54 protein-coding genes and 1 tRNA gene (2 of these 55 cut by a window edge) are annotated in these 57671 nt (G+C 55.1%); 11 read left to right on the top strand and 44 right to left on the bottom strand.

Annotation, left to right across the window (positions count from 1 at the left end; translation table 11 throughout):
- The 8 genes from hisA to hisS all read right to left on the bottom strand — a co-directional run.
- Nucleotides 1–432, bottom strand: partial view of a 1-(5-phosphoribosyl)-5-[(5-phosphoribosylamino)methylideneamino]imidazole-4-carboxamide isomerase gene (hisA, locus tag ACVOLZ_RS05640; protein WP_481515391.1) — the 5' portion only. Its footprint begins 303 nt before the window's first position; 432 of the gene's 735 nt are visible here — the first part of the coding sequence; the start codon lies at nucleotides 430–432; its stop codon lies off the left edge, out of view.
- Nucleotides 429–1028, bottom strand: coding sequence for an imidazole glycerol phosphate synthase subunit HisH (gene hisH, locus ACVOLZ_RS05635; protein ID WP_481515390.1), 600 nt, complete (start codon nucleotides 1026–1028; stop codon nucleotides 429–431). Before hisH ends, hisA begins: the two co-directional genes overlap by 4 nt.
- Nucleotides 1025–2098, bottom strand: coding sequence for a bifunctional histidinol-phosphatase/imidazoleglycerol-phosphate dehydratase HisB (gene hisB, locus ACVOLZ_RS05630; protein ID WP_481515389.1), 1074 nt, complete (start codon nucleotides 2096–2098; stop codon nucleotides 1025–1027). The genes hisH and hisB overlap by 4 nt, the downstream gene beginning before the upstream one ends.
- Nucleotides 2095–3174, bottom strand: coding sequence for a histidinol-phosphate transaminase (gene hisC / locus ACVOLZ_RS05625; RefSeq protein WP_481515388.1), 1080 nt, complete (start codon nucleotides 3172–3174; stop codon nucleotides 2095–2097). Before hisC ends, hisB begins: the two co-directional genes overlap by 4 nt.
- The gene (hisD, locus tag ACVOLZ_RS05620) at nucleotides 3171–4466 is read right to left on the bottom strand and encodes a histidinol dehydrogenase (RefSeq protein ID WP_481515387.1); all 1296 of its coding nucleotides are present in this window, start codon (nucleotides 4464–4466) and stop codon (nucleotides 3171–3173) included. The genes hisC and hisD overlap by 4 nt, the downstream gene beginning before the upstream one ends.
- Entirely contained in the window at nucleotides 4463–5374 is a 912-nt protein-coding gene (gene hisG / locus ACVOLZ_RS05615) for an ATP phosphoribosyltransferase (RefSeq protein ID WP_481515386.1), read from the bottom strand. Before hisG ends, hisD begins: the two co-directional genes overlap by 4 nt.
- A gap of 9 nt (nucleotides 5375–5383) precedes the next feature.
- Complete coding sequence (locus ACVOLZ_RS05610; protein WP_481515385.1) at nucleotides 5384–5710, bottom strand: YerC/YecD family TrpR-related protein; 327 nt, start codon at nucleotides 5708–5710, stop codon at nucleotides 5384–5386.
- A 505-nt stretch (nucleotides 5711–6215) separates the two neighbouring features.
- A complete protein-coding gene (gene hisS, locus ACVOLZ_RS05605) occupies nucleotides 6216–7625 on the bottom strand; it encodes a histidine--tRNA ligase (protein ID WP_481515384.1) in 1410 nt (469 codons plus the stop codon).
- Nucleotides 7626–7734: 109 nt separating this feature from the next.
- On the opposite strand from hisS, the gene ACVOLZ_RS05600 reads away from it, so the two are divergent.
- Nucleotides 7735–8493: a Crp/Fnr family transcriptional regulator gene (locus ACVOLZ_RS05600; protein ID WP_481515383.1), complete on the top strand. Its 759-nt coding sequence runs from the start codon at nucleotides 7735–7737 to the stop codon at nucleotides 8491–8493.
- Nucleotides 8494–8575: 82 nt separating this feature from the next.
- Here the strand turns inward: ACVOLZ_RS05600 and thrC are convergent, their stop codons facing one another.
- The 7 genes from thrC to ACVOLZ_RS05565 all read right to left on the bottom strand — a co-directional run bounded on the left by thrC (nucleotide 8576) and on the right by ACVOLZ_RS05565 (nucleotide 15970).
- Nucleotides 8576–9871 (bottom strand): threonine synthase, encoded by a 1296-nt coding sequence (thrC, locus tag ACVOLZ_RS05595; RefSeq protein ID WP_481515382.1) that lies wholly within the window; start codon nucleotides 9869–9871, stop codon nucleotides 8576–8578.
- Between the two features lie 103 nt (nucleotides 9872–9974).
- A complete protein-coding gene (locus ACVOLZ_RS05590) occupies nucleotides 9975–10919 on the bottom strand; it encodes a homoserine kinase (RefSeq protein ID WP_481515381.1) in 945 nt (314 codons plus the stop codon).
- On the bottom strand, nucleotides 10916–13420 hold the full coding sequence (gene thrA / locus ACVOLZ_RS05585) for a bifunctional aspartate kinase/homoserine dehydrogenase I (RefSeq protein WP_481515380.1): 2505 nt from the start codon (nucleotides 13418–13420) through the stop codon (nucleotides 10916–10918). Before thrA ends, ACVOLZ_RS05590 begins: the two co-directional genes overlap by 4 nt.
- Before the next feature lie 89 nt (nucleotides 13421–13509).
- Complete coding sequence (locus ACVOLZ_RS05580) at nucleotides 13510–13650, bottom strand: hypothetical protein (protein ID WP_481515379.1); 141 nt, start codon at nucleotides 13648–13650, stop codon at nucleotides 13510–13512.
- Between the two features lie 262 nt (nucleotides 13651–13912).
- Complete coding sequence (locus tag ACVOLZ_RS05575; RefSeq protein WP_481515378.1) at nucleotides 13913–14857, bottom strand: DMT family transporter; 945 nt, start codon at nucleotides 14855–14857, stop codon at nucleotides 13913–13915.
- An 87-nt stretch (nucleotides 14858–14944) separates the two neighbouring features.
- Nucleotides 14945–15691: an AraC family transcriptional regulator gene (locus ACVOLZ_RS05570; RefSeq protein WP_481515377.1), complete on the bottom strand. Its 747-nt coding sequence runs from the start codon at nucleotides 15689–15691 to the stop codon at nucleotides 14945–14947.
- 202 nt (nucleotides 15692–15893) lie between these two features.
- Nucleotides 15894–15970 (bottom strand) — tRNA-Arg (locus ACVOLZ_RS05565).
- 26 nt (nucleotides 15971–15996) lie between these two features.
- On the opposite strand from ACVOLZ_RS05565, the gene ACVOLZ_RS05560 reads away from it, so the two are divergent.
- The 5 genes from ACVOLZ_RS05560 to ACVOLZ_RS05540 all read left to right on the top strand — a co-directional run bounded on the left by ACVOLZ_RS05560 (nucleotide 15997) and on the right by ACVOLZ_RS05540 (nucleotide 20705).
- Nucleotides 15997–17421: a tyrosine-type recombinase/integrase gene (locus ACVOLZ_RS05560; RefSeq protein ID WP_481515376.1), complete on the top strand. Its 1425-nt coding sequence runs from the start codon at nucleotides 15997–15999 to the stop codon at nucleotides 17419–17421.
- A 155-nt stretch (nucleotides 17422–17576) separates the two neighbouring features.
- Nucleotides 17577–17828, top strand: a complete 252-nt coding sequence (locus ACVOLZ_RS05555; protein WP_481515375.1) for a type II secretion system protein — start codon at nucleotides 17577–17579, stop codon at nucleotides 17826–17828.
- 271 nt (nucleotides 17829–18099) lie between these two features.
- Entirely contained in the window at nucleotides 18100–19602 is a 1503-nt protein-coding gene (locus ACVOLZ_RS05550; protein WP_481515374.1) for a YadA-like family protein, read from the top strand.
- A gap of 27 nt (nucleotides 19603–19629) precedes the next feature.
- Entirely contained in the window at nucleotides 19630–20289 is a 660-nt protein-coding gene (locus ACVOLZ_RS05545) for a hypothetical protein (RefSeq protein WP_481515373.1), read from the top strand.
- A complete protein-coding gene (locus ACVOLZ_RS05540; RefSeq protein ID WP_152154029.1) occupies nucleotides 20286–20705 on the top strand; it encodes a GIY-YIG nuclease family protein in 420 nt (139 codons plus the stop codon). The genes ACVOLZ_RS05545 and ACVOLZ_RS05540 overlap by 4 nt, the downstream gene beginning before the upstream one ends.
- Before the next feature lie 44 nt (nucleotides 20706–20749).
- On the opposite strand, the gene mobF is transcribed toward ACVOLZ_RS05540, so the two are convergent.
- The 12 genes from mobF to ACVOLZ_RS05480 all read right to left on the bottom strand — a co-directional run bounded on the left by mobF (nucleotide 20750) and on the right by ACVOLZ_RS05480 (nucleotide 35977).
- Nucleotides 20750–23551: a MobF family relaxase gene (gene mobF, locus ACVOLZ_RS05535; protein ID WP_481515372.1), complete on the bottom strand. Its 2802-nt coding sequence runs from the start codon at nucleotides 23549–23551 to the stop codon at nucleotides 20750–20752.
- Nucleotides 23551–25494 (bottom strand): ankyrin repeat domain-containing protein, encoded by a 1944-nt coding sequence (locus ACVOLZ_RS05530; protein ID WP_481515371.1) that lies wholly within the window; start codon nucleotides 25492–25494, stop codon nucleotides 23551–23553. Before ACVOLZ_RS05530 ends, mobF begins: the two co-directional genes overlap by 1 nt.
- A gap of 53 nt (nucleotides 25495–25547) precedes the next feature.
- Complete coding sequence (locus tag ACVOLZ_RS05525; RefSeq protein ID WP_481515370.1) at nucleotides 25548–27029, bottom strand: type IV secretion system DNA-binding domain-containing protein; 1482 nt, start codon at nucleotides 27027–27029, stop codon at nucleotides 25548–25550.
- Nucleotides 27030–27162: 133 nt separating this feature from the next.
- Nucleotides 27163–28026 carry a M15 family metallopeptidase gene (locus ACVOLZ_RS05520; protein ID WP_481515369.1) on the bottom strand — a complete coding sequence of 288 codons (864 nt, stop codon included), beginning with the start codon at nucleotides 28024–28026 and terminating at the stop codon, nucleotides 27163–27165.
- Between the two features lie 95 nt (nucleotides 28027–28121).
- Complete coding sequence (locus ACVOLZ_RS05515; protein ID WP_481515368.1) at nucleotides 28122–28940, bottom strand: hypothetical protein; 819 nt, start codon at nucleotides 28938–28940, stop codon at nucleotides 28122–28124.
- Between the two features lie 19 nt (nucleotides 28941–28959).
- Nucleotides 28960–31935 carry a type IV secretory system conjugative DNA transfer family protein gene (locus tag ACVOLZ_RS05510; RefSeq protein WP_481515367.1) on the bottom strand — a complete coding sequence of 992 codons (2976 nt, stop codon included), beginning with the start codon at nucleotides 31933–31935 and terminating at the stop codon, nucleotides 28960–28962.
- A complete protein-coding gene (locus tag ACVOLZ_RS05505) occupies nucleotides 31932–32579 on the bottom strand; it encodes a hypothetical protein (protein ID WP_481515366.1) in 648 nt (215 codons plus the stop codon). Before ACVOLZ_RS05505 ends, ACVOLZ_RS05510 begins: the two co-directional genes overlap by 4 nt.
- Before the next feature lie 55 nt (nucleotides 32580–32634).
- Nucleotides 32635–33717, bottom strand: coding sequence for a hypothetical protein (locus ACVOLZ_RS05500; protein WP_481515365.1), 1083 nt, complete (start codon nucleotides 33715–33717; stop codon nucleotides 32635–32637).
- 44 nt (nucleotides 33718–33761) lie between these two features.
- Complete coding sequence (locus ACVOLZ_RS05495) at nucleotides 33762–34400, bottom strand: hypothetical protein (RefSeq protein ID WP_481515364.1); 639 nt, start codon at nucleotides 34398–34400, stop codon at nucleotides 33762–33764.
- A 22-nt stretch (nucleotides 34401–34422) separates the two neighbouring features.
- Nucleotides 34423–34857: a hypothetical protein gene (locus ACVOLZ_RS05490; RefSeq protein ID WP_481515363.1), complete on the bottom strand. Its 435-nt coding sequence runs from the start codon at nucleotides 34855–34857 to the stop codon at nucleotides 34423–34425.
- A gap of 716 nt (nucleotides 34858–35573) precedes the next feature.
- Nucleotides 35574–35750, bottom strand: a complete 177-nt coding sequence (locus ACVOLZ_RS05485; protein ID WP_481515362.1) for a hypothetical protein — start codon at nucleotides 35748–35750, stop codon at nucleotides 35574–35576.
- 44 nt (nucleotides 35751–35794) lie between these two features.
- Complete coding sequence (locus ACVOLZ_RS05480; RefSeq protein WP_481515361.1) at nucleotides 35795–35977, bottom strand: hypothetical protein; 183 nt, start codon at nucleotides 35975–35977, stop codon at nucleotides 35795–35797.
- A gap of 547 nt (nucleotides 35978–36524) precedes the next feature.
- Between ACVOLZ_RS05480 and ACVOLZ_RS05475 the strand changes: the two genes are divergently transcribed.
- Nucleotides 36525–37583 carry an HNH endonuclease gene (locus tag ACVOLZ_RS05475; protein WP_481515360.1) on the top strand — a complete coding sequence of 353 codons (1059 nt, stop codon included), beginning with the start codon at nucleotides 36525–36527 and terminating at the stop codon, nucleotides 37581–37583.
- Between the two features lie 13 nt (nucleotides 37584–37596).
- On the opposite strand, the gene ACVOLZ_RS05470 is transcribed toward ACVOLZ_RS05475, so the two are convergent.
- The 7 genes from ACVOLZ_RS05470 to ACVOLZ_RS05440 form a co-directional block, all read right to left on the bottom strand.
- Complete coding sequence (locus ACVOLZ_RS05470; RefSeq protein ID WP_481515359.1) at nucleotides 37597–37767, bottom strand: hypothetical protein; 171 nt, start codon at nucleotides 37765–37767, stop codon at nucleotides 37597–37599.
- A complete protein-coding gene (locus ACVOLZ_RS05465; protein ID WP_481515358.1) occupies nucleotides 37757–38239 on the bottom strand; it encodes a hypothetical protein in 483 nt (160 codons plus the stop codon). Before ACVOLZ_RS05465 ends, ACVOLZ_RS05470 begins: the two co-directional genes overlap by 11 nt.
- A gap of 333 nt (nucleotides 38240–38572) precedes the next feature.
- A complete protein-coding gene (locus ACVOLZ_RS05460; protein ID WP_481515357.1) occupies nucleotides 38573–39094 on the bottom strand; it encodes an ankyrin repeat domain-containing protein in 522 nt (173 codons plus the stop codon).
- A gap of 55 nt (nucleotides 39095–39149) precedes the next feature.
- The gene (locus ACVOLZ_RS05455) at nucleotides 39150–39881 is read right to left on the bottom strand and encodes a DUF4942 domain-containing protein (RefSeq protein ID WP_481515356.1); all 732 of its coding nucleotides are present in this window, start codon (nucleotides 39879–39881) and stop codon (nucleotides 39150–39152) included.
- Between the two features lie 111 nt (nucleotides 39882–39992).
- On the bottom strand, nucleotides 39993–41156 hold the full coding sequence (locus ACVOLZ_RS05450; protein ID WP_481515355.1) for an ankyrin repeat domain-containing protein: 1164 nt from the start codon (nucleotides 41154–41156) through the stop codon (nucleotides 39993–39995).
- A 247-nt stretch (nucleotides 41157–41403) separates the two neighbouring features.
- The gene (locus ACVOLZ_RS05445; RefSeq protein WP_481515354.1) at nucleotides 41404–41739 is read right to left on the bottom strand and encodes a hypothetical protein; all 336 of its coding nucleotides are present in this window, start codon (nucleotides 41737–41739) and stop codon (nucleotides 41404–41406) included.
- 483 nt (nucleotides 41740–42222) lie between these two features.
- Nucleotides 42223–45027 carry a class I SAM-dependent DNA methyltransferase gene (locus ACVOLZ_RS05440; protein ID WP_481515353.1) on the bottom strand — a complete coding sequence of 935 codons (2805 nt, stop codon included), beginning with the start codon at nucleotides 45025–45027 and terminating at the stop codon, nucleotides 42223–42225.
- A gap of 374 nt (nucleotides 45028–45401) precedes the next feature.
- Between ACVOLZ_RS05440 and ACVOLZ_RS05435 the strand changes: the two genes are divergently transcribed.
- Nucleotides 45402–45788 carry an OB-fold protein gene (locus ACVOLZ_RS05435; RefSeq protein WP_481515352.1) on the top strand — a complete coding sequence of 129 codons (387 nt, stop codon included), beginning with the start codon at nucleotides 45402–45404 and terminating at the stop codon, nucleotides 45786–45788.
- Between the two features lie 155 nt (nucleotides 45789–45943).
- Nucleotides 45944–46252: a hypothetical protein gene (locus ACVOLZ_RS05430; RefSeq protein WP_481515351.1), complete on the top strand. Its 309-nt coding sequence runs from the start codon at nucleotides 45944–45946 to the stop codon at nucleotides 46250–46252.
- A 62-nt stretch (nucleotides 46253–46314) separates the two neighbouring features.
- Here the strand turns inward: ACVOLZ_RS05430 and ACVOLZ_RS05425 are convergent, their stop codons facing one another.
- From ACVOLZ_RS05425 to ACVOLZ_RS05405, 5 genes are all read right to left on the bottom strand, one after another.
- A complete protein-coding gene (locus ACVOLZ_RS05425; RefSeq protein ID WP_481515350.1) occupies nucleotides 46315–46821 on the bottom strand; it encodes a hypothetical protein in 507 nt (168 codons plus the stop codon).
- A 50-nt stretch (nucleotides 46822–46871) separates the two neighbouring features.
- Nucleotides 46872–47957, bottom strand: a complete 1086-nt coding sequence (locus ACVOLZ_RS05420; RefSeq protein WP_481515349.1) for a COG3904 family protein — start codon at nucleotides 47955–47957, stop codon at nucleotides 46872–46874.
- Nucleotides 47958–47979: 22 nt separating this feature from the next.
- Nucleotides 47980–49203, bottom strand: a complete 1224-nt coding sequence (locus ACVOLZ_RS05415; protein WP_481515348.1) for a Y-family DNA polymerase — start codon at nucleotides 49201–49203, stop codon at nucleotides 47980–47982.
- A gap of 16 nt (nucleotides 49204–49219) precedes the next feature.
- Nucleotides 49220–50779, bottom strand: a complete 1560-nt coding sequence (locus tag ACVOLZ_RS05410) for an LA2681 family HEPN domain-containing protein (RefSeq protein WP_481515347.1) — start codon at nucleotides 50777–50779, stop codon at nucleotides 49220–49222.
- A gap of 82 nt (nucleotides 50780–50861) precedes the next feature.
- Complete coding sequence (locus ACVOLZ_RS05405; RefSeq protein ID WP_481515346.1) at nucleotides 50862–51233, bottom strand: LexA family protein; 372 nt, start codon at nucleotides 51231–51233, stop codon at nucleotides 50862–50864.
- A gap of 256 nt (nucleotides 51234–51489) precedes the next feature.
- Here ACVOLZ_RS05405 and ACVOLZ_RS05400 point away from each other — a divergent pair, with 256 nt between their 5' ends.
- Both ACVOLZ_RS05400 and ACVOLZ_RS05395 read left to right on the top strand, forming a co-directional pair.
- Nucleotides 51490–52779 (top strand): hypothetical protein, encoded by a 1290-nt coding sequence (locus tag ACVOLZ_RS05400; protein ID WP_481515345.1) that lies wholly within the window; start codon nucleotides 51490–51492, stop codon nucleotides 52777–52779.
- A 183-nt stretch (nucleotides 52780–52962) separates the two neighbouring features.
- The gene (locus ACVOLZ_RS05395; RefSeq protein ID WP_481515344.1) at nucleotides 52963–53601 is read left to right on the top strand and encodes a hypothetical protein; all 639 of its coding nucleotides are present in this window, start codon (nucleotides 52963–52965) and stop codon (nucleotides 53599–53601) included.
- Between the two features lie 142 nt (nucleotides 53602–53743).
- On the opposite strand, the gene ACVOLZ_RS05390 is transcribed toward ACVOLZ_RS05395, so the two are convergent.
- The 5 genes from ACVOLZ_RS05390 to ACVOLZ_RS05370 form a co-directional block, all read right to left on the bottom strand.
- Nucleotides 53744–54550 (bottom strand): hypothetical protein, encoded by an 807-nt coding sequence (locus ACVOLZ_RS05390; protein ID WP_481515343.1) that lies wholly within the window; start codon nucleotides 54548–54550, stop codon nucleotides 53744–53746.
- 40 nt (nucleotides 54551–54590) lie between these two features.
- Entirely contained in the window at nucleotides 54591–54797 is a 207-nt protein-coding gene (locus ACVOLZ_RS05385; protein WP_481515342.1) for a hypothetical protein, read from the bottom strand.
- Nucleotides 54798–54843: 46 nt separating this feature from the next.
- Nucleotides 54844–55356: a hypothetical protein gene (locus ACVOLZ_RS05380; RefSeq protein WP_481515341.1), complete on the bottom strand. Its 513-nt coding sequence runs from the start codon at nucleotides 55354–55356 to the stop codon at nucleotides 54844–54846.
- 361 nt (nucleotides 55357–55717) lie between these two features.
- Nucleotides 55718–56500, bottom strand: coding sequence for a hypothetical protein (locus ACVOLZ_RS05375; RefSeq protein WP_481515340.1), 783 nt, complete (start codon nucleotides 56498–56500; stop codon nucleotides 55718–55720).
- Between the two features lie 107 nt (nucleotides 56501–56607).
- On the bottom strand, nucleotides 56608–57671 hold the 3' portion of the coding sequence (locus tag ACVOLZ_RS05370; RefSeq protein ID WP_481515339.1) for a hypothetical protein. Its footprint extends 292 nt past the window's final position; only the last 1064 of its 1356 coding nucleotides appear in the window; its start codon lies beyond the right edge, outside the window; it ends in the stop codon at nucleotides 56608–56610.

Below are 57671 nucleotides of genomic sequence, written 5' to 3'. Positions count from 1 at the left end.
CGGCAACCGCCACACCCCGTCTTCGCCCTGACGGGTGTCCAGTGCGATGGTCAGCTGCTCGGCACCGAACTCAGCCAGCCAGGCCAGTACCTGTTCGGGCTGGCGCACTGCCAGTGAACCGATCACCACGCGACTGGCGCCGGCATCAAGAATGCGCGCCACATCATCACGGCCGCGCACGCCGCCGCCGGTCTGCACTTTCAGCTTGGTGGTTGCAGCGATCTGCTGCAGCAAAGGCGCCAAGGTGTAGCCGCCGGCCTTGGCGGCATCAAGATCGACCAGGTGCATCCAAGTCGCACCGGTCGTAGCGAATGCCTGCGCACGCGGCAAGGCGTCTTCGCCGTACGTGGTCTGCTTGGCGTAATCGCCCTGCAGCAGACGTACGACGCGGCCGTCACGGATATCCAGTGCGGGGTAAACAGTGAAGCTCATGCGGCAATCTCAAGAAAGTTCTGCAGGATGCGAGCGCCAGGTCCGGCGGAACGCTCAGGATGGAACTGCGCGCCGCAAAGGCGTTCGCGCTGTACCACTGCGGTAAACAGGCCGCCGTGATGACAGGCAGCGACCGTATCCGAGGTAACCGGCGCGGCGTAGCTGTGCACGAAGTAAGCGCTGGAGCCGACCGGAACACCATCCAGCAAGGGCGATTCGCGCAAAGCCAGCAACTTGTTCCAACCCATATGCGGCACGCGCACACCAACGCCCGGATGCAGCCGACGGACGATGCCCGGCAGCAGGCCGAGGCACTCCACATCCCCCTCTTCCGAACGTTCAAACAGCAGCTGCATGCCAAGACAGATACCCATCAGCGGCACCTGCAGCTCGCGCAGAGGCTGCACCAGCCCCTGCGCGTGCAAGCGCCGCATGCCTTCGGCCGCCGCACCCACGCCAGGCAGGATTACCCGCTCAAGGCCGGCGAGATCCGTTGGCTCGCGCACCATCTGCACCTCAACCTGCAGCCGCTCCAGTGCATAGCGCACCGAGCCCAGGTTGGCGCCGCCGGCATCAACCAGACCGACCTTGCTCACAGAGCCCCCTTGGTCGACGGCAACTCGGTGCCTTCCTTGCGAATGGCCTGGCGCAAGGCGCGGGCCAAGGCCTTGAAGCAGGCCTCGACCTTGTGATGATCGTTCTCACCTTCAACCTTGAGGTTCAGGTTCAAACCGCTGGCATCGCACAGCGAGCGGAAGAAATGCGGCACCAGCTCAGTCGGCATGTCGCCAACGCGCTCGCGCTTGAAATCACCATCGAATACGAAATACGGACGACCGCTGAAATCCAACGCGGCGCTGGCCAGAGTCTCGTCCATCGGCAAGGTGAAGCCATAGCGACCGATACCGCGCTTGTCACCCAATGCTTCACGCAAGGCCTGGCCCAGTGCGAGACCGGTGTCTTCGATCGTGTGGTGTTCGTCGATATGCAGGTCGCCCCTGGCTTCCACTTCCAGCGCAAAACCACCGTGGCGGCCGATCTGATCCAGCATGTGGTCAAAGAATGGCAGACCGGTATTGATCTTCGAGCTGGCGACCTTGTCCAGGTCCACGAACACGCGGATCTGGGTTTCCTTGGTATCACGCTGCACGGTTGCACGGCGCGGTGCGTCGGCCAGCTCATGGGCAATCGCATCCCAATCCCATTCACCGCCAAACTGCTCGGTGCGCAGTTGGAAGCCACGGATCTTCATGTTGTCGGCAAACTCGATGTCGGTCGGGCGGTCACCGACCATGCCCGAGCGCGCCCAGTCGATGCTGCGATCCTGCAGATACGAGACCATCATGCCGATACCCGGCTTGCGGTTTGGGCTGTTGTCCTGCGGCCAGCTGGGGTCGACCAGCACATCACGGAATGTGATGCCCTGGCTGGCGAAGATCTGCAGCATCAAGTCATTCGGGCCGTCGAAACTGGCCTGCGGATAACTTTCGGTTCCGAGGCCGTCCTGGTTGGAGACGATTACGAACTGGTAGCCGGCATCACGCAGCTTCAGCATCGCCGGGATCACGTTCTTGACGAAGCGGATCTTCTCGTAGGCGTCGATCTGGAAGTCGGCCGGCTCCTCGATCAAGGTGCCATCGCGATCGACAAACAGAATGGGGGTCATGCGGTGAGCTCCAGCGTGGCAAGTGCGTCGAGGACGCGGTCGTTCTGTTCGGGCGTACCCAAGGTGATACGCAGCGCGTCCTGCAGCTGCGGTGCAGCGCGTTGATCACGCACTACCACACCAGCATTCAGCAAGCCTTGAAATGCCGCCTCGGCATCGTTGAAGCGCACCAGCAGGAAGTTTGCATCCGAGCCGTAAACATGGCGTACACAAGCTTGCAGCGCCAAAGCGATACGCAACCGGCCGCGCTCGCTGCGCACAGTGGCGATGCGGGCGCTGGTCTGCGTCAGGGCCGCATCGTCGAGGCCGGAAAGCGCCAAGGCAGAGCACGGTGTGGGAATCGGATACGGGGCCTGGCAACGCCGCAGTACGGCGATCAGTGCTGCATCGGCAATGACACTGCCAATACGGGCCGCGGCCAAGGCGTGCGCCTTGGACAAGGTACGCAGCACCGCGATGTTGTCGAAGCGATCCATCAAGGTGGTGGCGGATGGCTCATCGGCAAATTCGCCATAGGCCTCGTCAACCACCACCAGCGCTTGGCCACGCAGCGCTTCGGCCACGGCCTGCACCTGCTGCAGCGGAATGCTAAGCCCACCAGGATTTGACGGCGAGCACAGGAACACCAGCTTGGCATTGCATTGCATTGCAGTGGCAATGATGGCGTCGATATCAGGCACCAGCCCTGCCTCGGTATCCAGCAGCGGCACTTCCAGTGCGGGTGCATTCTGCAGCCGCGCACTGACTGCATACATGCCGAACACCGGCGGCGTGTACAGCACCGCATCGCGGCCGGGAACGCACAGAGCGCGCACCAGCAGATCGATGGCTTCATCGCTACCGCGGCCGATCAACAACTGCTCGGGTTGGCAACCGTACAAACCTGCCAGACGCTCGCGCAGGAGCTGCGGCTGCGGATCGGGGTAACGACGGCAACTGGCATCCGCGTCGCCGGGGTTTGCCCATGCCGACTCATTGGCATTGAGCCAGATTTCACCCTGCAGCTTGGCGCTGCGCGCGGAGGAATAACCACCGAAGTCGCGCAGGTCCTCTCGAACCAGATTGAGCACGCTCACGGTGCAACTCCCAGCCGCAGTGCTACCGCGTTGGCGTGTGCACCCAGGCCTTCAGCACGGGCCAAGGTCAACGCGCATGAACCAATACCGGCAATGCCTTCGCGGCTGGCAGCCTGCACGCTGATCTGATTCTGGTAACTGGCCACGCTGACGCCACTATAGGCGCGCGCGGCACCGGCGGTGGGCAACACGTGATTGGTGCCCGAGCAGTAGTCACCCAGCGCTTCGGGCGTGTAATCGCCAAGGAACACCGAGCCGGCAGCCTCCACCTTGCCCAGCCAATGACGCGGCTCGCGCAAGGCAAGAATCAGGTGCTCTGGGGCGTAGCGATTGGAGATCTCAAATGCCTGCGTGATCGATTCCACTTTGATCAGCAACGATGCACCCAGCGCCTGACGGGCAATCGCCTCGCGGCTTAGCTGTACAAGTTGTGCTTCCACCTGGTCCTGCACGGCGGCAATCATCGCCGCGTCATCGCTGAGCAACAGCACCTGCGAATCCGGACCGTGTTCGGCCTGAGACAGCAGATCAGCAGCGACAAATGCAGGATTGGCACCTGCATCGGCGATCACCAACACTTCCGAAGGACCGGCCGGCATGTCAATGGCGGCGGCACCGGCTTGGGCGACCTGCTGCTTGGCCTCGGTAACGAAGCTGTTGCCGGGGCCGAACAGTTTGTCGCAAGACGGCACCGACTCGGTGCCATAGGCCATGGCAGCAATAGCCTGCGCACCGCCAATCTTGAACACGCGGTGCACGCCGGTCAGGCGCGCGGCCACCAGCACCGCAGGATCGGCCGTGCCGTCCTTGCGCGGCGGCGTGCACAGCACCACTTCGCGGCAGCCTGCCAGCTTGGCCGGCACGCCCAGCATCAAAGCGGTGGACGGCAACGGCGCGCTGCCGGCGGGTACGTACAGGCCAACGCGGGAGATCGGACGGATTACCTTTTCGCAGACCACGCCGGGCGCGGTTTCCACACTGTAGGGCCGTGCCATACCGGCGCGGTGAAAGGTATCGATGCGCTCTGCAGCCTGTTGCATGGCGATCCGCAGCTCGGCGGATACCGCCATTTCGGCGGCCGCGAACTCGGCTTCGCTGACTTCGAAGCGCTCCGGCGCGATGCCGTCGAAGCGCTCGGTGATTTCACGCAGCGCCGCGTCGCCACGGCTGCGCACCTGTTCGATCAAGCCGGCGACCGACTCACGGGTCTGCATGGCTACGGCTTGCACTGGACGGGTCAGAGCGCGCGCCTGTGCTTCGGCGTCGAGCGCATTCCAATCGAGGATGTTCATACCAGCGACTTCTCCACTGCCAACACCATCAAGCCTTGCGCGCCAGCGCGCTCCAGCTCTTCCAGCCGCTGCCAGCTCAAAGCGCCACTGCACATGGTCTGCAGCCGTACCGCGTCGCCCTGTCCTGGCAGGCGTAGCAGCGGCTCGGCATCAGGCAACAGGCGAGCCAGTTCTGCAACACGATCCTCGGCGGCCGAGAACATCAGCAGCTTCTGGTCCTGCACCTTGCTCAAACCATCGAGGCGTCGCAGCAGCATCGCCATCAGGCCCGCGCGCGCGTCATCAAGCTCGTGTACCGGCCCGGCGAGCACGGCTTCACTTTCGAGCAACACTTCCACCGGCTTGAGTTGGTTGGCAGCCAGCGTGGCGCCACTGGAAACCAGATCGCAGATGACTTCAGCCGTGCCCAGCTTCGGCGCAATTTCCACCGACCCGGAAAGCTCGACCACCTGCGCGTCAATGCCCTTTTCCTGCAGCCATGCGGCAAGGATGGCCGGGTAGCTGGTGGCGATGCGCTTGCCCTGCAGCATCTGCACGCCCTGCCAATCCCAGTCTTCCGGCACCGCGATCATCAAGCGGCAGGAACCAAAACCAAGGCCACGCAGCGGCTGGTACGCATCAGCCAAACCAATCTGCCGACGCGCCTTGGCCTGTTCGTCCAATTCGTTCAAGCCAACCACGCCCAGATCGCAGACGCCGTCGGCGATCAGCCCGGGGATGTCGTCGTCACGCACCAGCAGCAGGTCCACCGGCAGCGATTCGCCGAAGCAGAACAGCTTGTCGCGGCTCTGCCGCCAGCTCAGCCCACAGGCAGCCAGCAGGCTGCGCGCAGGATCGGCCAGACGGCCGCTTTTCTGAATGGCGATGCGCAGCCGGTCGCGTGCCGGGGCGGAGGTTGAAGCACTCATGGGGTTATCTCAGTTGGATTCGGTTTTGCGCGTGGCAAGACGGTCGATGGCGGCGGCGTAACCACCGGCACCATGCTCCAGCGAACGCGCGACCCGGCCGATGGTGGTAACGCTCACCCCGGTCAGGTCATAGATCTCACGATAGGGCACACCCTTGCGCAGCAAGGGGACCACCCGCCAGCGGTCGGCCATGGCTTCCAGCTCAGCTGGCGTGCACAGATCGCGCAGGAAGGCCTGCACGTCCTGTGGCTTGTCCAAAGCAGCCAAAGCGCGTGCGAGCGCTTTCAGCGGGGCGTCGGAAGGCTTTTCTTTCTCAATGTCAGCACGTGGCTTCATCATGTATCAATGTAATAGCGTGCTAATACATTAGTGCGAAACGAACCGCGAGTCAAACCAACCAATCCGTAGTGCCGGGCCATGCTCGGCAAGGGGCTTTCCCGGTAACGCCTCAGCCGAGCATGGCTCGGCTCTACAGACAGGCCTGACTTTGTGGGAGCGGCGTAAGCCGCGACGCCCGCGCAACATCCGCCGGCAGAAGGCTTACCCCTCCCCAGCCCTCCCCTTCGCTGCGCGAAAGGGAGGGAGCGGATCCGTAGTGCCGAGCCATGCTCGGCAGAGGCTTTCCCGGTGACGATCCAGCCGAGCATGGCTCGGCTCTACAGACAGGCCTGACTTTGTGGGAGCGGCGTAAGCCGCGACGCCCCCGCAACATCCCCCGGCAGAAGGCTTACCCCTCTCCAGCCCTCCCCTTCGCTGCGCGAGAGGAAGGGAGCAGATCCGCAGTGCCGAGCCATGCTCGGCACTGCGGACAAAAAAAGCCCCGCTATGCGGGGCTCTTCGTTCAGCGCGCCATCGCGCGGGTCTGTTCCAGCTCTACCTGTAGGGTAGATGCCAGTTCGTCCCTGGCTACCTCGAACTGCTGTTCACGCAGCAGATCCTTGACCGCGACCACGCCGCGCGCCAACTCATCCTCGCCCGTCAACACGACGAAACGAATGCCGGCCTTGGCCGCGTACTGGAACTGCTTGCCGATCTTCTTCGGCTCCATCTGCACTTCGGTATTGATACCACCAGCACGCAGGCGACGCGCGATATCCAACGAATGCGGCATCGCCGCTTCGTCCATCAAGGCCACCATCGCGTGCACACTGCTTTCGGCTATGCCGTCGATCAGGTTGGCCTCGCGCAACTGCCAGAACAAACGGGTCAGGCCGATCGAGATGCCAACGCCCGGCAGCTTGGACTTGGTGTAGTGACTGGCCAGATCTTCATAGCGGCCGCCCGAGCAGATCGAGCCGATCTGCGGGTGATCAACCAGACTGGTCTCGTAAACGGTGCCGGTGTAGTAATCCAGGCCGCGAGCAATGGAGAAATTCAGGCAATACGCGGTTTCCGGCACACCCAGCGCCTTCACCAGCTCCAGCACTTCGCGCAGCTCGGCCGCACCGGTACGCAGCGACTCGCTGGCTGATTCGCCGGCAGCAGCCAGTACGGCATCGATCTGCGCCAAGGCATCAGCATGCGAGCTCGAACGGACTTCGACGAAAGACAAGATGCGCTCAACGGCGTCAGCAGGCAGACCGAAATCCGGGCCGACCAAGGTTTCACGCACGTAATCCGGACCGCGCTTGTCGAGTTTGTCGACCTCGCGCAGCACCAGCGCCTGCTGTTCCGAATCCACAACGCCCTGCGCCTCGAAGAAACCACGCATCAGCTTGCGGTTGTTCAGCTGCACGGCGAAGTTGCCAATGCGCAGCTCCGAGAACACGGCGTAGATCACCGCCAGCACTTCGGCGTCGTAACGGATGCTCAGCGCGTCCTTGCCGATCACATCGACATCGCACTGGTAGAACTCGCGGAAACGGCCGCGCTGGGCGCGTTCGCCACGGTAGACCCGCTGCATCTGGTAACGACGGAACGGGAAGGTCAGATCGTGCTCGTGTTCGGCCACGTAGCGCGCCAGCGGCACGGTCAGGTCAAAGCGCAGCGCCATCTCCGGCAGGCCGCCCTTGTCGGCCGACTCCGCGGCATTGGCCAGCGCACCAGTGGACTGCACGAAATACACCTGACGCTCGGTCTCACCGCCAGACTTGGTCAGCAGCACATCGGACAACTCGAATACCGGAGTTTCCACCGGCAGGAACCCGAAGCGCTCGTAGTTGCGGCGGATGACGTCCAGCATGCGCTGGAACGCGATCTGCTCGCGCGGCAACAATTCCATGATGCCGGGCGGGGTACGGGGCTTGATCACGGGCAAAACTCCTGCAACTCAATTGGGAAACGGTCGCTAATTCTAGCCGCACACCGCCCGTCTGGCCGCATGAAGTACAATTAAGGGCACCAATCCCCCTGTTGTAGACATGTCCCGGCCAGCCCAAGGCACCGAGCAATCCCCGGTTTCGTCCGTTGCCCCCGAAAGCAATGGCGGGCGCGAGTGCCTGCAATGCTCGGTCCGCCACCTGTCGGTGTGCTCGGCCCTGTCCTGCGATGAAGTGCATGCTCTGGAGCAGATCACCGTCTCAACGCCTGTGGCGATGGGCACCACGCTGGCGCGCGCCGGCGAGCCGCGCGCTTATGTCTATACAGTAACCGAGGGCGCGCTGCGCCTGGTGCGCACCCTGGCCGATGGCCGCCGCCAGGTGAATGGCTTCGTACTACCGGGCGACTACATGGGCCTAAGCGGCAGCGACCACCATCGCTACGACATCGAGGCCATTGCCGACAGCCGGGTCTGCCGGGTACCGACCACGCAGATGCGTGACCTGCGCCAACGCTACCCGCACCTGGAGCGCAAGCTGCTGCAACGCGCCTGCCAGGAGCTGGATGCGGCCCAGGACAATGCACTTGCGCTCGCCCGCCTGCAGCCGCCGGAGCGGCTGGCCGACTTCCTGCTGCGCCTGGCTGCCCGTGAGGCGACCTTGAACGGGCGCAGCAGCAATCGGGTTTCCCTGCCGATGGGCCGTGGCGATATCGCCGACCATCTTGGCCTGACCATGGAAACCGTGAGCCGTACCTTCACCAAGCTGCGCCAGCAGGGGCTGATCGCCCTACCCCACCTGAATGTGGTGGAGATTCTGGATTTCGCCGAGCTGCAACAGCTGGCCAACGACGAGTTCTGAAGCTTCACCTGTAGAGCCGAGCCATGCTCGGCTGAAGCATTACCGGTGAAGCCTCCTGCCGAGCATGGCTCGGCACTACCTCCTACAACAGCTTTTCGCGCAGTGCGGCGTAGTCCGGGGCGCAGGGTTCGGCGTGGGCTGGACGCTTCAGCAGCTCGGCCAGCGCGTGCGGCACTTCTACTGCGCGGCCGATCAGAGGCTCGACCACCGATTCGAATTTGGCCGGATGCGCGGTCGCTGCCACTGCCCAATGCTGGTCCGACGCCGCACTGCCACTGGCGCGCAGCTGTTCCAGAACATGCACCGCGGTGGCGGTATGCGGGCAGAACACTTCGCCGTACTCGCGATAGCGATGAGCGATGGTCTCGCGGATGGTTGAATCTTCAACCGCCTGCGAAGTGAATGCATCGCGCAGCGCCGCATCATCACCCTTGTACAGCCAGCGCAAGCGCTCGAAATTACTCGGCGCGCCCACATCCATCGCATTGGCGAGCGTGGCGACACTGGCCTTCGGCGCGTAATCAGCACCATTGAAGTAATCCGGCAGCACGCGGTTGGCATTGGTCGCCAGTACGATGCGCCCCAGCGGCACACCCAGTGCACGCGCGATCACTGCTGCCATCGCGTTACCAAGGTTTCCGGTAGGGATGACGAAATTCAGCAGCGAGCCGTGCGCCGCCTGATGGCTCAGCGCGGCATGTGCGTAGTAGCTCATCTGCGGCAACAAGCGCCCCAGGCTGATGCTGTTGGCCGAGCTCATGGGAACCTGTGCCTGCAGGTCAGTATCGCTCAGCGCCTGCTTGACCATGGCCTGGCAGTCATCAAACGAACCGGCCACGCGCAGCGCGCGGATGTTGCCACCGAGGCAACCCAGCTGATGTGCCTGGCGTGGTGATACGCGCCCATCCGGGTACAGCACCACAACCTGAAGATTGGGCTGGTTGTGGAAGGCAGCAGCAACGGCAGCACCGGTGTCGCCTGAAGTGGCGACCACGATCGTCAGTGGACGCTCCTGCCCTGCACGCAAGCGCGACAGGCTGGCAGCGAGGAAACGCGCACCAAAGTCCTTGAACGCCGCGGTGGGGCCATGGAACAGCTCCAGCACGTGATCATTGCGGGTTGCCAATGCCTGCAGCGGCGCTGGGAAGTCGAAGGCCTCGCTGCAAATCTTCGGCAGTTCGGACGCCAAGGCGTCATCAGCGAAGAACGGCTGCAGCAGCTCGGTAGCGGTCGCGGCGAGCGTGTCGCCCAGCTGCAAGCTGCGTGCTGCCGGCATTGTTTCGGGTACGTACAAACCGCCATCGGGTGCCAAACCGGCGGCAATGGCCTGGCTAAGCGTGGCTGCGGGGGAAGCGTTGCGGGTGGAGATGAAGTTCATTCGGAAATCCGCGAAAAGGTTGATGTGCTGCTTTTGAATCAAGGACCGCGCAAGCGTCTCCCTCACCCCAACCCCTCTCCCGTAGGGAGAGGGGCTATCAGGCCTAGAGCAGCCTGGCGCCGGGGCTGTTGATCGGGCTTACCCAGCTTTGGCTTTCAAAACCCGCTGCGGCAAACGCTGCCTGTACCTTGGGCGCGGCAGCCAATGCAGCGTCACGGTCTTCAAACCAGGCAAAGACACTGGGACCCGCGCCGGAGATGCTGGCGCCCATCGCCCCTGCAGCAAGTGCGGCGGCCTTGGCGGCATCGAAGCCGGCAATCAGTGGCGCGCGACGCGGCTCGACCAGAACATCGACCAAGCCTGCCCGTACCAGACCCGCATCGCCGGCGTGACAGCCAGCGAGCACCAGCGCCAGATTGCTGCTCTGCGCGACAAACTCCTTCAATGCATAGCTGCCCTGCAGTGCTTCGCGTGCGCGGCGCGTCTCCAACAACGCGTCCGGGTGCACCAGCAGACTGTGCCAATGCGCGGGTATAGGCACCGGCACCAAGCGCTCCAGCGTGGAGAGCACCAAGCCGCCGAGGAACATCGGGCCCAGGTTATCGCCGTGGCGGCTACCACTGGCCACCGCCTCGCCTTCCAACGAGTACTTGTAAAGCTGCTCGCGACTCAACGGCACATCCAGCAATGCATTGGCCGCGATCAAGGCCGCCACGCAGGACGCAGCCGAGCCGCCCATGCCTGAGCTGAGCGGTATGCCCTTGTCGATCTCCACTTCAAAACCGAACGGCAGCGCCAGCGCCTCGCGCAGGGCGATCAGCGCCGCACCTGCGGTATTGCCGGGCGCGTCCAGCGGCAACTCCACCGCTGCGCCACGAATGGCGACGATGCGCACTTCCGTTGCTTCAATGCGGCGCACTGTCACCGTGTCGCCAACATCCGGCACCGCATAGCCCAGCAGATCAAAACCGACTGCCACATTGGCCACCGACGCCGGCGAAAACGCCCGCGCCTGTCGTACACCGGAACCCGTCAAAGCATCACTCACAATCGCGCTCCCTCGCCCGCTGCCACACGCAGCACATCGGCAAACACACCGGCTGCGGTCACTTCCGGACCAGCGCCCGGACCTTGCACCACCAAGGGGTTGTCGCAATAGCGACGGGTGGTGAACTGCACCACGTTGTCGGTCAAGCGCAGGTTGGCAAAGGCGTGATCAGCCGGCAGCTCAACCAAGCCAACGCTGGGCTGCTGGCCGGGCTTGAACTGAGCGACGTAGCGCAGCACGTTGCCGCGGGCGCGCGCATCGGCCAGACGCTGCGCGAAGCTCGCATCCACCTCATGCAGACGCGCCATGAAGTCCTCGACGCTGGCGCTCTGCAATGCTGCCGGCACCAGACTTTCCACCGCTACGTCTTCCAGGCTCAGCTCGTACCCAGCTTCGCGGGCAAGAATCACCAACTTGCGGGCAACATCCACGCCGGACAAGTCATCACGCGGATCCGGCTCGGTGTAGCCCATGCCGCGCGCCTGCGTGACCAGCTCGGAGAACGCAACGCTGCCATCGTATTTATTGAACAACCACGCCAGCGTGCCGGAGAAAATGCCCGCTATAGCAGTCACTTCATCACCGGTATCGACCAGATCACGCAGCGTGGTGATCACCGGCAATCCTGCACCCACCGTCGCTTCGTAGCGGAAGCGCGCACCTGTCGATGCTGCCGCCTCGCGGATCGCCTGATAGCGCGCCAGCGGGCCGGAGCCAGCCTGTTTATTCGGAGTAACCACATGGATGCCGGCAGCCAACCAGCCGGCATAGCGGTCAGCGACTTCAGCACTGCCGCTGCAATCGATGATCAGCGTATGCGGCAAACGCGCCGACAGCAGATGCTCGGTGAACAGATCAAGATCATTCGGCAGCGCCGCGGAATCAAACGCGGCCTTCCAGTTGCCATGCATGCCACGCTGGTCGAGCACCATGCGATTGCGCGAGGCGACCGCACGCAGGCGCAGATCCAGCTTGGCGCGGGCCAGCAACGCGGCTTCGGACGCATACAACTGCTCAAGCAAGGCCGCACCGACGTTGCCCGGCCCGATCAGGCCGACCGAGAAGGTCTGCGGCGACAACCAGAAGCCGGCGTGCGCGGCACGCAACGCCTTGGTCGCATCGCAGGCTTCGATGGCGACCGAGATATTGCGCTCGGAAGAGCCCTGCGCAATGGCCAGGATATTGACCTGAGCGCGCCCCAGCGATTCAAACAGACGCGCGGCAACACCAGGCTGGCCGGCCATGCCATCACCCACCGCCGCAAGCACGCTCACCCCACTGGTGAGCTGCACGCGCTGCACCTGGCCTGCCGCCAGTTCATGCGAGAACGCTTGGGTCAGCGCGTCGCGGGCGAACTCGGCTTCGGCCTGCTTCACCACGCAGCAGATTGAATGCTCGGAGGAACCCTGCGAGATCATCACCACCGATACATGCGCATTGCGCAGCGCCGAGAACACCCGCTCAGCCGTGCCTGGCACGCCGATCAGACCGGTACCTTCGACATTGAGCACAGCCAGATCCGCGCTCAGCGTCAAACCTTTGATCGGGCCGCTACTGGAGCTGTCAGCGGTGATGCGGGTACCCGGGTGATCCGGTCGGAAGGTGTTGCGGATGATGATCGGCAAGCCGCGCTCGATGGCCGGCGACATGGTCTGCGGGTGCACCACCTTGGCGCCGAAGTAGGCCAGCTCGCAGGCTTCGTCGTAGCTCAGCGCGTCCAATTGCACTGCTTCCGGCACCACCCGCGGATCAGCCGAGAGAACACCATCGACGTCGGTCCAGATATGCAGCTCGTCGGCAGCGAACAAGGCAGCAAAAATTGCGCCGGAGAAATCACTGCCGTTGCGCCCCAGCGTGGTGATGTTGCCCTTGCGATCGCGGGCAACAAAACCAGTCACCACCAGACGTTGTGCCGGATGCGATTCGCGCCACAAGGCTAGCTTGGCGGCACTGGACTTCCAATCGACATCCACGCCCAGCTCGCCATGGTTGACCACCAGCACGTCGCGCGCATCCAGCACATCGGCGTTTTCGCCCAGGGCCTGCAGGTGATGGCCAAGCAGATGCGCCGAGAACACCTCGCCGAGGCCCTGCACGCGGTCCAGCACTTCCTGCGGCAACTCACCGATAACCGCCAACGCTGCCAGAATCTCCCGCAGACGCTCGAAGCGCGCATCCAACCATTCGATGGTCACCCCGGATTGCTCACCCAGCAGCGCGGCGGCCGCGCCACGATGGCGTGCCCGCAACTCGTGCCAGCGGTCGTCCCACGCCGGATCGGCTGCAGCCGCTGCCTTGGCCAGGCCGATCAGCGCGTCGGTCACACCCTTCATCGCCGACACCACGGTGACCTGCACGGTTTCGTCGCGGGCCAGCAACAGCTGCGCCACATGCCGGTAGCGCTCGGCATCGGCGACGGAGGTGCCGCCGAATTTATGCACGACGGTGCGAACGGCAGCGTTCGCGGCAAGATCGGCGGGTGAAACAGCAACTGACGACATCGGAAGAACCTCGGCTGGAGGCCCCGACACGCATCTGGATGGGGTTCCCCCGCATCCTGATCCGGGTGCGGGGCCGTGGTTTTCGGAAATTACGCGAAGACGACGGACCGCACCGGGCTAATGGTGACGGTAATAGTGGTGGTGGTAATGGCGCCGCCGAACCCGAGCGCGCTCACCCGGCCGCCGGAAGGCGACTGCGAGGTGATGGCAAGGGGCTGCGGGCTGCTCATGGCCTTCAAGAGACAACAGCCGGGATCAGGCTGTCAAGTGCTGCGTTGCAAAAACCCAGATAAAGGCAACTTCGCCAAACCTGCTGCTAAAAGTTGCAAATGTCATCAAGCGCGAACGTCGCGCATTTAACTGGCAAGCAGCGTGCAATACCTGACTCAAAGCGGCGCGGCCTGCCATCGGACCCATCCGGCCAACGATCGTCCGCAAACAATCGAAAGAACCGCTGCAGTCAGGCTTTCGCCACCTGACTGCGCAGATTCATCACGCCGATGCAGGTGCTTGCGCCTTCGGTCGGTGCGCCGCAGCGCTCCAGATCACGCCAGCCAACAGGCACAGCGCAGCAAGTACTTCGATCGCCACCGGCCAACGCTGCTGCCAGAGGAAACCATAGACCAGCCCGAACAAGGTCTCGAACACAATCATCTGCCCGCCCAAGGTCAACGGCAGTGCGCGACTCGCACGGTTCCAGCAGGCATTGCCAAGGATGGACGCAAATACCGCCACCGCCGCGGCCATCGCCCAGAAACCCGCCCATTCACGCCCCGAATGCCCTGCCCCGCCATCGGCAAAGGCGAGCGGCGCCAGCAACAAGGCCAGGCCGCCGGTTGCCACACCGGTCAGCAGCGACCAGTCATGCCCGGACACATTGGGCACCTTGGCCAGCCAACGGGTATTGCCCACCGAATAGGCGGTCCAGGACACCAGCGCGCCAACCCCGCACAGCAAGCCGATCAATCGCTGGGTGGTGGTGGTTTGCACATGTGTCGAGGCGATGGCCTCGTAACCCATCAGGACCACGCCAGCAACACACAGCAGCAAGGCCGGCGCCAAACGTGACAGCGGCACCGCCCCCGGCTCACGCGCACCGACCACCGCCACCAGCACCGGCACCATGCCGACTATCAAGGCCGCAGCACCGCCACCGCTCCACTGCACGCAGATGGACAGCAGCACGAAATAGATCAGATTGCCGAGCAGGCTCAGCCAAGTCAGGGCCTTCCAGTCCGCCTTGCCGATATGCGCCCGCAGCGCCGGCCAACGCGGCACCAGCAGGATCACCGCAACCAGGCCATAGATCAGATAGCGCGCCGCAGCCAACTGCAGCGGCGAGAAATCCACCAGCACCGCTGGCGCAAGGAACACCAAGCCCCATAGCGCGCCCGAAGCCACCCCATTACCAATGCCAAACAACATCCGCTCTTTCATCAACCCACCCGACAGTCAGATACAACACCAGCATCCAACTGCCGGCCCACGCTGTATTGTCCCAAGCTGCGCGACGCTGTGCTCAAACTACGCGTCCAGACTCCGCCGATAGCGGCCCGGGGTAATCCCCTGCGAGCGGCGCATGGCCCGGGTCATTGCACTCTGGTCGGAGAAACCGGCTTGTTGGGCAATATGGGCCACCGACTGATTACCCTCAACCAGCTGACGCTGAGCCCACTGCAGACGCTGCTGCTGCAGCCACTGTCCCGGCGTGAGGCCGAATTGACGCTTGAACGCGCCATGCAATGCGGTCAACCCCATCCCGGCGATCTGCGCCATCCGCACCAGCGGCCACGCTTGACCCGGAGCTGCACGGATCTGCTCGCACAACCGCCGCAACCCAGCATTGCCTGCCACCGAGGGACGCTGGACAGCAAACAAGCTGTCCAGCAACAGCGGCAATACATGCCTGGCCACTGGCGCAGGCACCGCATCGCGGCCACCCATGCTGATATCCACGAATTCGAGCAAGCTGCACACCGCCGCCGGAATCCCCAGAAATGGACGCCCCCGCCCCTGATCCAGCTGTGACCGCTCCAGCAGGGCACTGTCACAGTCGACAATCAGAAACCGGTTCTGCCCACTACCGGCCTGCACATGAGCTGCACCCGGGACGATCACGGCGCCGTGCAAGGTGTCCAAGCGCCCGCCGCGCCCGTCGATTTCCAGCTCCAGGCTCCCGCGCAGCGGCAACACCAGCTGCAGATGGTCATGGCGGTGCGTATGACCGGTCGGGCCATAACTACGGAAATTGAGGGCTTCAACGCATTGCATCGGCATGCGCACCGGGGGCTGGCTGGCGCTTGCAGCGGGCACCGCAAGCTGCACGGAACGATGGTGACCCCGACACGATTCGAACGTGCGACCTGTCCCTTAGGAGGGGTAAGATAGACAATCAACACTCCTTCTGTGGCAAGGGTTTCGGCGCGATCTTGCGGATCTGGGGCAAATGATTGAGGCAAAACCACCAAAAGGATGGTGACCCCGGCGCGATTCGAACGCGCGACCTGCCGCTTAGGAGGCGACCGCTCTATCCAGCTGAGCTACGGGGTCCAAGAACCACGTTAAGGATACAGGCAATGGCAAAGATGACCAAGATGAAGAAGCCCACAAGCAGCGTGCCAGGCGTTGCTTTCCGCAGCGACGGCCCCCCCCGTTGGGAGGTTCGAATGCGCTGGATGGTCAACGGCGAGAAGCGGCACCTTCCGACCGTCCGCTACCCAGTGGACCTGGACGCGCCCAAGGGGGCAGACACCCATATCGAACGGGCGCGCACGGATGCTGAGGTGTACGCCAAGCAGCAACGCCAAAACATCAAAAGCGCGTCCTTGGAGTGGTCCAGCGCCGCCCACCACTACACCCTTCGCGGCATTTTGGAACGCTACCGGCAGGAGGTGGAGCAAGGCCTCATCACCACCCAGGAGGACCGCGAGAACAAGCAAATGGCCGGTGAACACGTGCCCATGAAGGCCCACGTGCGCAAGAGCGTAACCAAAGAATTGTCGGCCATTGCCGTGATGCTCGGAACGGCCACCACTGGGCACAACCGCGACGGCTTCCCCGACATTGTGGACCGGCGGATGGATCAACTGTCCTATGACCTGTTTCACTCCCCAAATACCACGGAGGCATTGAACTGGCGGTTGAAGGGACAGGACGGCAAGCAGGCCCCAACCAATAGCGTGAAGCGCCTGCTTTCGTCGCTGCGCACCATCATCAACCACGCAATTAAGGTGTGGAAGTTGGCGCTCGACAACCCACTGGCAACTCTCAAAGACATCAAAATCAACGACAAGCGTGAGCGCACGATTGACGCTGAGGAATGGGAATCGCTGTGCCAATGGATGGAGCGCAGCCGCACCGATGCCACCACCTACGCCGCTATTCGTTTCGCCCGCTACTCTGCGGCCCGACGGTCGGAGGTGTGCAAATTGGATTGGTCGGATATCGACCAGCGCAAGAAATTGGCGTTGCTGCGCGACACCAAGGCCAACGGAGGTGAAAGCCGGCACCGCTCCATTCCATTGAACGGCGACACCATGGCCATCTTGGACACCTTGCGCGCAGACCGCATGCCCAAGGACCTCGTGGGCCCGGTGTTTCGCACCAGCCGAGGTAAGCGCCTGCGCCCGGACACCATCACCCAGGCTTGGTCCAGAGCACGAGAAGCGGTGGCCGACGATACGGGACGCGAGGAAATCCGCACCGCCCGGCTGCACGATTTGCGCCACACCCGTGTGACGGAGTTGGGAACACTGCTTTCAGCGGCGGAAGCAGCCATGGTGTCCGGGCACCGCGATATGGGCACGTTCATGCGCTACTTCAATCCAAAGCCCGAAGATATTGGACGGCGCATTGACGCGCTGGAAGCCCAGCAAGGCGACAACAAGGAATTGCAGGGGTTGATCGAAAAGCTTGCTCTGCATTCCGTTGAAGACATCACGGCGGTATTTATGTCGGCCATTCAACGAAAAACACTTATCGAGTCGAACAAGGGACGGTGAACGCCACCACTCCCCAGTAGTGGGGCTTTTGAAATTCATCCGCTTTAGTCAAGAGACTGAATTACAGCAGCCTGGCAATTTATGCAACCCAAAAGCTTGCCAAATACGATTTCCCCCGTAGTGTAAAACGATATACACGTTTTAAAGGGGGACCAATGCGCAACAAAGGATTTAGCTTAATTGAACTGGCATTGTGCTTAACGTTGATTGTCGGCCTTGGCGCATTGACATACAAATTGTTTGCGCCCTCTGCCTCCCTGGCGGCCATTCGCCACGAACAACAGCAAGCCGGACAAATTGTACAATCGCTAACGGACTTGTATGTACTGCAACCGTCGTACGCGGGATTGTCCACGGACACACTCAACAGCACGTACAACTCAAAGTTCAGAATTGAGATCGCCTGAGGCATATGCGCCAACCGCAAATATGAGACCAAAGGCAAAAATATATTTCTTAATTGTTTACACCTAACTGCACGCATTGAGTTCAAATTAAGATAAACATTTATTCTGTCAAGAGACTTGACGAATGCCCAACATTTGTTATGTTCAAAAAGCCAGAACAAAACTCCTTTTGGTCGGCAAGCCCCCTGAATTCCCCCAGGGGGCTTTTTTGTGCACTTGACAGTGCATTATATTTTGATTTGATGAATGCATATTCCAAATAAGGACTTATATGCACTTGTCGCCAACACAAACAATTTCCGCCATTGCCCTGTCAATTGCCCTGCTCATTCCGTCAACTAACGCAAAGGCAGAAGTTTCAACCTCGCTAACAGAAAGCCAAAAAGAATTTTTGACGAGTCGGCCGGAATGGGCAGATATGGAGCTAGATCCGAGCCTCGATGACGTCGTTTATTACAACCGGCTCGATATAGATGGGTTTAGTTATGTGGGAATACGCTACGGAAACCTATTATACCGAGCGGACAGTGATATGCAGGGTCAAACCTTGATGAAAGCAGGATCAGGCTTCCTTGGAATTGAGCAGGGAATGGGGGCTTATGCGCGTCCAGATGGCATAGCGACGGGTGTTGGATCGTATGCGGGAGAAAGAGCCACGAGCTATGGAACCCAGGGTTACGCGGCAGATAATGCAACTCAAGTAGGTTTTTTTGGATACGCTGGTAACGGTGCCACCGCAATCGGGCAAGGTGCTTATGCATCAGGACCAATGTCAACTGCAATAGGCAACTTCTCAAGTGCAACTGCATTTGGCTGCATTGCAATCGGCAACGGGTCCAGTTGTCGAGAGGAAGATGTTTTTTCAATTGGCGACGATAGGTTGAAACGTCGATTGATCAATTTAAGTCGCGGAATTAACCCATCCGACGCGGTGAATGTTGAGCAACTCAACGAAATCGCGACACTATTCGGCAGTGGTGCAGCAGTCCACCAATATGGCTTTACTCCACCCACATACGACTTTATAAGCGGAGCAACCTACTACAACGTTGCCGATGCGGCCTACGATTTGGACCGCCGCGTTTGGACCTTGGAGCAAAACCCATCAACGGGTGGCGGGACCACTCCCGGACCACAAGGTCCTCAAGGTGAGCCTGGCGACAGCATAACGGGCGAAAAAGGCGACAAGGGTGAAAAAGGCGATCCCGGTCGCGACGGATCGGCAACAATTGCCGCAGGTAAAAACATCACCACCGAAACCGACAGCGAAGGCACAACGACCGTTTCGTTAAGCGACAACGTCGAGTTGTCGGCCCAAGGCCGCTTAGCGATTCAAGGTGGAGCGTCGATCTCTGGAAGTGGCGTAGACGCGGGCAATCAGCGTGTCACCAGTGTTTCTGACGGTCGCATTGAGCAAGGAAGCATGGACGCAATCAATGGTGGCCAAGCCTGGGCGATGGAACAACGGTTCAACGATCAGTGGACCGGAACCAACAACCGCATCGATGACTTAGAGCGCCGCTTTGACGACAAGTTGAACGCACTGGGCGCGAAGGCTGCTGCAATGAGCCAGGTCAACGTCGGAGGCTCTCCGCTTGAAGTTGGAGAAGGTGAGCTCGGCATTGCCGGTGGTGCTTCGTCCAATAAAACAGCGGTTGCCGTTGGGGCGAAGTTCCGTGTCAGCGAACGCTGGTCTGTCAGCGTTGCGTTTGCGGTCGGTGGCGGTTCGTCTGCCATGGGATCCATTGGCGCTCACTACAAGTTTGGGCGCTAACCGCGCCAAAACGAAAGGAGTTGACGGATGCGAACATATTTCCACGTCCCATTCAGTGACAACCAATGCGCCCGCGAGGCCGGATTGAAGTTTGATGGTGCATACAAAACACACTACACCGAAGAGACTAAGACAGCACTAACCGCAAAAACGTTGTGGGTGGAAGTGTCCAATCCTCAACCGATAAAAGAGTTAATTGGTGAAGATCGCGACTACGAAGGGAACACGCTGTTTGTGGATATCCTTCCGATGAAATGTTGGTTTGTGAACGCAAAGCACCTCATCGTTCCTGCCGATTGGAAACGCCTTTCAAAGGGTTTGCGCGAGCGTAGCAATTTTAGCTGCGAGTGCTGTGGAAAAAAGGAGTCGCTCCAAGAGGATTTCGGTGCACTTGAGGTGCACGAACGCTGGGATTACGACGAAACAACTCAGCGTCAAACACTCAAGCGGTTAATTTCACTGTGCCATATGTGCCACCGCACAACACATTGGGGATACGCCACACTAAACAATGAAGAAGCGCACGTGCGCACGCACTTCAGATCGGTCAATCAAGTCGATGATGCGGTGGTAGATCGGCATGTCAAGGACGCTTACGCATTATGCAATGATCGCAACACAGTTGAGTGGATCATCGACTACACCATCCTGACGCAAAGCGATCTTCGCTTGAAAGGTTCGCAATGAAATGGGGCCGCAGTCAAAAATACCAAAACCGTGACCGGCACATCTACGCGCTGTTGTTTAGCAACGGCTGCGTGTACGTAGGTCAGACGGTCAATTTAAAAGATCGCGAGCAACAGCACAGACGCAGCGGCGGATGGAAGCAAAGCTTCACCTTCCACTCGCTTGATACCGTGCACGGCACTCAGGCCCAGGCCGAAGATTATGAGTTCGCGTGGCGCAATGTCGCCAATCGGGCAGGCCATACGATTTATGGCCTTGCGCCCAACATCGTTGTCAGCGCCACGAAGAAGATGACGTTTGAACGCCAAAACATTGCGCGCGGCAAAGTCTGGCCGCTGAAGAAACGTTGGAAGCCTTGGCCCTGGGCGACGGCCGCGAGCGTTGCCCTTCCCCTCTTGTGGTGGATTGCTCAGTGAAATGGCGCTCGGCAGCGTCACGTCGGCGGCACATCTGCGCATTTTTACAAGGTCTGAGTTCGGACTCTCGACCGCTTTGACGGCTCCTGCGTGCGGCCAATCTTGGGCAATAGATCCTCAACGTCAATCTCAGGTTTGGGCTTTTTCAGCGCGTTGAAATGCGCGTTGATCTCCTGATCGGTGACACCGGATTGCAAAATATTTTCGGTAAAGCGTTCGCGCGCAAGGTTGTCGCGAATGCTGTCCCGTTCGTCGGTTGACATGTACCACTTGAAGTCACCACCCGTCATTCGGCTGAAAGCCACGCCTATGGAACTGACATCGCTCATTCCTCCATTGCCCCACAACCGCACCTTCGACATCCCCTGTCCCTGGGCGTCGTGCACCGTGCGGGCGTAGGCCAACTTAACGGCCTTCCACTCGTGGGTGTTGAAGACGATTTCTCTTCCGTCGCTTTCTGAGGTACACGTGATTGTGAAGCCACCTTTGCGTCGGTTCTCTTCAACACCGGTGACGACTGCCTTGGTCCCGTTGATCACACCCATCACCTTGTCGTTGGTGGTGAAGGAGATCAGATCACCTTGAGCCAACGAAATGTCAAAGAATTCCTCCTTGCCAATGGCCTTGAAGGTCGCTTCTTTGCCGGTCACTTCGCCTTTGAGCTTGCGCGCATCACGTATGCGGGTGTTCACCTCTTTAAGATCAGCCAGGGTGTGGGTCATGATCAAAAATTCACTGTGGGGGACGGTCCTGCTCATGTACTCCTCAACCAACAGGTGCATGCCGTCATCTCGGACTGAATACTCTTCGATACACCCACGGGCTTCGAGCTCGTCAAAAATATTATTGCTCTTCTCCCGCACCTCGTTGGTTGAGAGCACCGCACCACGCTTCTTGCGTTTGCCGTTCTCCACGTCGTAGAACATTGCAGCAATGCGGCGATCCTCTTCTTTTTTTTGACGGCGTATTTCGGTGAGTTCAGCGGTGGGTAAAATGTCTTCAAGCAACGACATGCCCATGCCCGCACCCACCGGCTGCAACTGTCGTGTGTCGCCCTGGACCAGTAGCTTTGCTCCACTGTCTTTGCAACGTTGGGCAAGCTCTTGGGACTGATGAATGTTGATCATGCCCGACTCATCGAGCACAACGACGGTCTTGTCGTTAAGTGTCAGCGCGCCCTTTTTGATCATCGACAGGGTCATACTCACTGAGCGGCACTCGATACCGGTTTCGCTGTTCAATTTTTCCGCAGCACCCGTGCTCACGGCGCAGCCGATCAACGTTCGTCCATCGGCCTCGAACACGGCCTTGATGAAGTCGCTGGTTGCCGTCTTACCAGTTCCCGCGAAGCCAGGCACAACGGCTATACCCTCGCTCTCCACTGTGGCGTGCATGATCGCGTTGTACTGCTCGGCCGACGGCCGAAAGCCTTTGACTTTGGCAACCCGATCCACGGCATCATCCGCCGTGCTCTTTGCCACCTGCAAGTGCACTTCCTGTTCGCGGGCTTTGGACTGCTCAACAAAACGAAGTTCGGTGTCCAGCATCCAACGCGCGGCGTAACGAAAATCGGTGTGGCGGGTGGAGAGTTTTTGTCCCAGGTCGTCTTCGTGCACGGCCATAGGGTTGACGCCAATGATGTTCTCGCTGCTCTTGAAACGCTCGAACTCTGCGAGCAACGCCCCACTGCTCATGAAGCCGATGTTCTCCATCCCAATGTGCTTAAGCAACGTGGGCTGGTCGATGATTGACATCTTTTCGTGCAGGAACTTCAGCAGATCCGCTTCATTGCGTGCTTCAATCTTGTGATCCGTCATGCCCTTGAGCTGTTCGAGGCTGGGCAAGTTGAAACGGGTACTGAGATCAGCCTTGAGGTTCTGGAAGTGATCCATTAGCTCGACGTGGCTGGGTTCGTCTTTGTGCTTGCGAGTCTTAGCCCACGCCTCAGCGTCGCTTGTCCCTTTCGCGCGTTCTTCCATAATTTCACGGTGGCGGCTGGATACCGACTCGATCAAATCCCGGTCGTGTAAGCCCTCAACCTCCCAGGACTTGCGGCCGCTGCGCTTCCCGTGCACGTCAATGTGCTCAATCTGACGGAACGAAATGCCGGTTCGCTCACGCATGATGGTTGCCAAGTGGTTCAGCGATACCATGTCGGTTGCATGCCGCCAGCGAAACAGTTGTTGGGCGTCGTAGGTGGACGGCTCTCCGTCTTCGCCCACGCACACGTTGAACCACAAATTGTGGACGTGGGGCATGGGCTCAAGATTTCTGCTGGCCTCATGGAAGTGCATCGAGCGGATGGTCTTGTCCACTTTAATGACATCAATACCGGCCGTCCCACGGCGCGTTTCAATCTGCTTCTCGGCAAACTGCGAGCCCACCTCTGCAGCTTCCATCATGCATTCTTGGATGGTTCGTCGCATGTCGTCGTCGCCCATCATGTACAAGATGCCCAGGCTCTTGGGCGCGGAAAACGTCATATCAAAGCCAACGCGGTGCCCTCCCCGCTCCAACGTCATCTCGGTGCCATCAGCGCGCAAGTAGGCTTCACCGTCCTTCTTTCGTTTGACCTCGATTGTCGGCTTGGCTCCTGCGTTTTTGCACAACGCTGTTCCATCCGGCGCAAAGCCTTGCGCAAGAGCCATCATGTTCTCGGTGTTGGGGGTTACACCAACAAGACCAAGTTCAGCGGCCATCGCCCCACTGAAGCGCGAGGTTGGTGTTCCAATGTTGTTGCCATCGGCATCGTAGTACTCAACGATATCGGTGTTGAGCAAGTACTCGACAACATCCTGCCCTGCTGCGTTCTGACCACGGGAGTTGAGGCGCTTGATCGTGAACATTACATCTTCCTCCGCAAGCGCTTGCGTTCGTGATCAACGTCGGACTCGCCATCGTCGGCCTCGCTGATCTCCAAACCTACAATCTTCGCCTTAATTTCTTGGATTTTTTCCAAGACCATATCAATGGTTTCGTTCTGAATGTCGTTTGATACGTGATCCAAAGGCAAAGCACCCGAAGAGTCTTTAAGATTGGGATCCGCTCCAGCGTCCAGAAGAACCCGCGCGCACGCGTTGCGGTCTTCTGGTGAGATCAGCGAACCATCCTTGCGTAAGATGTGGTGCAATGCCGATTGCCCCATACCATCCAAACGATTGACATCTGCACCAGCGGCGACAACGAGCTCAAGTGCCTCACTACTTGTGCATTGAGAAACAACACTTTCGCCCTCTCCGTTGACGTGATCAACGTTAGCGCCACACTTGATCAACAACGACATTGCCTGGGTGTTGTTCAATTTCGCGGCATGGCTGAGCAGTGTTTCGTTCACTCCTATGCTCAATCTATCTTCCGCGCCGGTCATGCTGAATGAACTCACATGAACAAGGTTGGGCGAACTGCTCAACAGTTTTTCCAACGAATTGACCTGATTGTCCTGCATGTATTCCAATGCAAGGCCGTGAAGTTCAGCGAAGTGGATCGCGTCGCCATGTGTCGCCTTCAATTCAGTCCGAAAATCGTCTGGCCCGAACATTCCAGCAACATCCAAAGGGGTCTCGTCAAACGCATTTTTCTGCTCAAATGCGTCGATCACATCAAATATTCGGTCAGAGGATTGAGAAAGCTTTTCCAGGACCAAATCCAGCAGCCGGGTGTCGCCGACCTCTGCGAGCAAGTGAAGAGCGCTCTCGTTATTGTTATTGACGTGCATAACATCAACCCCAGGGATCTTCAAGATAGCTTCAACGACATCAAGATTCCCAGCGTACACCGCTGATTGCAACGCGTTGTTGCCGTTCTCATCCGTCCAATTGAGATCGGCACCACACTTAATCTCTCGAAGTGTGCCGGCCAGATCTCCCTCATAAATTGTCCGCTGCAATATTTCAGTCGGCGATTCAAATCGGCTCAGAATGCGGGTTGCTGCACGCAATTGACGATCCTCAGCCGCATTTGCAGAGATGACGGCTTGAACATCGCGATTGTGGTTGGCGTCCGACGCCCGCTCACCTGCGTTGTTGACCACTGAGGTGTTCGCCCCAGCCGCGATCAGCGCCAGTGCAGCCTCAGCACTATCAATAACGTGCAATGGAGTGTTCCCCTCATTGTCAACTTCATTGACCAGTGCCCCCTTTCCCAGGAGGTATTGAATGACATCCGTGTCTGTTGCGTAAAACAATGGGCTGCGACCAAGTGAATCCCGTACAAGCACATCATTCATCCGCAAAATTGAGCTACTGCTCGTTTGAGCAGCGATATGCGCAGGTGTTTGTCCAAGCGCATTGGGCTGGGCGTACATCTCTTCGTACTCAAATACGGCAGCTAGATTTTTTTCCAGCGCCACTTGCCACAACGGCTTATCCCCATCCCATTCAGCGCCAACATCGAGCATCTTCAAAATTCGAGGTTGATTATTGGCCTCCACTGCCTCTCTTAAGTAAGCCGACAAGCCCACATCCACTGGCGTGCGTCCAGAGTTGTCCGGCAGATCAGGATCAACTCCCAATGTGATCAGCGCACACGAAAGCTGATTGAATTGCTTGTCGGTGTGTGCAGCAAGCGCATGCAATGCATTTTGCCCTAGAGCATCAACAGCATTGAGATCCGCGCCGAATTTGTACAACGTTTCGGCGAGGTCAGGGCTTCCCCACTCAAAGGCAAAATGCATTGCAGGGCGTCCATCAACAACCAAATCAGGATTGGCACCAGCAATCAGTGACGCCTGGACGCTGTCAATATTCTTCTCAATCAGGGCCTCGTAAAGGCCTGCGTCCTCTTTATTCATTATCGGGAGCTCCATCTACAGATACCCCCATTAAAGCAACACATTTTTCACTGTCAACCAAACAATTGATCTATTTGAGCACTGCTTAAGCCCTTGGGTCTCGGCGCTATTGGCACGGCATTGATTTTCTCAAAAGCTTCGTACGCCGCAGTTGGGTCGGCCGCAGCACGCGTGGCCCAGTCCGCCAGCACTTGCCCAGGTCGTTTGGTTGGCAGGTCCAATCCGGGCCAGCGCAAGAGCATAGGGTCGGCTTTATTCATCCGTACGATAGCGCGTATCTCAAAGCCATCCGCACTCCCAAACGCTCCAAGGGCTTGGGTGAGTTGTTCCTCGTGAACTACCGCCTTACCTTCCGTGTGGACGTTTGAGGTTGGGTTGTGGTCCTTAGACGCCATGAGGTTGGTGGAGAAGAGTTCTGCTGCCGCCTTACGCTCCGGTCCTGCGCCCATCTGGCAGACAATATTTGTGCCGATCACTGTGGGCAGAGCTTTAATTTCGTTGGGGGGATAGTATTTTTCGAGAAACGACAGCAATTGCACTGCGCCAATGAAGCACACCCCTTTGCTGCGCCCCTGCAAGATCAAGGGCATGAAGTTGATGCGGCCTGCCGTCGATAATTCATCGAATATGAAATTGATGGAGCGCGGCTTTTTGCCCTTCTTCGTGAGCTCTTTATTTTCCGGGAACGACGGGGAAATGATCTCTTGCACGGCAATATTAACCATCGCGGAGATGTACGCCGCCGTCAGCGCTTCCAATCCACCACCCTGGACGATCACCAACTTGCGGCCCTTGTAGTCGTCTCTGATCCATTCGGTGACCGCAAACCGACGCTTCCCGACTTTCGGCCAAGCTGCGGCCATGTAGTCAATACTGGTCGTGAAGGCCATCACCGTCTGCATGACTGAGGACGTGGTGTTGCTATCAGCGTTCTCAACCAGGGGAAACGCTGCCCTGTAGCTCTTAAAGATCTCCGGGCCCATTTCCGCAGCCGTCTTGTTCTTTTGGTCTCGAAGTTCTGGGAAACCCCACTTCTTGCCGTGCTTTGCGATCAGCACCCGCAGCGCACCTGAAAAGACCATCCGGGCCGCACTGGTGAAGAATTTATTGTTGCCACCGGACTCATCAGGAATAAAGCACTTGACGAACTCGTCCACTTGAATGGGCGTGTGCACATCACAGCCAATGTCCCAGACGTACGAACGTTGGTCGTACGGACTGACAATAATGGGGCGGGGATATACCGTGGTCGTTCCTTTCGTATCCAACTCTGATGCACTGAAATCCTCGTACGCACAAAAGTCACCCTTTACGTCGTACAAGAACATTTTTTCATTCCGGCTGTGTACAATCTGGCGGATGATGTGGACCAGGATCTGGGTTTTGCCAACACCCACCGCACCTTGGATCAACACATGCCTAAACCACTGCTCGGTTGGGAGCATCAAATCCGGATGAATGGTTCGGGATATCTCTTTCTTGCAAAACTGCTTGCTGACCATCCGCGCATAAGACGGTGCATCTTCGATGTGCACACGTCCTCCCTTGATAACCCAGGTGTTTGTCTTAGGCTTCAAGGAATAAACTGCCGTGACACATGACAGGCTCAACGAACACGTCCAGGTTAAAACCCAACGGCCTATTTGTGGCGCGGTGTTGGCAACGATCTCACGAAATACGTTTGCCTCGTTGTGGAACAGGACTCCAATTGAAAGCAAATTGAGTCCCGCCCGAAACGACGTGTGAAGTTCGTACGCAAGTGTTTGAGTTGATGGAATAAGCGCGTGACCAAGTGCTCCAAGAGTCACATACGTCGCGATAAACACTGCAACCGTAGCTAGACACGCCGTATTCCAGTACCGAACCGGAACTGTTGGAGCAATTGTATTGGGCACCTGCCCAAACAGGTGGTTGTAGACTTTCATTGATAACCCCAGTGTGCTTACAAAATTGGATCCCCTCCGTTGATATAGACATTGGACGATACTTCTTTAGCAGTTCGCTGCTGTCCACCGCGACGAAATTGAAGTTCAGCTCCTTCCGAGCTCGCACAGATGCAACACATTCATCGTGCATTTCTGCGTGGGGATAGTCCTTAAGTGTTTTCCATGCCCCACCCCACTCCAAACCAACAGCTTGAACGAGTTTTCCATACAGCATGTAGCCATCGCGCACATGGGTGTTGTTGAGGTCCCAAGACGGCTTGCCATCGACGTACACCACGCTGTCCACGGCCAGGCGGTAGTTGTGGCAACTGCGCCCTGCGCCGACGGTCGTCACGCCTGTATTGCTTGCCAGCAGTGCTGCTTGGCGTTTCTCAGATCTGTGCCCTTCCAACGCGCGCATGTCGTAACCATTGCTTTGCATAACCGCGTAGACTTCTTGCAACTTATTGGAAAGCGACGGGTGGACGGAACGCAGCACCTTCTGACTTTGCTGTTGGGATTGCTCAAATTGCTTGGCTTTTCCGCCGTGAACCGTCGCACAAGACGTAAGCCCTAATAACACCAAAATAAATAATACATGCTTCATGTTATCCCCAAATTTGAAACCTCCATTCATTAAAGATGATTTATTGAAGCTGTCAATATGAGTAAGGCCACCGACGGGTGGCCTTACCTTCAAACTTACTGCCTGCTTGTTCTGCGCTCTGTATTTTTGTCGAACTCACTTTCGTGCTCACCGTTTGCATTGTTGCCAGTCGCCTTTTGGTTGTTTTCATACGCAATGACTTCGTTCTCGCGCGGTGGACGGCCCAACTCCATGGTCAACTGCTTTTGCACGCGCGCCAACTCTTGAAGCTCTGGGTCCAGGCCCATCAGCGTTTTACTTGCCCACTCGTTGCTCCCCATACTGGTGCCGTCTTCTCTTTTCCCTTTGGCAAAGGCATGAGGATCATTGTCTTTCATGCGCCCTAACACTGAAAAAGGCGTGTCGTTTTGCTCCGCCTTGTCGGCGTTGTTTTGCAAGGATTTATTGAGATCAGCCTCTTCACTGGGCAGCATCCCCAGTTCACGACGCTTGTTCAAAGCACCCTGCAATTGCTCATATTTTATTTCACGCAACGAACTTATGCTCTGTATTTCTTCCGGCGTGCATTTCGCCTCCCACTCTTCCAGTCTTTCGTAACAATTGGACACGGCATTCTCATGGTTAAGAAACTCCTCCTTCCACCCCTTTACCCCAAATATAAACGGCTTAGATTTTGCAAATTCTTCTTTTTCCTTAAGCGCGTTCTCGTAATCCCTATTTAAATCGAACAACTTGCTTCCACTTTCGCGCTTGTGAAGTTCCGTGTCGTACTTGAGTAGGCGTTGATCTATAGACAGCGCTAGCTTATCCGCCTCCGCCCACCGTTGGTCTTCCGGCTTCTCAGAGTTGTACTTCTGTGTTCGATAAAAGTCATCAGGTTCCGGCATTAAATCTTCAAATTTGTTTGAGTTCATTCGTAGCTCCTTATTATTGTTAAATTAGACTGGGAATGTCTTTGCTAAATACAGGCGTAGTATCAATAAAGTCCACTCGCGGCGCGCCTGCTCGCTGCAATACAACAAACGCCTTGCGTCCAGCCGTGCCCTTGAGGACATCGTTAAGATGTTGGACCGTGATGATGTTGCCATAGGTGAAGCCAGGCGTTTCGTTAGCGCGTATAAATGGCGTGGCTTCTTGCGAGGCGCAATCCACATCGCTACCGGACAAGTGATTGTTTACCTTCGAAATACTGTACGCATTGTTCGCCGACATCTTGTTGACAGCCCCTGCCGACATGATTTTGCCAAACCCGTTATGCTTCATTTTCAGCAATGCTGCACGCTGAGGGTGATCATCGATGTTAATGATGTTGTTGGTGTAATCCAACACGGAGCGGTCGAAATCAACACCCATCTGGAACGGTCTGTGTTCCATCACAAGTGCTGCCCCGAGGCGTTTTTCAATGTAACGATATGTTTCAGCACTTGATGGCAACAACATGAAATTATTGAATTGGTTCAGGAAGTTCTCAGCCTTATCGTGGTTTCCGTTGAAACGTGTGCGCACCCCTTCGATGTCCTGAGTCAAGAAGTACAACGAAACACCCCATCCGCGACAGGTGGATGCAATTTCATATGTTGTTTCATTGATGAGTAATTGACATTCATCCATCATCAACATTAACTTAGTCTCATTCGGATCGTTGGCCCACGTGTCTGGATCACGCCGACGCATGTACGAATAGATCCGCTGCATCAGCAACACCGAGATTGCGCGAGCTCCAACGCCATATTTGTCAACGTTCAAATCGATACCAATGAACTTACCCCGGTAGACTTCTGTGATGTCCACACCGTGCTCGGTGGATTTCCAATCGCCACCCGGAGTCCCGTCGTTGAGGCCTTTAGCATCCAACAACTGATTGATGCGCGTATTGACGTTGCCCATGAACGATTGGCGAGCTTCATCGTACTGATCTGTCCATTGATCCACAAAATAGCTAATAGCCGCCTTAAGTTGTGATCCCTCAATCAAGAGCTCAGGATGAACTGTGTAGACATCCCGATTCATCAATTGGCCCGGCACCTTGTAACCCAGCAACGAAAGGATTGCCATTCCTTCAGCCGCCAACACATATGAATCGTCTTTTTGCTTTTTAACCTTCCCAAGCTTAAGGCGCATACTGTTTAACGAGACCAAATGCCAGAACCACGTTCTCCCTTGAGTGATGATAGATGTGTAAGCAACACGAAGAGACTGTAAGCGCGCCTTTTGCTTTTGGTAAGAAACAATCTCAGGAGAATTGTGATCCCAATCTTTGTTCTTGGAACGCGCCGACTGTATGGACGACAGATGCTTAATTTGAAGATCCAGATTCGTGATCTGTTCTGCGGCATTGGCAATATTTACTTTCTCAATATGAACGCAAGCATCCAGAATGACTGCGGCGCTGCGCAGATAATCGTCGGCACCTTTTGTCCAGTGGTCTTCTTTGTCCGTGGGATCCAGCGCCTTCAGCGCTAAGACGAATTCGTGTGGATCCAAACCTTCCATCGGCGCCAAACGAACACCCGGCTTTATGCAGTAATCCAACCCGTTGCTGACCTCCCCAGCCAACGCGCCTTTGCCGCAGGCAACAAGCATGCCCATTTTGATCCCTGCCTTACGCGCTTCAATCATTTCTTTGACGCGGGGGCGGGCTGAGTTGGTTGTCTTTCCCTGCCCCGTCTCCGCAAGCGTCATGAAGTGCATTGTCATATCGTTCATGGTGAGGATCATGTCGATACCAGCAAGCGGCGAGCCCCAGTACTGGCGCTGCGCATGGACGAAGCCAGTGGATTTCCCAATCTTAAACTTGTGCGAACGGTCAGCGGCAGCGCGTTCGCGTTGTCCTTCTCGCTTCTCGTTGAGCATCTTTCTGTTGGACTCATTGGCTGTACCAGTGACCGCCGAAGCCTGCAATTGAAGTTCCCAGGCGCGGTTGGTTTGATTTTTGTTGGCGTAACTCATGGGATACGCACAAAAGAAGATCGCTACAGCCATCGGCTTGAGGTAGGTGGGAAGGAATGCAAGCAAAGCCAATGCAACCCATACTTGTAAAACAAAGACGGCTGCCTTACCCGCCGCCGCTAATGAACCACCAAATTGGCGTTTATCACCAAGCTCGTGACCGATCAATCCAAAACACGCGCCTACAAAGGCCGTTGCTCCAATAAAGAAGAACGAGGTCGTGAGATTGTCCTTGATCGCCTCAACGCTGCTCCAATCCAAACTGCCTAAAGCCATCTTCGTTTTCATGACGACATTGCCAACTGCGTAGGGCAGTCTTTCGTAGACCCAAGAGTTGGACGTAAAGACACACACAGCAAGGATTGCGATGTACATGCCCAACCCCTTAAGCGCCTCGGAGCTTTTTTCAGATTGGTGCAATGCGTACATGTTTATAAGAGCAAAGACGGCGGGAATGAGCGCCAAGTACGAATTTATAAACAGACACAAGAACGTTGCACATGCGGCAACTGGAATGGCTGCGTATGCAATTAGTGTCGCTGTGCTGTCGCGGCCCTGACCTTGATCGTCGGGGTGTACGAACTTTTCCCAGGCCAATCCATCGGTCGTTTCACGTCCTGATATTGCGCCTGAGTCGTCCAGATCTTTCTCGACCTCAGCCATCCATGGTTCAAACATTTCTTTAAGTTCTTGCTTTGAGTAACAGGCCTTGAGCTCTTCGGAAATACTGAACTCACCCGACGGACCGGATTCGCTATCGAAATCACAACCCGCCTCAATTAAGAATTCGATATCCTCGTCTTTAACACCACGAAGCTTGTCGGTATACACATAGCGGGAAGCGATATTAGCAATACGTTGATAACGCGCGTACGAATCCTCAGCTAAATCTTGCTCAATGCTTTTGTACGAAGATCCCTTGGTCAATCGACGAACTAAATTTTCGATGAAATAAATCACATACCACCCCCTAAGTTTTCATATAAATCCCCAGCATCTTCATTGCCAGCACTATCATTCGTTTGCGCAGCTTGTTTTTCTTTGCCGATATTTTGTATTGCATTATTCTTGCTTGACTGAACCCTTTCAATTCCGCGCTTAACATCGCCATCAACTTGAGCATTGTATTGTTGTAAACGCAATTCCTTTTCTTCCGGAGTGCCCTGCATTGAATTCAGTTGTTTTGCGTATTTCTCCTTAGCCTCAACGCCAGCTTCTTGAAGGAGGGCAATTTTGTTTTCAGCCGTGCGCTCAATTTGGGCTTTCATTGAAGGCTGAATGACATAGATTGCTGTAAGCAAGAGAAAACAGGTTAATGCCCCTGTGTAGAACACCGCTCTTGACGCGACGATCTCTTCTGAGTCTCGTATTTGCGCGGTCGCCAATGTACTTGCCTTCCAGGACGTGATCCCGTCGCTGCGCACATCGTTGCCTGATCCTCGATCTTCTTTTGTGTAGTAATACTGCTCACGCACCTTTTGATGCATGTCGGGCATGATATCCAGCGCGGATTTCAAGAACAGCTTTCCATACAAGTCATACAAGCGGGACGCAAAGCGTATTTGCCGTCCCTTCTGAAACATCATATATTTTAATCTGAGCATCTGCATTTCTCCTGGCGTTAGACCAGTCAATCATTTTGACCGGCACTGTCAATACCTACTTTATTGAATTAGACCATCTGTCCAAATCGTCATTCGCTTTTTCTTGCCATTTATTTCCTGGCTGCGCGGGCTCGGGTGCGGCTGTCGCTTTTTTTGCTGGACGCTCTTTTCGCCCGGCGACTTTTGGAGCTGCTATATTCGCCTTCACGGGTGGTTGGTCCGCCACCTCTGGTTTAACTAATTGATCAACAGCCAGGACAGAGGGCGTGGTTTCTTTTTGCTGGGCAGGTTCCGCAACCTCAACAGTTGCTTCAACCACTGGCGTGGCGGTTTCGCCTAACGCATCCGAGATCGCTTCTGCGATTAGATGCTGTGGATCAGCCGGCGCTGCAATCGGAGACGGTGCGGTTGGACTCGCCGCATCTGCTTTTGAAATATTGAAATGCTTCCATCCATAAAAGGTGCCAGCACAAACAACCAGTAGTGCAATACATACATATATATAATGAGTGCGTCCCGAACTCAATTTTTGCTCTTTGGCGGACTTCTTAAGCCTCGCGATGTCGCGATCAATTACCATTTTATTTATTGCAACCTTCTTTTCCAGTACAGCAACCTCTTCCGACAACTGCTCCTCTTCTTTTTCCAGTTCAGCGATACGCTGCGACTCGAGCTCTTCCGCTGATGGCTCTTGTGAAAGCCCCTCGTCATCAGGCTGCTCCTGTTGTGTCATGACATTCGACGTGCCCTGGAGCGACACGTGTGCGCTTGTCTGTTCGAGCAACCGACCTTTACTGGGTTCCGCCACTGGGATGGCGTCTTCGGTGATGTCTGCTCTTGGAGCTTCTGCGTCAGCTGAGGCCGCTTTACTCTCGTTTCGGTCCTGAATCGCCTTGACACTTTTTTTAATCCCACTGAGCAAACCGCTGCCAGCTTTCAAAGCTCCGGAGCGAACCAGCCCTGCGCCCTTCTGGATTGCCTGCGCGGTCAGTTCAACGCTGTCTGACTTTCTTTCCGGGCCGTGCGGTCGCTTGCGCGGGTCATTGACTTCGATACGCGAGTTGATGGGTTGCACCTTGCGCTGCGCTTGGATCTCTTCAACGCGCCGCTTAAACTTTTCTTTTTCTTTATCATCCATTTTGTTCTCCTGTGGAAGGGGCGGTCGTTGCCGCCCCTTCCCTGTTAGTGAATATCTGCAATGGGCGTGATGACCAACTTGCTGTCACCTGTCCCGCAGTTCAAATGGGTGATGTGCTGAACACCCTGTCCGGCGTACGCGTTGCGTTTTCCCAACTCGACATAGGGAACTTCACAAGCAACCTTCCCACTGAACGTGAAGGTCAACTGGTTTTTTGCGCTTTGAGAGATTGCCGCAATTTTGTCGAAAACCTTTCCGGTTTGCGCCGACACAGCTTTCATGTCGTCTGAGTTGTATGCAATTTCCATCGAGCCCAGTTCATTGCTGACCGCTCCACTCTTTTCGGTGCTGCTGACAACCGCAACTTTGGTTTGCATTCCTGCGGCCTCGGCTTGCACTTGAGCTTCTTGGAATTCTTTCAATTGACGCGCCTTGCTCCATTTTTTTCCGACCACGTTGCCAGCTCCGCACCCAAGTGCACCACCTGCGATACCACCGACAGCTTTGTTGTCCTTCAACAACTTCGTCCCAAGAAACCCACCCAGGACACCGCCGACCGCGCAGCCGATCTTTCCGGCCTTTGATGTGCGTTGTTCGCTTTCTGCTTGATCTTGCGCGTAGACCAACGTGGAACTTGACATGAGGGCGGCGCACACCGCCACTGAGATTACAATTTGTTTCATGAGTTACTCCTTTGATAAGTTATTAGTATTTGATATTTCCATCTGCATCCACATAAGGCGACTGTATTCCCGACATACCAGCGGGATTATTTTGCACGGGCTCATACCCCGAAAACATTTCGTTGACCGAGGCGCTTAAAGCCTTGAGGTACTTGACCAACAATTCGCGGTTCTGTTCGTGCTGCCCTTTGAATTCCATCTTCATTTGTTCAAGAGCGATTTTCGTGTCAGCGAGAGATTGCAAACGCATCTCAGCAACTGTGCGCCTGAACTCAAAATGCAACGCGTCGATTTCTTTTTTATGTTTTTCAATGACACAATCTGTTTTGCTGCGGTCCAACCGGTCGCTCACTGACGCTCGCACATAGTCGGCAAACGAAACACCGATGAGACCCGCACTGCGATCAATGGCCGCGATTTCGTTTTCTGTAAATCTGATATTTTTCTGTTTTGTCATAATGTTTATTCTTTCAGCAACCTTTATTCATCAAAACAGATTTGCTATTACTGTCAATGTGCAAGAAACACCTTATTTTTATTGGATATCGCTGAAATGAAATAGCGCCCACGGCTATACGAGCTGATACCGCCCTTATGGCTTACGGCTCAACGGCTTGCTTATGCTTTGGTGAGCGCTTTGGTATCGGCGTTACAAACACTTTAGTGCGTAATGTGCATAGTCTTTACCAGTCGGTAGGTCACACGCCTTTCATCCTCTCCCCCCGGCTGTTGCTTTTCGCTTTTTCCGAACGCGACACATTTTTTTCATCAAGTCGATCCGGACGCCCCGCTCTACCGCCCGACCTACGCACGCCATACGCTTCTCAACTACATCGACAAGCTCACCGTACCCCTCACCGCTGTTGCTCCATCCCTGGACAACCTCTGATTTCGTTCACCGCCAGCCCTCGTTGCTTCGACACGCAAACCGTACGCTTCAACCCGTCTCTGTACGCACCTCCGCCCGCACTGAGCTTTGGCCTGGCCGTATCAACCGCTTGCTTGTTGTCCCCGTCCTCTGCCTTGCTTTGCAGCACACCAACGAACTCTGTAGACCACTTTTTTGTTTTTATTTCCAAATGTTTTCTAGCGACACCCTTCACTTGCATTCACGGACGCAAAAAAAAGGACCCGGCTTATCGGGTCCTTGGGATTGTTTACATTCATGGCGATTTAGTCAGTACCTACATGGTAGACATCTACGCTATGGTCTTGAACGGCCATCAGCGCCGCATGATCAGTGGTGTCCGTCACGTCTGAGTACACCACAAGGGCACAAGTGGTGAGCACCAACGCCAGACTGGCATGGAACAGTACGCGCATTCGCTTTTGATATAGTTCGTATTTCATATGCAATTCCCCTATAGAGTGTGTTGTTTGTCGTGCGGCTGCACTTATTTGTTGCTGGCCTTTTGCGACGCTGCGATGACCGCCTGGGCTTGTTCGTACGCATTGGGCTGATACATCACCGCGTCAAAGAAGCCGTTGATAGCGTTGAACGCCATCACCGCGATCACGACCGCTGCCACCAGCAAGCAACCTGCTTTAATTGCGAAACCTTTGAAATATACGTCCATATGTGTTCCCCCGTGTTGAGTTTGATTATTGAGTTTGATTAGAGCGCCAAGTCTTCAATGCGGCGCGTGATGACGAAATACAAGACGACTGCGACGGTTAATGCTGCGATTGTGAACATAGTGAATTCCCCTTTTGATTGTCTATATTTTAATCTTATGAGGAATAACTTAATTGTCAACCCCATTTACCGACAATTAAAACCAATATTCAAAACTGTGAGGCAGTCGTTGGTTTTCTATTGGGCGCAAAAAAAAGAGCCTACTGAGAGGCTCTTTTCTTACTGCATCTTTCCGCCCTACAAATCGAAAGCCCATATAACCAACCGGCTGACGGCGGCACTGCCTATTGCCGTTGCACACCCGGTGATCCACGCACTGGTGAATCCAACATCAAGAACGATGTTGTAAAACATTGCGGTGCACAACATCATTGCGATAACTGAAGTCATGTAAACACTTTTACTTACAAAGATATCTCCAAACATACGCACACCCCTTATTAAACAGATATCTTCATTAGATTGGAAATAATTTAATTGTCAACCCAATGAATAGACATTTAGATTTTGTGGCCATTGACAGTACTGCTGCTTTTGACATTCTGTTCAAAACAGGAGCAAATATGGATCCACTCAATCATTTTAAAAGCGCGCTCAACGTTCGGCAGGTGCGCACGCCGAAATATCTCAAAATAATTGTTTTCAGCAACCACAACGGCCAGTGCCTGTACTGCGCGTGTCCCTTGCAATCAAAGTCATGGGGTGTGGTTCAACTCATCCCGAGATCGATGGGAGGTATGAAAAGCAGCGACAACCTCGCGCCATCGTGCCGCTCCTGCATTGCCAAACACGCCAACTCTGACGTGCTGGGGGCGCTTCGTTCCAACCCTGCTCTTCCAAAATCGCACCTGGACAAGGTGCTAGGCCTGCGCAGTTCGGTGCTGACCAACTCCAGCAATCACCTCACCCAACTGTCGCGGACAACGCCCGTGGCCGCTGTTCGCGACCAGATCAACCGTCGTGGACAACAGGAGCGCGCGGTGGTTTTCGTACATCACGGCGCGACGGTGCTGGTGTGCCTGTGCAAAAAGTCAGGGTCAACGCAGCGCGTCGCGGAGCTCGCTGTGCTCTTTCGCATGCTCAAGGGGGTGGTTGTGGCGGAAGACAAGAGCACCGGCATGATCGTCTTTTCACTGGACCACACCCAGTTCAATCGTGTGGTGTGGGCGTTGATCGAAAACAACGTGCTTCTGAGGGAAATGCCAAGCCGTGAGACGGTTGCGTACAACGATCCTGCCAACTGGCGCACGTTCTGGAACAGAACCTACATCAACCCCCAAGACAACGCCCGACGCCGTGGTCGTGGCGAACGTCCTGCGCCCAACCCGGTGAAGCGTGCGTACTCAACAAACCCAGGGGCCGTCCGAGCCCGCCGCCATCATAAGAAACGTTGTATTGCTCAATGCGAAAAGCAACTTCAAGCGGCGAGGGACATCGATCTCAAATATCTTGCGGGCCTGTCCATTAACCTGGAACAACGTAATGAAATGATGATGTCTGCCCTCAAAGACTTCCTAAAAGAACAAGGGCCGCTGAGCGGCCCTTGATGTGGTTTACAGATCATTCTTGTGACTCCAGTATTTCTTTGAGTTGAACATACAGTTGTGACAGCGTTTGCACGTCATCCCAAGTGAGCGTGTCTAAGATATCACCTCTGAGCAGTTGCAGATCTTCGCTCAGTCCTTTCGTGCGTTCCATGACATCCTCAACGTTCGGCAATTCATTCTTCATAGGTGTCGTCTCCAATAGAATGAATCCTTTTCATTGAATAGAAGCGGTAACGCTCTTTCATCTCTTCTTCCATCTCAGCCATGCGCTGCTTAACAGCGGGCGGCAGGTTGTCTTTGTAACGCATCAAAAGGGTTTCACCCGTGCCTTGCAAAAACCCACGTGGCGTTTGTAAACCCATATCTGAGCTGAGCATTCGATTGAATTCAATTCCCAATCCAGCGCCTGCGTCAATCAAGCACTGGCAGATTTGATTGAACTGCTCTGCGTGTGCTGGATCCTTGACGTAACCCTCGCACGCAAGAGCTACAGGAATGACATCGCGTGATGGATGCCGCGAATTGCTCAAGCGGGTCTCCATCACAACGCTTATGTCCCTTGCATCGCTTATATAACGCTGGACTTTTTCAACATCAGCCCGCTCAATTGCTTTGTACAGGCTCTTAACCACGGAGTATTTATCAACCTTCCTCATACACATTTCCTCAATAAATTATTTTGTTGTAGGTGTAATCCACACCCATAACGTCGATCAAAACCAGCTTTGCAACTGGACCAGACATGCCCCGAGCACATCGCAATATCTGACTTTCCGCTATCACACAACTTGCCACAACGGACGCCGAGACAATAAAGCGAGACTGAGAGCTTTCGGCGTTAACTCCAAAACAAAACAACAGCGGCAACAGCAAAAGATATTTCATATATTCCCCTACATTTATATCTGATACCCAGTAAAACAAATGAATTGGATATGTCAAGCTTGTGCTGGTATAAAAAAAGCCCCAATTAGGGGCTTGTTTATTTTTTACATTTTCCGCCGTGTCCTTTGCCGCTCACCTTCAACCTCCCGAAGTTCTGAGACCAAAACAGCGTGTTGCTCGCGGTTTCGGTAACCTTGAAATATTTCGTGAGTATTGGCACCGCCCAAGTCCTCGGCTGTCATTCCTTGATTGTTCCTGTGATCCTGTGAGGCCCCAAGTTCAATCAACCGCAGCAGGACCTCATCCACGGGTCGCGTGGACGATGCACAGTGGTGGAGCGCGGTGTTTCCGTGCCAATCCGTTTTGTTGATGTCTGCACCCGCTGCATGCAACACATCAATCATGTCCGACTTTTGATCTCGTGCTGCGAACATCAACGGCGTGCGCATGTCCTGATCAGTTTGCTCCACATCTACGCCGTGACGGATAAGCTCAACGACAACGTCCATCCTCCCGGCCAAGACATTGTAGTGAAGTGTCCCCATCCCATTGAATGAATTTTTGTCATGGATATCAACGTTTCCCGTTTCAACCGCCCATATGACATCTTCCGCCGTGTTGATCATAAACACCTCCTAATTTAACGTATTCCCAGTTAAGCACGTTCGGCTTCACTGTCAATTAGCTCCTCAACTTCTTCTTCGGGGGAAGAGCGTCGGGATAGTGGGCAAGATAGATCGCGTTAAGTTGATCAACCAAATCTTTGCGCTTGAATACGATATGGCCGGTGTTCGCACCACCATAAAACGCAAACTCCATGTAGGGGCGAACAATGTCAACACTCAACTTATGGCGCCCTGGATACTCAACTCCATCCAGCACAAAGAACGAACGGACCAGATCAATTATGAAATCCTTTGTCAACACGTTTGAAGGTGAGGCGTAGTCAACAATCACTTTTTTACCCAACATATGATGTTGATTTGCCTTCCAATCCCGGCACAGAGAGTCAATAGAATCGGCCAACCCCCTTTCCAATTCCTTCTGGTTCAAGGCATGGATTTGATTAAAAACACCGAGGGCATTGTCGGGGGTGAACTCCATAAAATCGTTGTTCTGGATCTTGCAGTCCAGCGCACGCTCTTCCTTCACCCTCATGCAGTCGTACAACTTGAAGTGATTAAGATATTGAAACCACGCTGTCCTCGTTGCCGCAAGAGACAATTCTTCAGCTACATTTTTTTCGTTGTATCTAATTCGGCCCAAGGTCTCTGTAAGCAGAGAGGAGCATCCCGCCTCGCCCATGTCGGCTTTCAAACTATTCCATTCAGCGACAAAGGATTGAAACCGCGCCTGCATTTTTTTGTGTTTAATGACCGTCTTTTGTGCGTATGCTACTGGCAGTTCGTTCATAATATCTCTATTGTTTGTGTGGAGATGGATTAAAGCAGCTTAATTGTATTTGTCAATACCAAAACGAAAAGCCCGTAAAGGCTTTAAGTTTGTACGCTCACCCGCTTTTTCTTACATTTTGCGGGGTCGCGGTTTTGAGATCTGCGCATTGGAATTCAATTGACCGGCCGACGTGTTTTGAACTGTGTTTGGATCATGGATAACCACGCCCTTTGTTCGAGCGTATTCAATGGCCGATTGACCGCCGTTGTCTTTATGCAGGGGATTAGCACCTGCATCCACCAGCATTTTGAGTCGGGCTTTTACAGACCAGTTGTTGTTTTCGGCCGCGTACATCAACGGTGTTTCGCCGTTGTTGTCCCGACAGTTGGGATCAGCCCCAGCCTCCAAGAGAACCTTCAGTGTTTCAACGCTTCCGTCGCGTGCGATAAAGTGGATGGGCTGGCATCGATTGTGGTTCTCAGCATCAATTACGGCACCTGCGGCAATCAACGTAGTCGCAACCGATGGGTTTTGCAGACTGAAGTGCAGCGCGGTGTTGCCTGTTGAGGATTGCGCATCAACGTCCGCCCCAAGTGCTATGAGCCTGGCCACACCGTTGCTGTCATCGTGACCAGCGCGCAGTTGCAGAAGCGTTTGGCCGTTCTTGTCGCGCACATCGATGTCGGCACCTGCCTCCACCAGCCGCTCAGCTAATGACCAACGTGGATGCTGTTCAAAACCCACGCGCTGCAAAGGTGTCTTTCCCTCTCGGTCGGTTGCGTTTACGTCTGCACCGTGGGCTAAACAAACCTCAACTGCGTTCGCGCCCTTTAAATCACACGCCACATGCAACAACGTGTCGCCATACTGCGTTTTTGCGTGCATGATTTTGTCCCGGCCAAACTCTTGGATCATCGCTTCGATGCGTCCTGGACCATCGCCTACACACAGACCAACCGCAAAATCATGGTTCATATGCGTGCCTTTTTTAAGTGTGGGCACCGGCTCAGCAGACTGCTTTTCCTTGTCAACGGCTTCTTTGTTCAACAAACTAAAATGTATCTCTACTTTTTCAGGATTGTGCTCAACGTCAATCAACTGATCGAGCGAGTGAACTGCGGCAACTTGCTTACCTTTGACGATATACAAATGCGACTGCGCATGGGGCTTAAGTCCTCGCTCGTCCATATTGGCGTGAGTCATTAAGGAGTAGCCGTTGATTTCCACCACACCTTGCTGTGCTGTTTCACGCTCGCGCTGCCGCGCCAATTGCTCTTGATCTGCTCGGTTCATGTGTCATCCTTATTTGTGGCTGCATGTACCCCACAAATATCAAAGGAATTGCCACTGTCAACCTTATTGTTCGCGCATTAAAATGCCCACGAACCAAAGATCACTCAGTTCAAATCAAAATACTTTCCCATAAATATCCCTTGCTGCAAGTAATCCCCAGCAAAACAGATAATGGCGCGCAGTCACGTTACGGTCAGACATAGAAAGGCCCGCAATTGCAGGCCTTCTTGTACGAGTCCAATAGCGATCACTGCGCAATTACGTTGTCGCAGCTTCGTTGGCCTGCTGCCTGAATGTAATGAAAAGCGGATTGATCATTGATCAACGCAGTGTATTCCAGTGCTTTCGCAAACACGTTAGCGGTCTCTGCAATCGACGCCATGTCTACGTCGCCCTTAAATTGAAGGAACGCATGAACTTGCGCGATCTTGTGCGCGGTGTTGCGGGACGGCGCATCGTCCAATTGCTGATAGGTCAACGACCCCAAACACTGACCAGCGTCAATTTGTTCCCCAGCAAGAACGCCACCTGAAACGGCCATCAATAAGGTGGCAAGTAAAGCTGCAATTTTGGTTGAAATCATGAAATTCCCCTGACTGTGAGTATCGCCTTAGCTAATCAGGTTATTTAATGATGTCAAGCTCGGCATAGAGAAGCACGCGTGGTGGCTGGCCCTCGCACCCATCGCGCTCACACTGGAAAATAACCCTTGTGCGATATGGAAAGAGAACTCCGCTGTGTATCGGCCTTTACTTTGTACAGCCAAGAAAATGCTCAAACACTTGATAATTATAACTTCGCTGTCAAAATAGACCTGCAATCCCACCCGTAACCAGGAAAGAATGCACCATAAATCTATTTAAGGAACAATTATGGACACTAATACAGCAATAATTTTAGGCATCGCGCTAATCATGAACACACCGTACGCCAAGCTGAGGCTCATGTTGAAGCTTGCGAGGGAAGTCATCCACAGGTTTAAATGAAAAAACCGGCGAAAGCCGGTTTTTTGTGGTTAGTCGTGTGGAACTATATGCAGGATTGTCCCACACACGTCTACCCCATTTCAGCTACTTGCCAGAGAATTGAGGGCAAAGAGCTTTGCCAAAACGTCCTCTTTCTTTAGGGGCCAGGACCAGCCGTAGGCGTCAGCCACAGCCCTATCCAACTCTTTGGTCAGAATGACCAGCCAATGCTCCTGGCTGTTATACAAGTTGTTGAGTGTGAGCTTTTTGACCTGCTTCTCTGAGCCGGTGTTTGCCACCATTCGGTCTGGAAGACCCGGAATGACCTCCTTGACACGGCTGACAAGATTAGGCGGATTAAGCCAATTTTCCCGTCCCAACATCAAAGCCTCTGAGGCTTTAGCAATCGCTTTTACCTTGGGGTCATCGGCTTCTTCCAATACTCCATCAGGGAAGGGGAAGGTTTGAAAGCATGTCTGTGGGTTGTATGAGGGGTCGTTGCCCACCCCATGGCGGGTTGACATTTTCTCTGCCCAAATGGCATGAATGGAAGAGGACAACACGCCTAGCGTGGCGTAGTCATCCTTGGCCACTGCAACTATCTTATTGGACGGAAGGATTTCAATAGGCAGAAACGTAAAGATGCGATGGTTTGAGACAATAGAAGTTGCGATGTAGCGCGTCTTTCCCGCTAAAGCATTGCGCATTTCAGGGCGCGGGCACCAAAGCCGCCACCAAATCTTCTTTTGCTCATCGCCGTCGTCTTTTTTATCGCGCAAGGGTTTGACGTTGTTGACGACGTGAGAGAAAGGCTCAACATACATGGATGCGTCTTTCTCAGTGGGCTTCACACCGAAGTCAATAATCCACTTGTCGAACGAACGCTTGGTGATGTCTTGCCCGTTGTACCACGGCTTCACGACATCTGAATTGGGTTTCCCGTTCGGATTGCCAGACGCCAAAAGCCAGCCTCTGGCTGTCGCTCCATCCACATCAAACGGTCCCGATTTAATAATACCTTGGAAGGCCAAATCCTTATTGGCTGCCAAAGGCATGGCGTCTGAAACAGTTGAGTTGCCGCCTCCTGTCAAATCTTCCGTGATGGACGTGACAACAACACCATCTAATGTGGTTTGACCGCCTTGGTTGTCACCAAAACAAACAACCGATACGCGAACATCTGCCTCACCACCCCATTCAACGTTCTTCATCGCCGAAAAGATTGGCGTCGTCTTCAGAACATTCTTGAGGACCACCTTGTTTCTTATTCCTGTAATGCCTTGTGTACAAACAAGACCCACACGCTCTGTGTCACCGTCCTCGATGGCCTTTCGAGACTTTTCGAACCAATAGCACACAAGGTCCATGCCTGGCGCGACCCTGCCTTTATAGCAGTCGCGCAGGTCTTTAGTGTAGCCTTTACCCAGCCCACGAATAAGCTTGCGGTCACCTAAGAAAGGAGGATTGCCAACAATTGCGTTGGCTTTTGGCCAGTGGATTTCAGACCCATCATCTTCAATGAGAGCATCACCGGTTCGAATCTGATTCAAAGGTTGCAATATTGGCCTGGTACGGATGCCGTGGCCGTTGTTTACCATCCATTGGATTTCACCAATCCACACAGTGATACGCGCCAATTCTGCCGCGTATTCGTTCTTTTCAATTCCCAGGACGTTCTCCGGCCCGACAACAAGCGCTTGGCGCTCAAGACCCAACGTTTCTGCCTCAATCATTGCCCTGTGTTCAAAGCCTTTGAGTTCTCGCAAAGAAACATAAAGGAAGTTGCCGGACCCACAGGCTGGATCAAGAACACGGAACTCACGCAACTCTTCCTGGAAGGTGTTAAAAAGCGTCCGGGCCTTCTTAGCAATTGTTTTCTTAGCGGTAGATTTTTCGAGCGCCTGTGCGATTTCTTTCTTAATTTTCGACCATTTTCTTTCCCAAGGCTCAATGACCACAGGAAAGACGATGGACGTGATCGTGAGAGGATCAGTGTAGTGCGCTCCAAGCGTGCTTCTTTTATCAGGGTCAAGTGCTTGCTCAAAGAGCGTTCCGAAGATAGAAGGCTCAATGTCAGACCAGTTGAGAATGCAGGCCTCTTCCAAAACAGCGAGCTCACTCTCATTTAGCTCAAGGCTTTCTTCATCATCGAATAGCCCACCGTTGAACCATTCGATGTTCTGCAACGAAAAATCGCCACCTGTCTGCATCGCCTTAAAAAGCCCACTGGCACGTGACTGAAAAAGGTCCGGCTTTGACTTGCTGTTTATGACCAGCTGGGTAAAAATATTGTTGGGTAAAATGCGGATGTCTTCTGCAAACATACAAAAGAGCAAGCGGTTCAAGAAATGGGCGACGCCTTCTGGTGTATTGCCCGCCTTCTTCCCCAAAGTTTCAGCAAGATGCGCGAACTTGCTTGCGGCATCTTTCGTAACATCTGCTCGGGTTATGCCGGGCTTAAGTTGGCTTGGATCTGTGAAAGCATGAAGAAGGAGTTGGCGCACATCATGGGAGGCCAAATCGTCAACGGTGAACTCGTAGACCTTCTTGACTGTTGCCGTGAAGTTTGTATGTATCTCAAACTTCTTCATGTCGCAGACGATGAGAAGAGGTGGGTTCTCTAAAGCATCTGCGTACATCTTTAACTGTGCATAGGCCTTGCCCAAATCCTTGCCTGTCCCCTTAGCTTCAAATCCAAAGCAGCCCTTCTTCCATACGTCAGCCCAGCCGTTGCCCCCAGTAGTTTTGTTGGCTCCGTACTCGTAAGTGAAGAACTTATGCGAAGGGTCTGCTTCTTTAGGCGTTTTTTGCCCGAGCATCCTGCACAAGTCATCAAAAAATGACTGGAAGTCGCGCTTCTCGTCGCCACCGCCCTTCCACTTAGCGATGAAATCCCCTGGCGTCATCTACTCTTCCTCACATTCATGGCGGATTTCCTTGTCCCGGCCGTCATTCTGACCAGAACGCCTGCCAACGAGTATAGGGCCGATTGCATCTGCGTCGAGCCCTCGATCTGTCGGGCTGTTGACCAACTCCGGGCTTGTTCAAGACGACCTTGAGGTCCGGCGAGCAGCTATTTGAGCGGCGAGTAGCATTCATCGATTGAGTACAACTCACTTCCACTAAAAGATCGCGCAGGATTGCGGTCTATGACCTATTCCACGGTGGTGGGGGCCCGCAGGTTGGAACTTTACTTCACCTCGCAGACTATCAGCGCGCTCAATTCGGTCTCCGAACGCATGCGTGTAACATTGGGTCTCGTCCTACATTACACACCGACATGCCTTTAATTTCGACCGTTTTGCTTCTAGTGGCTGTTGGAACCCCTCCAGTCCCTGTCGCAGTAGAGTCTTCTGCGCTGGTGGCGGCATACGCGCGCGACACTGCTGCCGCCGACAAGCGCTTCAAGGACGTTAGGCTGCGCGTGACGGGTATCGTAGCGAAAGAGCCTGAGCTCTACCGACGCTCGCCCATCCTGGTGCTTGAAGGCACAGACATCACCAACCGGCCCGTGGCGGTGCTGGACCCTGACCGCAAGGACGAGCTTTCCGATTTGCGCACTGGACAGGCCGTCACCCTCGATTGCCTAGGCAACGGCCACGTATCTGGGGGAGCGATGCTGAAAAATTGCACAATTGTTCAGCCAGTGCCGGACCACAACAGATAGGGTTAGCTTCAGTACGCCATACGAAAACTTAGTGGTTGGCCCGCCGAGCGCCGTCTCAAGCGGCACGGTAGTTGCTTCGGCCAGCGCGGCCAGTGGCTTGTCATCGCCTCGCATTCCGCTTATATCTTGTTTCGCACTCTGAGCAGGAAAATACGATGGCGAAGAAAGTTCACGATGTTGATAGGAGAGCGATGCTTTCAATTTCCCGCATCGTTGAAGAGATGGATAACGGTGCAAGCGGGGAGTTGATTTCGGTAAACTGCGGAAATGGAAAACTTAACGGAGATTTTTTCCGCAGTTTGTGCCTTTTCCATGCAGCCAATCAGGCCAAACCGGCTTTCACGAAAAAATCGCAAAAGAATGTTCGTCGCGCCACTGACGAAGTTGCCAAGGAAGTCGAAGCTGGACTTCCGGCACACAGTGAAAAGGAGGATGGAAAATTTGAAGTGAAATTTGAAGTTTAATCGCCCTATAACTTAAAAGACGCCCGCTTTTTGCGGGCTTTTTTTTGCCCGACGCGGCCGCACTATCTGGCGCGCATTTTTGCATAGGCGATCATTGTTGTTTCAGTGTCCCGCAAACGGTCGCGGTACTTGTTGCGCACCTGGGCAATTTCCTGCGGTGTTATATGCGCGGTGGCCTGCTCAATTCTTACGTTGAGCCTTGCCATTTCCTTTTCAAACACATCCGCGTCAATCCGTCCGTTGATGACATCAAGATAGACCTTCGACCGGTCGTCAAAAAACGCGCGCACCCCATCTGCACGGGTTGCCAAGCCCGACAGCATGACGTTGGACGTACCTGCGACCTTCAAGACCCATTGCATGTCGTCCTTGCTTTTAACAGCAGGGATGAGCTTCGTATCGACATGCGTTGACATGCCCAACCCCAACGACACCAGCACAATCTGCTGTTCAAGGGTCGGCAGTTCCTTCACCCAAGCGGAAGTCACGGCCCAATTCTCTGAGTTCTCTGGGTCGTTAGACGCCTTGGCTGTGTGCACGAGCGCCAGCAACATAAAGACAAGGACCATACAATTGCGTTGAACAGCGTACACGGCAAATCCTTTTTTTTAGAACGTAATCAGTTGGGCTTCGAACACCCACGCTGTACCCAGGTGATGATTCGCGCGTTGCACAATTCATCCTCCTGCCCTTCAACCATCGTCATGCCATCTGGTGGTGAACTCCACATGCGCTCAAGGACATACTTTGGGTCAACACCCATCTCAGTCGTGTACTCAAAGATAGCGCGATATATTGGGTGCTCCAGCGGCACAGAATTTCTTTTCTCGTCCGCCACTTGATGAAAGCCTAAGTCCCCATAAGGAGACCAGTTGACGCGATTAACGCCGCCCATGAAGACCAATGGGCATGCGGAATAGCAGTTGTTCCACAGCGATGTCTCTAACCTCTTGTTGCGAATGTATCGGCCAGCCGCGATTGCTTCGACCACGTAGCCGCCGCCACTTCCCAATGCAACCTGCTCGACTTTAGGATTAGCTTCAACTGCGTCAATAACTTTTTGCGCAAAACCCTTCTCTATGTCCCCTAGAACTTGCAGAACCCTGCCTTCGCCTTTGATCACGTAGAACGACGACTGCCCTGTTTGTTTGATTGATGCATCGCGCGAAATACCAAATCGGCCGACGCAGTCTAAATTCCATTCGATGACGCGCTCGTCGTGAGCTTGACCGATGATGCCGGTCGCCACACTTTCAAAGTTACCCAACGAAACGGCCATAACGCGCAGATCCTGGGCGTTATCGGTAGTGGCGGTGACATAGTCGGGGTCGTACGTCATCACGGTGCCAGCAATATATTGGTCTTGCTTGAGCAGCCGCCCAAGCACGTAACATGAGTGTTCGGGTATGTGGTACTCGTTGTAGTACGTACCGACATGGTTGTAGTCGTTGATTGCCTCTGCGGCCGCCCACAACTTGTCGTACAGCACCTTCTTGTCTTTCATCTGCCGGTGCAGATCCTCGACCACGTCAGACACATCCAGCGAGGCTGACTCGTCGGGCGCTGGCTCTTCCGCTGGCTCTTCTTCGGACGCAGGCGCAGGTTCAACCACGGCCGGTTGTGCAACGGGAGGCGGTGGCGGTGGGGCCGACTGATCGCAGGCTCCCAAAATGGAAATGATGGCAAGCGCGAAAATCCGTTTCATCTTATGCCCTTTGGTCCAGTGATCAACCCACCTTCAGGATCTCATTCCATCGAGTGGTGTAGGCGGGCGACAAGTGTTCTTGACGCATGGCCCATGCTGCCTTATCGGCCTGCGGTTGAATAGCTGAAGAAGCCATTCGCATGCTTCCACGGCCGAACTTGCGGTTCGCCTGGTCCAGAACGGCCATCAGAGCCTTAGCCTTGGGATTGGGCGTTGAGAAGAGGTCCCCCTGCCCCATCGACCCAGGAGCCAGATCAACCAACCCAACACCCGCCTTCTTCCAACGGTAGCCATCTCGGTACAGGCCGTCAGCCATGGCGTGGACGGCGCGCAGGATCTCGCGGGTGTCGCTTGTGGGTGCCGGCAGACGCATGGTGTGGGATGGGTGGTACTGCGGCACGTCCTTAAAAGCGTTTGTATGGAAAAACAACCATACGCCTCCGGCCTGCAGCTCCCGCACCCGGAGTTTTTCGCACGCCCGTTGCGCGAAGGTGGACGCGGCCTGTTGTAGGTCGGCCAATGTGTCCACCTCACGGCCAAACGAGCGGCTGACGATGATCTGCTGACGCTGTGGCTCACTCACTTCGAGTTCGGCGCATGAGACACCGCGCAGTTCGGTCTGCGTGCGGGCTAGGACCACGCCAAACCGCTGTTGGATGTCATGAGAGCGAACCAAATCCAACGCCGTATGCACCCCCTGCCCTTGCAGCCGTTCGGACCATCTCCGCCCAACACCCCACACATCACCAATCGGGAAATTGCCCAGATCCGAACGCCGCGCACGCCACACACCGTCACCGGTCTTGGCAATCTTGTTGGCCATTTTTGTCAACGTCTTGGTGGGAGCAATCCCCACGCAACAGGGCACACCGGTCCACTGCAAAATCCGTTCGCGCGCCAGTCGGGCCAGTGGGACATAGTCGCGTTCAGCAATGCCATCGAACGACACAAAGCTTTCGTCAATCGAGTAGATCTCAATGGACGGAAACAGGTCCGCAAGGATTGAGGCAATGCGGCTGCTCAGGTCGCCGTACAGCGCGAAATTCGCGGATCGTATTTTGAGTTGCTGGCGCACGTTGCGCGGCACCTCATGGATGGGTTGACCCATCCCCACCCCCAGGGCCTTAGCCTCATTGGAGCGGGCAATCACGGCCCCATCGTTGTTGCTGAGGATCACGACCGGCTGCGAACGAAGCGACGGGTCAAACGCACGCTCGCACGACGCGTAAAAATTGTTGCCGTCCACAAGCCCAAACATCAGCTTAGCCCTTCAGATCGTCGGAAAGGACATCAACAGCGAAGTGGATGCTCGGTCCGTCCTGGGCCCGCCGTTGTTCCGCCCGATGCATCGCCAGACACAGATAGATTAGTGCTGAACGCGCCATCTGAAGAAGACGTTCCGCCTTCGCAGAAAGATCGTCCAATGTGATCTCGTAGGCCAGGTTGTCGTGGTGCATTCCTGCTCCTGGGTTGGACAACCCTACGCACCAAACCACCTTGACGAATTTGTGCTCAAGATGGTTGCGCAACTCTTTGAGAGCTTGCGCATCAGGTGACGCTACCTGACTGGTCGTTTCATCATAGATGTCCTTCGACAACTGATGCAGCGCGTGCAGCCAGATGTTCTCTGACTGCTCAAAAACAGCGCGGACTTGACCAACGTTTGGCCTCTTGTTTTCGGTCCAAATCGAGGAAAAATCAACCTGCTTCTCTGGCAAGCCAACAGGCATGTAGTCGTTGATGAAGTACGCGACTTTATCGAGCAACGAATACGACGCGCGAAACGCAGTTTTGACTTGCTCAATTTGGACGCTGTAGCGAGACTGATCCGCGTTGGATGCAAGCGCGGTTTCCCGATCCGCCACGTGCAGCTGACCCGAGAATGTGCCTTCAAAGAGGCTCCAGCGGGCGTACACGAACTCTTGTTTGAGTTGATTGAAAAACGCTAGATACGTGATGCCCGCAACGTCACCCCTGTGCGTGGGCAATGACAGAGAGTCATGAGACGCAACAGGTTGTTCGTACGCGTCGTTCATCGGGTTCAAGAACAGACGGCGGTGCAAGCACCACTCACGGTATCGCTGTTCGCCTTCATCCTCGCCCATGGAATACTCTTTCATCCACTCCAATGACGGCGGCTCATGAATTCCGTTGTGTGCAAACATCTTCTCGCACTCTCCGAGGTTCATCGCAAACCGATTTGCCGCACTTGCATGGGTTGCTCCATGCTCGCCAATGGAGACTGCGTGGCGCAAGTATTCCCACCCTTTGAGCGCCAACCACATTTGATGTTGATGCTCATAGACACTGCGCGCGTAGAAGAAAAAAGCGTCGCCCATATTGCCCGAAGCCATCGCGAGGCGAGGATCAAGATCGAGGGCAACACGCCAATGTTCGAACCCATCGAGCACCCGGCCAACCTTTTTGTAAGCGTTCGCCAAATTGCAGTGCATCTGTGCTCGGTCCGACCACGTAAGCTCTGCGTAATTTGGATGCAAGATTGCGGAGCGGTAGTGGAAGATCTGCTTTACCAGCTCAGGCTGTTTCCACGACAACGTGTTGTCGTCTGGATGCCGAAGCAGGTACAGCGAACCCCAGGCGTTACCGTGGCAGTAGTGCAGCCAACTGCCATGCTCCTCGCCACAGTGGTCGCGGAGCAACTCGGTGGCTGCTATGCATTGCTCAAGCAGCGCCTCGTCTTTCATATCTCCGGCCGCGTCAATCAGTTGCCCCAATATTTCAACGTGCAGGAAGTCTGCCTCGCCAGCGTTGGCAGCCGACTTCAAACTCTCAATTGCCGCCCCTACTGATTGACGTCGCACCACACCCCTCCTTTGGCCTTCTGTCCACGATTTTTACATTTTGGGCGGCTGTAGGTACTGACGGTCACTCATACATCCGCAGTCATCGATGGCGGTGAAACGACCACGTCACGACGCCCCACACGTCCAGTTCTTCGGCGACGACAATGGGTGGTGTAACACCATCGCTGGAATGGAGCTCGTAGGCCTCACCACGCGTCTTGAGCTCTTTGACCACGAAGCCACCCTCATGCAGGGCAACCACCACATCACCGTGGCGGGCGGTGAGCGATCGATCAACAACCAGTGTGTCCCCCGGCTGGATCCCATGGCCCACCATCGAGGAACCCGATGCCTCGGCAAAAAAGGTCGCCAATGGGTGGACAACACAGCGTTGGTTCAAGTCCAGCGTGTCTTGGGCCCCGTAGTGGTCTTCAGCGGGCGACGGGAAGCCAGCCGCAGGGCGTGTGGACATCAGCGGTAGAAGCGCCACAACGGGGTCTACAGGAGCGCTTGGAAGTGCGGGTGTCATGGTGCACGCAGGAAGATCAGGGGTGCCGTAGTCTACGCCGCCGTTAGCAGGATTACTAACACCAGCAACTGAACGTCTTCCCGTCCTCCGCGACATGCGGTGACGCTGGCCTTGGTACTCACGCATTTCTCGGATCCTCGCAGCCCTCGGTCAGATATGATGAAACCAGACCTAAGCGCATACGTTGGAGAACCACCCAATGAACACAGACGACCTGACGGACAAACAATTGCTGGAACTCGACAGCATGGTCAAAGAAACGCTGCGACGAAGAGGCGTGAAGCCGTCGTCAATCAACGTAACGGATGAGTGCACAGAAATGCCTAATAAAATAATACGCAACTTGTTTGAAGCGTTCTCACTGGAAATATCCATCCTCAAGTATCCGCCCAACAAATCGTTGTTGTCGAATGGGCATCAAGCCAATTCGGCGGATGATGGCAAAGTGCCTTACTCAATCACCACTCAGTTTATTGGCGAGGGGCCATGTATCGCCTTCTTAAGATACATCGCACAGCTTGATTTTTATCAGCATTCAATGATGGAGCACGACCTTCAAGATTTTCGATTCAAAGAGATTTACCAGGAGTTCACTGAAACAGGAATAATGAGTGAAACGGACACACATTATTGCAAACAAAGAATAGACGCAGCCTTACACGAGCACCATGGACAATTCCGACAATGGATTGAGAAAAGTGGCAACCCCTTGCTCTTAATTGATGAGGAACCTACCGAGGACTGCTTGATTGGCGGGCGCGCGCGTACCGTAAATCTGGACGCATGGGGAGTAAGCAACTCAGTCTTGCACGCGTACTGCCTAACAAGTCAGACAACCTTTGGAAACAAAGCAGCGCAAGCAGTTATGCTCGGCGAAGGAATTCTCAATAGCATCAAGGCAGGCAAACTGAAAGGAATTTCAGATTTCCACATCACAACAGCATGCTCTACCATTTTTTACAAGGATCGCGACAACACCCACCCTCTCAATGAAGAACTTAAAAACTTATTGGGGGAAGGGAATATAACACTCCTTGACTATAACGCGATGAAATATGTCCAAGTGGACAAAGAAATTTTGCACATCATCGTGAACACGCCTGAGCCTTTGTACAACCAACTCAAAGGGCGACTCACTTTTGGCTTCCACTCTGATAAATCAGTCAGCGTGCTGCTAAAGGACTTTGAAACACAAACTATTATGTCTACAGAGCGACTGAGAAAGGCAACATCACTAATTGCCTCGCTAATCATCAACTTAGAAACATCGAACGGAAAAGAAAAGATGATTGGTCAATGGTTGAATGCGATGGATCAATCATTCGGGCTCGCGCATAGTGCCGCGATCTTGCATTTCCCAGGTAACGAAGATCTTCAGGACTTGCTTGATAATGTCGAAGCTAACCTATCAAACGCGCGAGATACCCTGGTGCGCGCCAACAGCCCCTACGCCGATAATATTTCGCTGGCGACATCCAGGCACGCTTAGCTATACGATCCACACTCATAAAAAGGGGGTACTGTGTATCTGTCAGAGGATTTATCGAAATGGCGCGCGCGTAACATCCAACTGGACTGTCTGTGCCGATTTATTTTTCACAGCCGGTACTCCGATGACCGACCGTACTTTGATGTACGTGAAGCGCACGAACTGCGCTTAAACGGTAAACCAATGGAGCTGGACAACCACCGAACAGACATCTTGTCCAGCGCTTCCAATCATTACGAAAGCTCGTACACTCTGGCTTTGGGTGGGCTCTTCAATTCGATATCGGACCTATCGAACCCTGCAACGGACGCGGCCAATGAAGTTGCAGCCCTAGTGCTTTTGAGGCTTATTGCCCGCTTCAACTACGCCCTGGCCGTTGTTGGCTCGCGCGATGTTCAAAATATGGCCTTCTACGCCAACAGCAGAGATCCAAACTTCATGCTGCTACGCGTGGACAGTCATGTGGTGAATTTGTACAACATGCTTGAAGATGGATCCGGGAAAAAGGTAATCCCTTTTCTGGCCTTCTCGATGAACCCTATATCAATTTTTGAAAGCCATGTCATGACCGGCAAACTCTCCACGGACGACATTGCGTTTGTGATGTCGGAGGCCGGTGTTGATGCAACGCTTGCGCGGCTCCAAGAAGTGGTGCGCACCATCACGAGCACAGTCAACGACGCGCACCGGAAGGTGTGGGATGAGTTCTTCGCCTTGTATGACGAAAAATATGGAAAATCGTTGGTGTTTGAAAGTATGAGCGAGCAAATAGGTGGGAGAACCTCGCTTCTTGAAGTGTGCTACAACGGTTCGCGCGAATAAGAAAAAGCCCGCTTCGGCGGGTTTTTTTTGACGGGTGGCCGCAGTGCTTCAGGACAACAACTGGCTACAAGGCCGTTGAGCGCACCCAACAGACCAGCCGTTTGGCTTGCCGTCAAACAGGGAAACGCCATCAAGTCCCCAACTATTCAACAAACGCTCCCGCACCATAGGGCGTATGCGCGCACACAGCGGCAAATGCCCGAACCATCGTGTCGGCCAGAGAAGGCTGCGCGATAGCCCGTTCGTACGCTGCGTAGACAGCTTGGTCAAATCTCAACAGGATCCCGTCATCCCCTTCCGCTTCTGCAATACTTTTAGCGGCGCGGCTATAAGACACTTGATCGAACCACAAACCTTTCCCGTACCGCAGATGCGTTTCACGATTGCGCTTGGCCTGAGCCTCAAGTTGTGAGCTCAACCGCATATACTCGCATCCGGTTTCCGCGTCAAACTTGAGTTCCTGGGTCAAGATGGCAACAACCCTATCACGGCCCTGCTCAAAGTACTCGCTTGCGCTGAGCAGCAATGGCGGCGACTTGTTGCTCACCCCTTTATATTGAGTGGACCTGATCGTGTCATGGAACACAGCGGATTCGAACCACTTATCGATAGATGACTTAAAGTCCTCATCAACAGACAGCGATTTCAAGTGCTCATCGACAAGATCTTGATCCTCTGAAAGCTCTTCAAATGCGCACCGTTTGGCCTGCAACAAGCACCACAACTGCATGATTTCTTCCGCCTGACGCGGCCCCTCACGCAGCAAGCACGCCTTCCAACCCAATGCGCTTACACGATGACGTTGATTAGCCTCCAGATCCATCGTTTGGTTTAGCATTGAGCGTCGGTCAATATCAGCAGTTCGCGCGCGTGATCGCAGAACGAACAGCTTGACCTGCGTGGGCATGTCGGGCGTGTAGGGCACAGTGTTCTCCGTTTTACTGATCATTGCATTGTTGCAGCCCAAAACAGGCGAGCGTCGTACGCAATCACGACTTCCCGGACTTGGCCCGCTGGCGATCTTTTCCTTCTTGAATCATCTGCGCCACAGTGCTGTCTAGAGCCGCCTGTTGCTCCATAAGCTTCATTTGACGCGCGTGTTTTTCGGCCGCACCCTTGGGGTCAAACCGGCCATCAACAAAGTTCGCCGGATTTTCCTCGGGGAAATCCTCAAAATAGTCAGACCATTCGCCCATGTCGTGCACTCCCGATTGATTTGTTAGAGAGAACGCTTCAATTATTCTAGAACGGGTTGGATGTCTTCGGAACATAGTTGATGCTGAGACCATTTAAGGTCGTCCGGCGCTGGTTGTAGCTGCGCCCCAGACAACCGTCAATCACGTAACTTGAAATATTGGTCCGAACTTCACGGTTGTCCACGTCCTGGCTCCATGAGTATTCGTAGGTCCCGTTCTTCACCTCAACAACTCCACCCCCAGCCGACGGGCAGCGTTCGGTGGTCGTTCGATCCGCAATCTTCGCAGGGCCGTACTTCTCAGCCACTTGATTGGCAATGGGCTCAAGCGCTGGACCGTCGTCATGCCAACTGACGTACACGCCCTGCAGCTTCCCCAGACGGAAGGTCAGCACCGCCTTGAGTGGCGTACCGCTCCAGGGCGTATGAAGCAGAGTGTCAAATTTCTCCTCGCCCATCTTGATGATCGCAGGCGCGTTGCCGGGAGGCCGGTAGGTTGTCAGCGGGGCGGCGATGCGCACGCCACCCTCCGGAAGCACCTCAACCTCTTCTTTGCTCATGCCCAACTTCAAAGGGCCAATCCCCAAAGGCCCATCCGCGAAGCATGGCACGGACAACGCCAGCAGGGAGCACATCAAGACGGTACGGAGAGAGACAAGGTGCCGAGATCGTTTCAGTGCTGAAGATGGCATGTTCACAACGTCCTTATTCGATGGCCGCATCATAGCCCCAAGACCAGCGGTTTCACATCGCGGCGATTACTGCATCTGGTGTCAGGAACCTTATGGCGCACGCACGTTGCATGCCCAATCCAGCTGCAAGGGGCCTCCGCGTTTCGCTGGCCAGCCGCGACGACGGTAACAGAGCCCATGCTCAACTTCCTGCGTTGCTTTGGCTCCATCCAGCCAATCATGCTCTCAACTATTCAACAAACACTTGCGCGCCATAGGGCGTCTGCGCGCACAGTGCGGCAAAGGACTTAACCATGATGTCGCCCAGTGACGCCTGTGACACCGTCTGATCGTATGCGGCATGGACACCCTGGTCGAACTTCAAAAGCAGATCCGAATCCCCTGCTGCGATACTCTTGATGGCGCGACTGTAAACAGAGTGATCGAACCACAAACCCTTTGCGTAGGCCAAGAGCGTTTCACGGTTGCGCTTGGCTTGGGCTTCCAGTTCGTAGTTAAGATCCATATAGTCGTACGTGCTTGTCCCGTCAAACGTCAAATCGTTTCTCAAGATAGTGGCAACCCGCACCTTGCCCTGCTTCAGCTGATCAGTCTCATGCAGCAGCAGAGGCGGATACCGCTCGCTGACCGTGTGGAACTGCGCAGAGCGCAATGTGTCGTGGAACGCGGCGGAGGTGACCCACTTATCAATATCGACGTTCAACTGTTCGTCCGAGCGCATGGATTGCACCGTCTGCATGACGACATCCTCGTCGTCTGAAAGAGCCTCAAATACAGTCCGCTTGGCCTGCAACACGCACCACAACTGCATGACTTCCTCGGCTTGGCGCGGACCCTCACGCAACAAGCAGCGCTCCCAACCCTCAGCAGAAATTCGGTGGCGAGTGAGCTCCTCGATATCCGACGACTGGTTCATCAGTGAACGACGCTGGATGTCGGCGGTTCGCGCGCGCGACCGCAACAAAAACATCGACACCTGCGTATCCATATTCGGTGTGTGCGGCACGTCCATCTCCTGTTGAATTATCCAAAGCGGGAGCCAATGAATTCATTGTGCGCGCACGCCATAGTCATACTGTATCGCTCTGGCCAACCGACTGCATGAACGTGCACTGCAACTCATGAGGCCGGTGCCGCCGTCATTGATTGGAACGCTCGTGGTTCATCGGCACCGTCGTAGGAGCCGAAACGTTCCAGTGAAATGCGAAGGGCTATCCCGCACAACTGCTGAGCAACTTGGCGAAGTTCCGCAAAGGATTTGAGCCTGTCCACGTGGTTTCCGTGAAGAATTTGAGATCGACCGTACTCGTATATCTCTTCTACCAACTTTTCCAAAGTTTTTGGCACCGGCCACGTTGTTACAACCGCAGTGCAATCCATGCCCAAAAGACAGCATATAGTTTTCAGTATTCCAGCTCTTCTACCGCCGCCGGATAGGACGTCCAGGGATGCCCCAATTTTCGCGACTGCAACCGCATCATCAGGCTCGCGGCAACCTTCCGCAAACCAGTGAAGCGCCATAGACCAACGCGCGCACAACTGGGGTTGCGCAACATCAGGATCAGTCAAAACCGCCCTGACCACTTTGGAGATGGAACCTCCCAGGTCGCTAATGCGCTCCAAAACGGCCACCGACCTTGCACCAACAAGCCTAGGCCTAAGTTTCCTATTTCCGGCGATATCTAAAAATCCATCAATCTCGCTTAGCGTACGCGTCTCAAGTGGCTGCACTCGGTCTTCAAGAAGCCCTTGGGTGACGAACGTATCCGGTGTTTCATGAAGCAGCGAGAGGATGTCAAGGCAATTCTTGGCCGCGATGTGGGCGAGCTTTCTTGAGAACTCCCGCTCAAAGCCTTCAATCGTCACTGCAACAACAGCGTTACATGTCCCCAGGGACTCCTCGACCGCGTCAACTAAAAGGGATGTCCGCGCATCATCGGGTTTCGGGACAAGCCCCTGTACGGCTTGCTTCCATGAAGCGTCTATGCAGTCATCCTCGGGGCTGGAATAGATCTCGACAGTCTCCAGCCAATCAGACACAGCCAACACCCTCACCGGCCCAAGATGCACCGGCGATTTTCGCTCTAATCCCGTGGTCCAAGCTGGGAACACGTGGGTGATGGGTTCGGCGGTCTCTTTAATTTTCAACTGTAGTCGCTCAAGCAACACGCGTTTGCCAGCGC

The sequence above is a fragment of the Stenotrophomonas sp. STEN020 genome (assembly GCF_056760195.1).
Note: the sequence above shows the minus strand (reverse complement) of the source record. Positions and strands in the feature narration are given on the sequence as shown.

Excerpts from the sequence above, each read along its gene's own strand:
- ACVOLZ_RS05400 (WP_481515345.1), top strand. The coding sequence starts at position 51,490 with ATGAACACAGACGACCTGACGGACAAACAATTGCTGGAACTCGACAGC.
- ACVOLZ_RS05395 (WP_481515344.1), top strand. The coding sequence starts at position 52,963 with ATGGAGCTGGACAACCACCGAACAGACATCTTGTCCAGCGCTTCCAAT.
- ACVOLZ_RS05450 (WP_481515355.1), bottom strand. The coding sequence starts at position 41,156 with ATGAACCGAGCAGATCAAGAGCAATTGGCGCGGCAGCGCGAGCGTGAA.
- ACVOLZ_RS05540 (WP_152154029.1), top strand. The coding sequence starts at position 20,286 with ATGAAATGGGGCCGCAGTCAAAAATACCAAAACCGTGACCGGCACATC.
- ACVOLZ_RS05390 (WP_481515343.1), bottom strand. The coding sequence starts at position 54,550 with ATGATCAGTAAAACGGAGAACACTGTGCCCTACACGCCCGACATGCCC.
- ACVOLZ_RS05545 (WP_481515373.1), top strand. The coding sequence starts at position 19,630 with ATGCGAACATATTTCCACGTCCCATTCAGTGACAACCAATGCGCCCGC.
- ACVOLZ_RS05505 (WP_481515366.1), bottom strand. The coding sequence starts at position 32,579 with ATGCTCAGATTAAAATATATGATGTTTCAGAAGGGACGGCAAATACGC.
- hisB (WP_481515389.1), bottom strand. The coding sequence starts at position 2,098 with ATGACCCCCATTCTGTTTGTCGATCGCGATGGCACCTTGATCGAGGAG.
- ACVOLZ_RS05530 (WP_481515371.1), bottom strand. The coding sequence starts at position 25,494 with ATGAATAAAGAGGACGCAGGCCTTTACGAGGCCCTGATTGAGAAGAAT.
- ACVOLZ_RS05420 (WP_481515349.1), bottom strand. The coding sequence starts at position 47,957 with ATGAAACGGATTTTCGCGCTTGCCATCATTTCCATTTTGGGAGCCTGC.
- ACVOLZ_RS05550 (WP_481515374.1), top strand. The coding sequence starts at position 18,100 with ATGCACTTGTCGCCAACACAAACAATTTCCGCCATTGCCCTGTCAATT.
- thrC (WP_481515382.1), bottom strand. The coding sequence starts at position 9,871 with ATGAACTTCATCTCCACCCGCAACGCTTCCCCCGCAGCCACGCTTAGC.
- ACVOLZ_RS05575 (WP_481515378.1), bottom strand. The coding sequence starts at position 14,857 with ATGAAAGAGCGGATGTTGTTTGGCATTGGTAATGGGGTGGCTTCGGGC.
- ACVOLZ_RS05600 (WP_481515383.1), top strand. The coding sequence starts at position 7,735 with ATGTCCCGGCCAGCCCAAGGCACCGAGCAATCCCCGGTTTCGTCCGTT.
- ACVOLZ_RS05570 (WP_481515377.1), bottom strand. The coding sequence starts at position 15,691 with ATGCAATGCGTTGAAGCCCTCAATTTCCGTAGTTATGGCCCGACCGGT.
- ACVOLZ_RS05610 (WP_481515385.1), bottom strand. The coding sequence starts at position 5,710 with ATGAAGCCACGTGCTGACATTGAGAAAGAAAAGCCTTCCGACGCCCCG.
- ACVOLZ_RS05495 (WP_481515364.1), bottom strand. The coding sequence starts at position 34,400 with ATGAAACAAATTGTAATCTCAGTGGCGGTGTGCGCCGCCCTCATGTCA.
- ACVOLZ_RS05455 (WP_481515356.1), bottom strand. The coding sequence starts at position 39,881 with ATGAACGAACTGCCAGTAGCATACGCACAAAAGACGGTCATTAAACAC.
- thrA (WP_481515380.1), bottom strand. The coding sequence starts at position 13,420 with ATGTCGTCAGTTGCTGTTTCACCCGCCGATCTTGCCGCGAACGCTGCC.
- ACVOLZ_RS05485 (WP_481515362.1), bottom strand. The coding sequence starts at position 35,750 with ATGAAATACGAACTATATCAAAAGCGAATGCGCGTACTGTTCCATGCC.
- hisD (WP_481515387.1), bottom strand. The coding sequence starts at position 4,466 with ATGAACATCCTCGATTGGAATGCGCTCGACGCCGAAGCACAGGCGCGC.
- ACVOLZ_RS05405 (WP_481515346.1), bottom strand. The coding sequence starts at position 51,233 with ATGTCCACACGCCCTGCGGCTGGCTTCCCGTCGCCCGCTGAAGACCAC.
- ACVOLZ_RS05520 (WP_481515369.1), bottom strand. The coding sequence starts at position 28,026 with ATGAAGCATGTATTATTTATTTTGGTGTTATTAGGGCTTACGTCTTGT.
- ACVOLZ_RS05445 (WP_481515354.1), bottom strand. The coding sequence starts at position 41,739 with ATGATTTCAACCAAAATTGCAGCTTTACTTGCCACCTTATTGATGGCC.
- ACVOLZ_RS05385 (WP_481515342.1), bottom strand. The coding sequence starts at position 54,797 with ATGGGCGAATGGTCTGACTATTTTGAGGATTTCCCCGAGGAAAATCCG.
- ACVOLZ_RS05480 (WP_481515361.1), bottom strand. The coding sequence starts at position 35,977 with ATGGACGTATATTTCAAAGGTTTCGCAATTAAAGCAGGTTGCTTGCTG.
- ACVOLZ_RS05380 (WP_481515341.1), bottom strand. The coding sequence starts at position 55,356 with ATGAGCAAAGAAGAGGTTGAGGTGCTTCCGGAGGGTGGCGTGCGCATC.
- ACVOLZ_RS05375 (WP_481515340.1), bottom strand. The coding sequence starts at position 56,500 with ATGGACGTGCCGCACACACCGAATATGGATACGCAGGTGTCGATGTTT.
- ACVOLZ_RS05435 (WP_481515352.1), top strand. The coding sequence starts at position 45,402 with ATGCCTTTAATTTCGACCGTTTTGCTTCTAGTGGCTGTTGGAACCCCT.
- ACVOLZ_RS05560 (WP_481515376.1), top strand. The coding sequence starts at position 15,997 with ATGGCAAAGATGACCAAGATGAAGAAGCCCACAAGCAGCGTGCCAGGC.
- hisG (WP_481515386.1), bottom strand. The coding sequence starts at position 5,374 with ATGAGTGCTTCAACCTCCGCCCCGGCACGCGACCGGCTGCGCATCGCC.
- ACVOLZ_RS05425 (WP_481515350.1), bottom strand. The coding sequence starts at position 46,821 with ATGGTCCTTGTCTTTATGTTGCTGGCGCTCGTGCACACAGCCAAGGCG.
- ACVOLZ_RS05490 (WP_481515363.1), bottom strand. The coding sequence starts at position 34,857 with ATGACAAAACAGAAAAATATCAGATTTACAGAAAACGAAATCGCGGCC.
- ACVOLZ_RS05555 (WP_481515375.1), top strand. The coding sequence starts at position 17,577 with ATGCGCAACAAAGGATTTAGCTTAATTGAACTGGCATTGTGCTTAACG.
- ACVOLZ_RS05430 (WP_481515351.1), top strand. The coding sequence starts at position 45,944 with ATGGCGAAGAAAGTTCACGATGTTGATAGGAGAGCGATGCTTTCAATT.
- mobF (WP_481515372.1), bottom strand. The coding sequence starts at position 23,551 with ATGTTCACGATCAAGCGCCTCAACTCCCGTGGTCAGAACGCAGCAGGG.
- ACVOLZ_RS05460 (WP_481515357.1), bottom strand. The coding sequence starts at position 39,094 with ATGATCAACACGGCGGAAGATGTCATATGGGCGGTTGAAACGGGAAAC.
- ACVOLZ_RS05440 (WP_481515353.1), bottom strand. The coding sequence starts at position 45,027 with ATGACGCCAGGGGATTTCATCGCTAAGTGGAAGGGCGGTGGCGACGAG.
- ACVOLZ_RS05465 (WP_481515358.1), bottom strand. The coding sequence starts at position 38,239 with ATGAGGAAGGTTGATAAATACTCCGTGGTTAAGAGCCTGTACAAAGCA.
- ACVOLZ_RS05500 (WP_481515365.1), bottom strand. The coding sequence starts at position 33,717 with ATGGATGATAAAGAAAAAGAAAAGTTTAAGCGGCGCGTTGAAGAGATC.
- ACVOLZ_RS05475 (WP_481515360.1), top strand. The coding sequence starts at position 36,525 with ATGAATAGACATTTAGATTTTGTGGCCATTGACAGTACTGCTGCTTTT.
- ACVOLZ_RS05580 (WP_481515379.1), bottom strand. The coding sequence starts at position 13,650 with ATGAGCAGCCCGCAGCCCCTTGCCATCACCTCGCAGTCGCCTTCCGGC.
- ACVOLZ_RS05515 (WP_481515368.1), bottom strand. The coding sequence starts at position 28,940 with ATGAACTCAAACAAATTTGAAGATTTAATGCCGGAACCTGATGACTTT.
- ACVOLZ_RS05470 (WP_481515359.1), bottom strand. The coding sequence starts at position 37,767 with ATGAAGAATGAATTGCCGAACGTTGAGGATGTCATGGAACGCACGAAA.